The following is a 56,323-nucleotide window of genomic DNA, read 5'->3' on the forward strand; positions in this document are numbered from 1 at the left end:
CCATGAACGGCGCCAGGCCGGTGCCGGTGCCGAACAGGTAGAGCCGCTTGCCCGGCAGCGTGTAGTCGGTCAGCAGCGTGCCGGTCGGCTTGCGGCCGACGATGACGGTGTCGCCGACCTGGATGTGCTGCAGCTTCGAGGTCAGCGGGCCTTCCTCGACCTTGATGCTCAGGAACTCCAGGTGTTCCTCGTAGTTCGGGCTCACGATGCTGTAGGCCCGCAGCAGGGGCTTGTCGTTGACCTTCAGGCCGATCATCGTGAAGTGGCCGTTCGAGAAGCGCAGGGCCGGATCTCGGGTGGTCGTGAAGGTAAACAGGCGGTCGGTCCAGTGGTGGACGCTCAGCACACGTTCTTCGCTGAATGCACTCATGGTTTCTTCTCCGTCAGTAGGGGCGGCGCCTCTCGCAGCGCGACTTTCATGTAGTGAATGCTACATCAAAGTGGAGTGAATGCTACACAAGCTGCGCAATGACCGCAAGCTGCCCAGGGTCCGCGAGGACGCGCCATTCGCCAAGGTCTGCGACCTCCACGGAGATCGTCGCGCGCACCCGACCCGCCAGCAGGCGAAAATCCACGGAATGCACCGACACAGACTTCCGCAGATACCCATCCAGGCGCTTGGCGCTGCGGCCCTGGCAGCCGCCGTCCTGGCGGGCTGCGCCTCCTCCGCGCCATCGACGGCACCGGCGTCGGACCCGCCGCCCGGCCCGGCCGCAACCGCCCGGCCGGCGATGCCGCCCCCGACCCCGAAGCCCACGGGCGCGGACGATGCGACGCTCCAGCAGGGATTCGGACGCTGGGTCGCGGACTTTCGCGCCAGCGCGCGCGAAGCGGGCATCAGCGAGGCGACGCTTCGCGCTGCGTTCGACGACGTGCACTACCTGCCGCGCGTTGTCGAACTGGATCGCGCCCAACCCGAATTCACGCGCACGGTCTGGGACTACCTCGACAACACCGTGACGCCCCAGCGCGTCGCGCTGGGCCAGGACAAGCTGCTGCAGGTTCGCGCCGAAGCCGATGCGGCGGCCGCGCGCTACGCCGTGCCCCCCGGCATCGTGGTCGCCATCTGGGGCATGGAGAGCAACTTCGGCAGCAACTATGGCAGCACCCCGACCATCGATGCACTGGCGACCCTGGGCTTCGAGGGCCGCCGCGAGGAGTGGGCGCGCCGTGAATTGCTCGCGGCGTTGAAGATCCTCGACCGGGGCGACATCGACCGCGATCACATGATCGGCTCCTGGGCAGGGGCCATGGGCCAGACACAGTTCCTGCCGTCGAATTTCCTGGCCTACGCGGTGGATGCCGACGGGGACGGCCGGCGCGATATCTGGGGCAGCATGGCCGACGTCACGGCCTCGACGGCCAACTTTCTCTCGAAGTCGGGCTGGAAGGCGGGCCAGCCTTGGGGCGTGGAGGTGCAGTTGCCGACGGGCTTCGACCACGGCCGTGCGGACGCTGCCGTGCGCCAGTCCAGCGCGCAATGGGCCGCCGAGGGCTTGCGAAGCGCGGACGGCCGGCCGTTGCCGGACTTCGCGGACGGCTCGATCCTGCTGCCCGCGGGTGCGCGTGGCCCCGCCTTCCTGGTCGGACCCAATTTCCGCGCGATCCTGCGCTACAACAACTCGACCAGCTATGCGCTCGCGGTCGGTCTGCTTTCACAGCGGCTGACCGGCGGCCCCGGCGTGCAGGCGCCCTGGCCGCGCGATCTGGCGGCGCTTTCGCGCACTGAGCTGCTGGAGCTTCAGACCGCCTTGAACCAGCGCGGCTTCGCCGCCGGCACGCCCGACGGCATGATGGGGCCGGCGACCCGCGACGGGATTCGCCGGTACCAGCGCAGTGTCGGCCTGCCCGCGGACGGCTTCCCGAGCGCGGCCGTGCTGCAGCGCTTGCGTGAGCCTTAGGGCATGCGGGTTCCGGCTACAGCGCACCCGCCGGCCTGTCGCCGCGTTCCGAGAGTTTTCGCTCCAACGCAGCCATCCCGGCAGGGACATTGAGAGATGCGCCGTTGGCCTCCATGCTCAGCCCCAGCGCATGCAGGGTGCGAAAGAGATGGTGTTCCCTGCATTGCTCGCCCATCTGCCCGATGCGCAGAATGTTGAGTCCGAACGACCCTGAGATCTCCACCTTGTGCGTGCTCGACATGTGGCTCCGGACGCGGTCCGCCGCCACGGCGGCGGGCACGTTGATGCCAACCACCGAGTTCAGGCGCGAGGGTGCCTCGACCAGCAGCGTCAGGCCCATCGCTTCGATGCCGGACTGGAGCGCTTCGGAACAGACGCGATGGCGCCGGAAGCGGGCGGACAGGGTCTCTGCGCAGACCAGGCGGAGTGCCTCGTGCAGCGCGAGGATGCCCGACACCGGCGCGGTGTAGTGGTAGGAGCTCTGGTTCCAGAACTTGTCCGCCAGCTTCGCGTCCAGACACCAGTGCGGCAGGGTGTCCTGTCGCCGTTCGATCGCCTCCCAGGCGCTTTGGGAAAACGCAAGCAGCGAAACGCCCGGGATCGACGACAGACCCTTCTGTCCCCCGGTGATGACGGCATCGATCTGCCAGTCGTCCATCTCGAGCGGCATGGTGCTCAGCGTGCACACGGCATCCACGATGACCAGGCACCCATGCGCCTTGGCGAGTCGTGCGATTTCCTGCAGTTCCCGGTTGAGGACCGTATTCGAAGTTTCGCCCTGGACAATGGTCAGCACGTCGTACTTGCCGGTGCGCATGCGCGCTTCGACCAGAGCGGGCCGGGCGCTGGCGTTGTCCTCGACTGGGAGGACGTCGACATGGCCGCCCACCCGGCGTGCCATCTCCGCCATGCGCTGGCTGAAAAAGCCGTTGGTGACGCTGAGGACGGTCGTGCCCGGCGCCACCAGGTTGGTGATGGCCATTTCCATCGCGGCCGAACCGGGACCCGCCACGCCCAGGACATGCGGCGAGGCGGTCTGAAACACATAGCGGCCCATGTTCTTCACCTGCTCGATGACCTTGCTCATGGTCTCTCCCAGGTGATTGATGACGATGGAATTCGCATACGCGACGCGATGGGGAATCGGCACGGGGCCGGCGCCCATCATCAACAAGGGTTCGTCCGGCAGGATGCTTTCGAGAGGACTGATGTGCGGGGGAGGCAGATACGTCACGAGTTGGCTTGTGGATGGTTGAGGTGCAGTCGCAGGAATTGCGGGCAGCGGAATGCGCATGGCAGTCTAGCCGTGGCACCGCCACGCGTGCTGGAATTCAGCGTCATTCGCAGGTCGACTTGAGTTCGATGTCGGCCCCGCACTTCGAGGCCCGTCTCTGCCTTCAGTTCGTTCAGCGCACGCTGCAGTTGCGGGGCTACGGGCTCGCCTGCAGCATCGCCGCCATCTTCTGATGGATCAGATTGACCGCCTTCAGGGGCCGCAGCATCACCTTGAACTCGGTGATCCTGCCTTCGTCGTTCCACTTGATCATGTCGACCCCGTTGATGCCGATGCCGTCCAGCTCGAGCTCGAACTCGAGCACCGCGTCCCGCTCTCCCGTGAGCTCTCGAACGTAGCGGAACGAGGGGTTGAAGAAGACCTGAAATGCGGCGGCGAGGTACTTCTTCGTGATGGCTTTTCCGACTTGCGGCGTATGGACCACCGGTGAATGGAAGGTCGCGTCGTCGGCAAGAAGCGCGTCGAGTCCTGGCGCGTTGCGTTCCCTGACGAGTTGATGCCAGGCGGCGATCGGGCTGGATGTCATGAATGGTTCCCCCAACATTGCGGATGAGGCCGCGACTCTGCCCCGGACCGGCCGGAAAGACAAGCGCCGCTCAAGCGGGCTGGGCGGTCCGCGAGTGGTCTTTCCCCGGCTTGGCTTCCAGCACCTCGCCCAGCACGCGAACGCCCGCATCGACGGCCGCCGCCGGCACGCTGCCGAAGCCCAGCACGAGGCCGTTGTCGCTGACCGGCGTGATCGCGAAGCGGCCGATGGGCGAGGTGGTGACCTGGCGCAGGTCGGCGTCGTGCGCCGCCGCGGTCTCGGACACGTGGGCCGGCAGTCGTGCGATGGTGTGCAGGCCGCCGTGCGTCGGCACGATGTCGAGCAAGCCGGCCAGGCGCCGCTGGCAGGCTTCGGCCAGGGCCTCGTAGCGTTCCAGGTACAGGTGCCGCATGCGGCGCAGATGGGCCGCGAAATGCCCCTCGTCGATGAACTCCGCCACCACCGCCTGGGTGTGCGACGGCACGCCCTGCAGGAAGTGGCTCATGATCGTGCGGAAGGTGTCGACCAGGGCCGGCGGCGCCACCAGGTAGCCCAGCCGCAGCGCGGGAAACAGCGATTTGCTGAAGGTGCCGACGTAGATCACCAGGCCGGTCGTGTCCACGCTCTTGAGCGTCGGCAGCGGCCGGCCGCCGAAGAAGAACTCGCCGTCGTAGTCGTCCTCGATGATCCAGGCGCCCGCCCGCTCGGCGGCATGCAGCAGCGCGAAGCGGCGCTCCAGGCTCATCACGCTGCCCAGCGGCTGCTGGTGCGAGGGCGTCACGAAGGCCAGCCGGAAGCGCGGCGCCAGGCGCAGGCCCTCTTCGACGCACAGGCCTTCGTCGTCGACCGGCACCGGGACCAGCTCGGCACCGGTGGCGATCAGGCTGTTGCGCGCGCCGATGGCGCCGGGGTTCTCGAACCAGATCTTGTCGCCCGGATTCAGCAGCGTCGAGCCGATCAGGTGAAACGCCTGCTGGGCGCCGCCGACGATGAACAGCTGCTCCGGGTCGCAGGTGATGCCGCGATTGGCGCGCAGGTGCGAGGCGATGGCGCGCCGCAGTTGCGGCGATCCGTTCGGGTCGCCATAGCCCATCAGCTCGTCGCGCCCGCCGCGCAGGTACTTGGCGGACAGGCGCGCCCACTGCGCGACCGGGAAGGCGTCGAAGGCCGGCAGCGCCGTGGTGAAGGCGCGTGCCACATGCGGCAGCCGCTGACGCGTGCCGAAGCGCTGCACCGCCTGCGTCATCACCGTCGACAGCACCGGCGACGCTGCCCGGAGGGCCGCGGCCTGCGATCTCGCGGGCATCGGGCGGCTCGCGCCCAGGGCGGCGCTGACGAAGGTGCCGGCGCCGGTGCGCGACTCGACCAGTCCTTCGGCGGTGAGCCGGTCGAACACCTCGATCACCGTCGTGCGCGACACGCCGAGGTCGCGCGCCAGGGTGCGGCTGGCCGGCAGGCGGTCGCCGGCCTGGAAACCGCCGGTCAGGATCATCTCGCGCAGCGCCACGCAGACCCGGGTGCTCACCGGCTGATGGGACGAGGGGTCGATGCGCAAGGACAGCAGCAGCGATCCGCCGGCACGTTTGACCATCGCGTCTCCTGATTGTGGTTTTCAAAATGGTATCAGCCAAACATCAGAATGGACCTGTCTCCAAGGCCACTTCACGCGGACCATCCGGCTTTTCTAGTCCCGGCACAGGCACGCAGCTTCATGAAGATCCAGAAGATCGAGACCTTTTGCAACCTGCACGTCGGCTTCGTGCGCGTGACCGCGGAAGACGGCGCGCAGGGCTGGGGCCAGGTGTCGCCCTACAACGCCGACGTCACCGCCCAGGTGCTGCACCGGCAGGTCGCGCCCTGGTCGCTGGGGCAGGGCGGCGAGGACCTGGATGCGCTGGTCGACCGCATCGCCGAGCGCGAACACAAGTTTCCCTGCGCCTACCTGTACCGCGCGATCGGCGGCCTCGACACCGCGCTGTGGGACCTGCGCGGCAAGCGCGAAGGCAGGAGCGTGTGCGAGCTGCTGGGCGGCACGCCCGGCCGGCTGCGCGCCTATGCCTCGTCGATGAAGCGCGACATCACGCCCGAGGACGAGGCCCGCCGCATGCTGCGGCTGCGCGACGCGCACGGTTTCGACGCCTTCAAGTTCCGCGTCGGCGCCGAATGCGGGCACGACGTCGACGAATGGCCCGGCCGCACCGAGGCCATCGTGCCCACGATGCGCCGCGCGCTGGGCGACACGGCCGCGTTGCTGGTGGATGGCAACAGCGGCTTCTCGCCCGCGCGTGCGATCGAGGTCGGACGCCTGCTGGAAGACCAGGGCATCGAGCACTTCGAGGAGCCCTGTCCCTACTGGGAGCTCGATCAGACGCAGCAGGTGCGCGAGGCGCTGAAGCTCGACGTCACCGGCGGCGAACAGGACTGCTATCTGCCGATGTGGAAGCACATGATCGCCACGCACACGGTGGACATCGTCCAGCCCGACGTCTGCTACGTCGGCGGCCTCGCGCGGACCCTGCGCGTCGCTGCGATGGCGGCGCAAGCGGGCCTGCCGTGCACACCGCATAGCGCCAACCTGTCGATGGTCACGGTGTTCACGATGCACCTGCTGCGGGCGATACCCAACGCCGGCAAGTACCTGGAGTACTCGATCGAGGGCCCGGACTACTACCCGTGGCAGGAGGGCCTGTTCGTGCACGCGCCGTACGAGGTGCGCGACGGGCATGTCGCGGTCCCGGACGAACCCGGCTGGGGTGTCGAGATCGATCCCGAATGGCTGGCGCGGTCGCGCTACCAGGTGTCGGAGCGCGCCGCGTGAACGCCGGGCTCCAGGCGCTGGTGCGCGAGGCACAGGCCAACGGCCGCATTGCCGACCTGCCCGGAGAGCACTTCATCGACGGCCGCTTCGTGCCCGCGGCCCGCGGTGGGCGCATGGAGACCTTCGACCCGGGAACCGGCGAGGCCTTCGCCTCCTTCGCGGCCGGCGATGCCGACGATGTGGACGCCGCGGTGCGCGCCGCACAGGCGGCCCTGCGCGGGCCGTGGCGATCCATGACGCCGGCCGAGCGCGGCCGGCTGCTGTGGCGCATCGCCGGGCGCATCCGCGCCTCGGCCAACCGGCTGGCCGTGGCCGAGACCCTGGATTCCGGCAAGCGGCTGTCCGAGGCGCTGGGCGACGTGGCCGGCGCCGCCGCCACCTTCGAGTACTACGCGGGGGCCTGCGACAAGCACCAGGGCGACAGCATCCCGCTGGGCACCGACCACCTGGCCTTCACGCTCAACGAACCGGCCGGCGTGACGGCGCACATCATCCCGTGGAACTACCCGCTGTCGACGGCGGCGCGCGGCATGGCGCCGGCGCTGGCGGCCGGCTGCACGGTGGTGGCCAAGCCGGCCGAGCAGACGCCGCTGACCGCGCTGATGCTGGCCGAGCTGTGCGCGCTGGCCGGGCTGCCGGCGGGGGTCTGCAATGTGGTCACCGGCACCGGTGCGGCAGCCGGCGCGGCACTGGTCCGGCATCCGGGCGTGCAGCACATCAGCTTCACCGGCTCGGTCGCGACCGGCATCGACGTGATGCAGGCGGCGGCGCCGCACGTCACGCGGCTGGTGCTCGAACTGGGCGGCAAGTCGCCGGTCGTGGTGCTGGCCGATTGCGACATCGAGCAGGCGATCGAAGGCGTGCTGGGCGCGATCTACGAGAACGCGGGGCAGATCTGCTCGGCGGGCTCGCGCCTGGTGATCGCGCGCGAGATCCACGAGGCCTTCGTCGACCGGCTGCAGGCGCGCGCGCAGGCCATGCCGTTGGGGCACGGCCTGCGCGACTGCGGCATGGGGCCGGTGAGTTCGCTGGCGCACCGCGAAAGAATCGCGGGCTACGTGGACCGGGCTCGCGAACGGGGCGTCAGGGTGCGCACGGGCGGGCAGGCCTGCGCCGATCCGCAGACCGGACGCGGCTGGTTCTACCCGCCCACCATCCTCGACGACGTGCCGGCGATGGACGAGGCGGTGCAGCAGGAGATCTTCGGCCCGGTGCTGGCGGTGCAGGTGTTCGACGACCTGGCGCAGGCGGTGGCATTGGCCAACGGCACGGCCTACGGCCTGGTCGCAGGCGTCTACACGCGCAGTTTTGCGGCAGCGCACCAATTGGCGCGCGACATCGATGCCGGGCAGATCTTCATCAACGAGTATTTCGCGGGGAGCATCGCGGTGCCGTTCGGCGGCAACAGGCGATCGGGCTTCGGCCGCGAAAAAGGCCTGGAAGCCCTGCGCAGCTACAGCCGGATCAAGTCCGTGGCGGCAAGGATTTCCTGAATGGAACTGGTATGACGAAGTTTCGAGAATGGCACTGTCCGGCCGACCACCCGGTTTCTAGACTGCGCCACGATGGGGGAACACCGTGCAAGATCGACTGACAAGGAGTGAAGCAATGAAGAGCCCTTTGATTCGCAGGCGCCTGACGCTGGGAGCGCTGGCCGTGATGGGCGCGTTGCTGGCGCACCCGGCCGCCGCGCAGCAGCAACTGACCATCGTGTCCTTCGGCGGCGCCTTCCAGGAAGCGCAGATGAAGGCCAAGTGGGCGCCCGCCGCCAAGGCCCTGGGCATCACGCTCAAGGAAGAAACCTACACCGGCATCGCCGACCTGCGCCTGAAAGCCAAGGCCGGCGCCGTGACCTGGGACATCGTCGGCAGCGGCGCGGGCAGCGCCGCGCGCGCCGGTGCCGAAGGCCTGCTGGAGCCGATCGACTACAAGACAGTGGACGTCTCGACCTTCGGTCCCGGCCTGGCGTCGGAGTTCTGCGTCGGCGGCACGGTGTTCTCGAACGTGTTCGCGTTCAACACCAAGACCTATCCGGACGGCCATCCGCAGCCGCAGACCTGGGCCGACTTCTGGGACGTGAAGAAATTCCCCGGCAAGCGCTCGTACCGCAACGCCGTGGCGGGCTCGCTCGAACCGGCGCTGATGGCCGACGGCGTGCCGCCCGAGAAGGTCTATGAAGTGCTGTCCGCCCCGGGCGGCATCGAGCGCGCCCTCAAGAAGATCAAGGAGCTCAAGCCCCACATCGCCGTCTGGTGGTCGTCGGGTGCGCAACACGCGCAACTGATGAAGGACGGCGAGGTCGACATGGTGACCGGCTGGAACGGCCGCTTCGACGGCGTCATCAAGGACGGCGGCAAGGTCAAGTACGGCTACAACCAGGCGATCCTGGACGTCGACTGCTATGCCGTGCCCAAGGGGGCGCCGAACCAGGCGCTGGCCATGAAGTTCCTGAACGAGATCGGCAAGCCGCAGTACCAGGCCGAACTGGTGAAATTCATCAACTACGGGCCCACCAACAAGAAGGCCTTCGAAGGCAGCGCGATCGATCCGGTCGTGGCCAAGGGACTGCCCACTTATCCGGACAATGTTTCGAAGCAGATGCTGCTCGACGCGGGCTGGTACCTGAAGAACGAGGCCCGGGCCGCGCAGCTGTACCAGAACATGCTCACCGAATAGCGCTTGCGGCCTCGGCTCCGCGATACTCGACCAGGGGCCCGCCCGACGGGCGGAGACTTCTCTTCCAGAAAGCAGGTTGATGCATGGTGCGCAATTCGTCGCTGCCGATCTCGATGCGGCAGGTGACCAAGAAGTACGGCAATGTCTTCGCACTGGACCATGTCGACCTGGACATTCGCAGCGGCGAGTTCCTCACGCTGCTGGGGCCATCGGGGTCGGGCAAGACCACGCTGCTGACCGTGCTGGCCGGCTTCACCCGGCCCGACCACGGGAGCCTGAAGTTCGGCGATGCCGAGATGATCACCACGCCCCCGCACAAGCGGGGTGTCGGCATGGTGTTCCAGAACTACGCGCTGTTCCCGCACATGAGCGTGGCCGAGAACGTGGCTTTCGCGCTGCGGCTGCGCGGTGTCGCGCGCAGCGAAAGCGCCGAGCGCGTTGCGAAGGCGCTCGAGATGGTGCGCCTGGGCGGCTTCGGCGCCCGCGGCATCGACCAGTTGTCGGGCGGCCAGCGCCAGCGGGTGGCCCTGGCACGGGCCATGGTGTTCGAGCCGCGCATCATGCTCATGGACGAGCCGCTGTCGGCACTCGACAAGCAGCTGCGCGAGCACATGCAGATCGAGCTGCGGCAACTGCACGACAAGCTCGGCATGACCACCGTCTACGTGACCCACGACCAGCGCGAGGCGCTCACCATGTCGGACCGCATCGCGGTCGTGAATGGCGGCCGCATCGTGCAGCTCGACACGCCCCGTGCGATCTACGAGCGCCCGGCCCATCGTTTCGTGGCCGAGTTCATCGGTGAATCGACCTTCGTGCCGGTGACGGTGGTGCAGGGGCACGTGCGGCTGGCCGAGCGCACGCTGCGCGCCGCCGAGCATCCGGGCGTCGATGGCGCGCGGCTGCTGATGTTGCGGCCCGAGCGGCTGCAACTGCTGGACGCGGGGCCGACGCAGGCCCCCGACGGGCTCAATGTCTTCGACGGCAGGCTGGTGGCGCAGGTCTACCAGGGCGACAGCGCCCTGCTGCATGTGGCACTGGACGGCGGCACGATGGTCTGGCTGCGGCATGCCACGCACGGCACGGGCAAGGCCGCACCGGAGCCGGGCGCCGCGGTGCGGCTGGGCCTGAGTCCGCAGGACACCGTGCTGCTGCCGGCCGAAGGTTCGGCCGCATGACGGCATTGACCGCGGCGCGTGCCGGGCCGACCCACGCGCAGCCCATCGCGACGCCGAACGCGCAAGCGCTGCGCCGCGTCGCGCAATGGGAACGCCTCGGGCTGCTGGGGCTGGTGGCGCCGGCATTGCTGCTGATCGCCGTCACGATGCTGGCGCCGGTGGGCTGGCTGTTCTACCTGTCGCTGTTGTCCGACGACGGCCAGTGGAGCTTCGAGCACTACCAGCGGATGTGGGAGCAGCCCTCGTACTGGCGCACCTTCGCCACCACCTTCCAGGTCAGCCTGATGACCACCGGCCTGTGCATGCTGATCGGCTATCCGCTGGCCTACTGCCTGTCGGAGCTGCCGAGGCGCGCGGCCAACCTCTGCATGATCGCGGTGCTGCTGCCGCTGTGGACCTCGCTGCTGGTGCGCACCTATGCCTGGCTGGTGCTGCTGCAGCGCAAGGGCCTGGTCAACGGCTGGGGCATCGCGCTGGGCTGGTGGGACGAGCCGCTGGCGCTGGTGCACAACCTGACCGGCACGCTGATCGGCACCGTGCACGTGATGCTGCCGTTTCTCATTCTTCCGCTGTACTCGGGCATGCGCGCCATCGATCGCGACTACCTCAAGGCCGCGGCCAACCTGGGCGCCTCGCCGGCACGCAGCTTCTGGCTGGTGTTCCTGCCGCTCTCGCTGCCCGGGCTGACCAGCGGCGCCGTGATCGTCTTCATCCTGTGTCTGGGCTTCTACATCACGCCGGCCGTGCTCGGCGGGGGCAAGGTGATCATGGTGTCGAGCCGCATCGCCAACGACATCGAGGTGTTCTTCAACTGGGGCGCGGCCAGCGCGCTGGGCGTGGTGCTGCTGGTGCTCACGGTGGCGGTGATCCTGGTCGCATCCAGGCTGATGGGCGCGCGCGGATTGCTCGGCGGGCAGGAGGTGCGATGAGCATGCCCGACTGGCTCAGGCATCCCGTCACGCAGACCCAGGTCACCCGTGGCCAGCGCCTGTGGCTCTACGCGCTGGCGGCGCTCGTGATGCTGTTCCTGGTGATTCCGACCCTGATCGTGATCCCGATGTCGTTCTCGGCATCGCAGTACCTGGAGTTTCCGCCGCGCGAATGGTCCATCCGCTGGTACGCGAGCTACTTCGCCTCGTCGTCCTGGATGCAGGCGACCGCCACCTCGCTCAAGGCGGCCGCGCTGACCACGCTGGTGGCGACGCCGCTCGGCACGATGGCGGCCTATGGCCTGCACGCCTCGCGCTGGCGCTTCGCGGGGCCGATGACGATGCTGCTGTTGACGCCGATGGTCGTGCCGGTGATCCTGATCGGCATCGGCGTGTTCTACGCCTACGTGAAGCTCAAGATGGTCAACACCCTGCTGGGCCTGGCGCTCGCGCACAGCATGCTGGCGGTGCCGGTGGTGATGATGGTCGTCGCGTCGGCGCTGAAGTCCTTCGACCTGAACCAGGAGCTGGTGGCGCGCAGCCTGGGCGCCTCGCGCGCCCGGGCCTTCTGGCTGGTGACCCTGCCGCAGATCCGCTTCAGCGTGGTGACCGCGGCCGTGCTGGCCTTCCTCACGTCGTTCGACGAGGTCATCGTGTCGCTGTTCGTCTCGGGCGGCGACCATTCGACCCTGACGCGCAACATGTTCAATGCGCTGCGCGACCAGGTCGACCCGACCATCGGCGCGATCTCCACGCTGATCATCGCCGTGACCTCGCTGCTGCTGGTGTTCACGCAGTTCGTGGGCAAGCGCGTTTGATGCGCACTGAAGGCACTGCCGCTTCGTGACGGAATTCGACTTCATCGTCATCGGCGCGGGCTCGGCGGGCTGCGTGCTGGCCAATCGCCTCACGGCCTCGGGGCGCCATACCGTGCTGCTGCTGGAGGCCGGCGGCAGCGATCGCCGCTTCTGGCTCAAGGTGCCGATCGGCTACGGCACCTCGTTCTACAACCCCTCGGTCAACTGGATGTACCGCACCGCGCCCGATGCCGGCCTGGCCGGGCGCGAAGGCTACTGGCCGCGCGGCAAGGTGCTCGGGGGCTCCAGCAGCATCAACGCGATGGTGTTCGTGCGCGGCCAGCCGGCGGACTTCGACGAGTGGGCCGGCATGGGGAACGCCGGCTGGGGCTGGGACGACGTGCTGCCCTGGTTCAAGAAGCTCGAAGACAGCGAGCACGGCCCCAGCGCCTGGCGCGGTGTCGGCGGGCCGCTGCATGTCAGCGACGTCTCGCAGGCGGTTCATCCGCTGTGCCAGGCCTATCTGCGCGCCGGCTCGGAGCTCGGCCTGGCGCTCAACGGCGACCTCAACGGGGCCAGCATCGAGGGTGTCGGCACCTATCAGATCACGACCCGCAACGGGCTGCGCGAATCGGCCAGCACGGCCTACCTGCATCCGGCGATGAAGCGCGCCGCGCTGACCGTGCGAACCGGTGCGCAGGCGACGCGCATCCTCTTCTCCGGCACGCAGGCCTGCGGCGTGCGCTACCTGATGGGCGGCCAGGCGCACGAGGTCCGTGCGCGGCGCGAGGTCATCCTGTCGGCGGGCGCGATCAACTCCCCGCAGCTGCTCATGCTGTCGGGCATCGGCCCGGCCGCGCAGCTGCAGGCGCACGGCATCCCCGTCGTGGCCGACCGAGGCGCGGTAGGGCGGAACCTGCAGGACCACCTGTGCATCGACCATCTTTATCGCTCGCGCGTGCCGACCCTCAACACCGAACTCGGGCCCTGGGGCGCCAAGCTCTGGGCGGGCCTGCGCTACCTGGCGGCCCGAAACGGGCCGCTGGCCCTCAGCGTGAACCAGGGCGGGGGCTTCGTGCGCTCGCGCCAGGGGCTGGATCGTCCCAATCTGCAGCTCTATTTCTCTCCGTTGAGCTATCTGCGGGCCCGTGCCGGCAAGCGCGAACTGATGCGTCCCGACCCCTATCCTGGCTTCCTGCTCGGCGCCCAGCCGTGCAAGCCGACCAGCCGGGGCCATCTGCGGCTGCAGGGGCCCGACCCGCTGGCGGCGCCCGTCATCGCGCCCTGTTCGCTGGACACCGAGAGCGACCGCCGGGACATGCTCGAGGCGACCCTGTTCCTGCGCAAGCTGGCGGCCACGCCGGCCCTCAGCGCGGTGATCGAGAGCGAGCTGATGCCGGGAGGCCAGGTCCGGTCGCATGAGCAGTTGATCGAAGACATCCGCCAGCGCGCTTCCACGGTCTTTCATCCGGTGGGCACCTGCCGCATGGGGCCCGATCCGCTGGATTCGGTCGTCGATCGCCACCTGCAGGTGCACGGCGTGCAGCGGCTGCGCGTGATCGATGCCTCCGCATTTCCGACGCTGCCCTCGGGCAACACCAATGCGCCGACCCTCATGCTGGCCGAGAAGGCCGCCGCCGGGGTGCTGGCCGATCACCAGGAACAGAGCCTTCGATGAACCACGCCGCCACCGATCTCCTGGCCGATTGCAAGCTGGCGCCCTATTGGTGGGACGACGTGCCGCGTCCGGCGATTGCCGAGGCGCCCCTGCCCGGCACGGTGGACGTGGCGGTCGTCGGTGCCGGCTACACCGGCCTGCATGCGGCGCTGCAGACCGCGCGCGGCCAGCGCTCCACGCTGGTGCTGGATGCGGAGGAGGCCGGCTGGGGCTGCAGCACGCGCAACGGCGGCCAGGTGTCGACCAGCATCAAGCCCGGCTTCGACCCACTGGCGCGCCGGCACGGGGCGCAGCGCGCCTTCGAGATCCTGAAGGAAGGGCAGCGCTCGCTGGCCTTCATCGGCGACTTCATCCGCCGGGAGCAGATCGACTGCGACTTCGGCGCCGTCGGCCGCTTCCATGCGGCGCACAACGCCGCGCAGTACGAGGCCCTGGCCCGCAGGGTCGGCGAGCAGCCCCGGGGCCTGGAGGTCGACGCCCACATGGTGCCGCGGGCCGAACAGCGCAGCGAACTCGGCTCCGACGTGTACTGGGGCGGGGCGGTGTACACGCAGCATTGCTCGGTGCACCCCGCGCGCTATCACCAGGGCTTGCTGGAACGCGCGCTGGCCGCCGGCGTGCAGGTGGCGCCGCGCACGCCGGTGGCGCGCATCGAAAGGCAGGGCGAGCGCTTTCTCGTGCATACCGCTCGCGGCGCCGTGCTGGCGCGCGACGTGGCGGTGGCGACCAACGGCTACACCGGCGCCGCCACGCCCTGGCTGCAGCGCCGCGTGATCCCGATCGGCAGCTACATGATCGCGACCGAGGAGCTGCCGCCGGGCCTGATGGACCGCCTGATCCCGAAGAACCGGATCGTCAGCGACACGCGCAAGGTCGTCTACTACTACCGGGCCTCGCCGGACCGCAAGCGCATCCTGTTCGGCGGCCGCGTCTCGCACCAGGAAACCGACCCGCGCGCCAGCGCGCCCAGGCTGCACGCCGACATGGTGAAGGTGTTCCCCGAACTCGCGGGCACGCGCATCAGCCATTCGTGGTGCGGGTTCGTGGCCTACACCTTCGACGAGCTGATGCATGTCGGCAAGCACGAGGGCATGCACTACGCGATGGGTTACTGCGGCGCCGGCGTCGGCACCTCGAGCTATTTCGGCATGCGCGTGGGCCAGCAGGTGCTGAGCCTCGCCGAAGGGCGCACCGCGCTCGACGGCCTGGCCTTCCAGACCCGGCCGCTGTACCGCGGAAACCCCTGGTTTCTGGCGCCGTCGGTGCTCTACTACCGCTGGCGCGACCGCCGGCCCGTCTGATATCAGCTGGCCGCGGCGCCGCGCCCGAGCAGGGTCTTCAGCTCACCGCTGTCGACCAGTGTCTGCAGCTCGGTCGAGCCGCCGATCAGCACACCCCTGACGAACACCATCGGGATGGTCGGCCAGCCGGTCCACATCTTGAGCGCGTTGCGCTCGCGCCAGCGGCTCAGATAGCTGCCGTATTCGAGGTAGCAAAACGGTTGCTTCGCCTGCTCCAGGATCTTGCGCGCCTTCTTCGGAAACGGGTTCATCGCCATGCCGACCACCACGATGTCGTTGGCCTGGACCGCATCCATGACCTCGCGCACGATGGCCTGCCGGTTCTCGGCCAGCTTGGTGCGGATGGCGGGATGAATGTGGGCTTCGTCTAGGACGGGACGGGACATCGATGACTTTCTCTGGGTTGCGAAGACGGGATCCGTTCTGGACCACTTGGGCCACGGGGGCGCGGAGGATTCTGCGCTATCCCCACCGCTGTCGATAATCTCGCCCCCCGACCCCATTCCGGCGGAAATGCGTAATGGAAGCGCCACGCGTCGTGGCGCGTGTCAATCGCGGAACGCGCCAAATCTGCTTTGCAACTTCTCGAGCCGGTTCACACGCTCGCCGACCTTCTTCCCAAGTTGTTGAACCACGCTGTCCATCAGGAGGTTGAACAAGCTCACGATAGGAACGGTGGAGTCCCAGAAAAAGCCCACATTTGTCTGTACATGAAACACATGCGGGGTGTGGCTGCGCGCCCAGTGGCAGTAGGCATCCGTGATGACGAACACGGGAACGCCGGATTCCGCGGCAGCCGACGCCAGCAGTTCGGCCTGATGCGCATAGCGACGGATGTCGACCAGGATCAGGCAGCGCGTCGGGCTCTTTGCAGCGCCGAACAGTTCGGAATAGGTGCCGTCAGCCCCGTCGAGAACGCGCACGCCTTCGCGCACGTAGTCGAGTCGCGCCGCAAAATCGGATGCGATGCCGCGCACGGTCTGGTAGCCGGCAACGAACACTCGCTGCGATGTCGCGACCTGCTGCACCATGGCATCCCAGTGTTCGCCCGCGGCTAGATCGTACGCACCTACCATGGCTTCGATTTCTTGGGAGAGTTGCGCGCTGCGCGTACCGGGCTCGGCGCTGTGGTCACGACGGAATTGCTCGAAGCGACCGGGGAGTCGAAGCTCTGCAGGCGCACTCAAGCGGCTGGCTTCCCGCCGAAGCGCGTCGAAGCTGTCGTAGCCCAATGTGCGCAGAAAGCGCCCAACGGTCATCGGGCTGACGCCGGATTTGCGCGCCACAGAGGCCGCGTTCTCCAGCGTCAACTCGCGAGCGTTCGCGGTCAGATAGGCGGCCAGAAGGCGCTCCGAGCGTGTCATCCCGGATGACGCCGACTCAATGCGTTCGAAAAGTGACTGGGAAGGATTCATCGGATGTCGGTGACACGGCCATAGCGCCGCATCCATTCCATGAGCGTGCTGTGATCCAGCGCTTCGACGCGCGTGTTGTCTCGGCCCACCATGGGCCGGGCGCCAATCAATGCGTTCAAGATGCTTTCCTCCACGGCTTCGACCACGCCGAGAAAGAGCGGATCGAGTGTGTGCTGAGCCAGGTACTCCGTTCGACAGACGCCATGGTTGCCGAGCGGCTGGTCCGAGTGGGTGGTGAATGCCAGCATGATATCGCCGGAGCCGTCGCCCCCCGGAGTGCCCGTTCTACCGACGCCAAGTGCGGCACGCCTTGCGAGTCGCTGGAGTTGGCTGGACAGAAGCGGGGCATCGGTTCCCACAAGGACGATGATCGAGCCTTGCTCGCGCTCGGTCGGTCCGCTGCATGGACTGCTCGAACTCGGCATGAGTTCGCCGACGGGCACGCCCAGCACGTTCAGCCATGGGCGAATGCCCATGTTGGCCTGGACCAGCACGCCCACGCGGTAGTCCTGACCCGCGACGCTCACGATGCGCGACGCTGTGCCTGTCCCACCCTTGAAGCCGTAGCAGATCATGCCGGTCCCGCCGCCGACATTGCCTTCCGCGACCGGGCCGGACGCTGCTGCTGCGATGGCTTCGAAGACGTGGGATTCGTCGATGTGCAGCCCATCCATGTCGTTGAGCACGGCGTCGCAGGTCTCCGCGACCACCGGCATCAACCACGGATATGCACCGCGGTCGCCATCGACACGGGAGAGCCATCGCACGAGTGCGTGATGGACCATGCCGATGCTGTGCGTGTTCGTCAGGCCAATGGGGCCGCGAAAGATGCCGGCCTCTTCAATCCAATGTGTCCCGGTCATCTCGCCGTTGCCGTTGAGTGCGTGGACGCCGGCTTTGACGGGCTGCAGCACGCCTGATCGGCCTCGCGGCAGAACGATCGTCACGCCCGTGCGCACCGGGCCCGCACCAACATGCAGCGCGCCGTCCCCCCGAATGAGCGTGGTCTGCCCCACTTCGACGCCTGGTATGTCGGTGATGGCGTTGGCGAGGCCGGTCTTGCCGGGAAAGCGCAAGCCCAGATCTCTCGCTCTTGTCTGTGGGGTGGTGAGGGGCAAGGGATTACTCCTAGATGGTGGTATCAAAATTGCATTGACGTGTTCAATGGTAGTCAAATAACATTTGTGTGTCATCAATCGGAAGGATGGATAGTTCAAGTGACTGGAATTTCGTGTGCGTTCAGGCGTGGTCGGGCGTGGCTGCCCGCGGTGGTTGCGGCAGCGTCCCTTCTGGTCCTGCCCAGCCTTTCCCTCGCGCAAGCCCAGAAGCCCTTCATCTGGGGCAAGCCGTCGGAGGTGCTTTCCACCGATCCGCATTCGTCGGGCGACGGCTCATCGTGGACGGTCTTCTATCTGATCTACGACCCATTGCTGAGCACGGACGACAAGCTCAACGTCACCCCCAGGCTGGCCGAATCCTGGGAGCAGGTCTCGCCCACGTCCTATGTCTTTCACCTTCGCAAGAACGCGGCGTTCTCCAACGGTCGGCCGCTGACCTCCGCCGATGTGGTGGGCAGCTTGAAGCGGCTGACAGATCCGCAGAAGGCGCGCGGCTGGGGCAAACAGATCGGTGGTGTGAGCGATGTGGTCGCGATCGATGCGCACACCGTGCGCATCGACCTGGTCAAGCCGAATACCTCCCTGCTCTCCATCCTCGCCGTCGCGACCACGTCGATCCTGCCGATGAAGGAAATCGAGGCTGGCACCTTCGACCCGGCCAAGGGAATGCTCGGCTCAGGTCCCTACAAGGTGGCACAACACCGCCAGGACGAAGCTTGGCTGCTGGAGCGCAATCCGTACTATTGGCAAAGCGGCAAGCCGGTCATGGACAGGATGACGATCCGCGTCATGCCCGACGATGCGGCGCGCCTTGCGGGCCTGCGTGACGGCAGCATCGACGTCGCGACGTTCGAGAACCCCGACACACCGCGCCTGCTGGGTGCCATCCCAAGCGTGCAGTCGGTGGTTCAGAAAACGCCCAACTACTTCCACCTGGACCTGAGTGGTCTCCATGGCAACTCGGTCTTCAAGGATCGTCGTGTGCGCCAGGCGGCCGAGTTGGTCATCGATCGTCCTGCGATCGTGAACGCGGTGTTCGGCGGCGAATCGGCGGTGGAATACGCCGTGCCCAGTGCATTCGGAAAGAAGTCCTGCGAGGGACTGCCAAGCTACACGCTGCCGCGCAAGGAACGGGTGGCCAAGGCCAAGGCACTGTTGAAGGAAGCAGGCAATCCCAATCCGCGCATCAGCCTCATCGCCTCGTCGGTGCTGGTCACCTATCCATTGATCGCCCAAGTGCTGCAGCCACAGTTGCAGGAGGCGGGTTTCAGCGTTCAAGTGCAGCAAGTGCCCGTGGCCGACTGGTACAAGCGCGTTCTGACGACCAACCCGAAGGACTCGAACTTCGATGCCTCCCTGTCCTGGTTTGCGGGCTTCTCGGACCCGGGAATCGTCCTGAACTGGTGGACTTCCGGCTTCTCGCCGGTCTTCACGACATTTCTCGAGCCAGTGGCCGAATACGGCGATCTGATGGTGCAGGTTCGGCAGACGCCCAACGGGTCCGAGCGCGACAAGCTGATGGCGCGTGCGTGCGAGTTGATCGAGAGCTCGGCCAACATCATCCCGCTGGTGGGCAAGCCCGACTACATCGGCTTCCGACGCGACCAGATCGACGCGCGCTTCGGCCCGCTTGAAGGCAATTTCGATGTCTTCAAGTACGTTGCCGAGTTCAAGCGCCGTTGAGTCACAGGTCCGAAAGATGCGAATCGTCTATTACCTTGCATTGCGCCTGGGCATCGCGGCGTTGACCCTTGCCGGGGCATCGATCCTCGTCTTCGCCGGATTGCGCTTGCTGCCCGGAGGCTTCGAGCAGATGGTGCTGGGCCCGGATGCCTCGGTGGAGACGCGCGCCGAACTGGCCGCGAAGTTCGGGCTCGATCAGCCAGGACCGATGCAGTACGTGAAATGGCTGGGCGCCGCTGCGAGCGGAGACCTCGGCGTTTCCATGGCGACCGGCAAGCCGGTGGCCGACGAAATGTTGCGCCGTGCGCCCGCGACGATCCAGGTCGCCCTGATCGCGACAGCCACCGCATTGCTTGTCGGGCTGCCGCTGGGCTTGCTGGCCGGCCTGGGCGCCGGCAGATGGCGGTCTGTGGGCCGCATGGTGGGTGCACTGGGGGCCAGCGTGCCCGAGGTCGTGTTGGGCAGTGTGCTGGTGTATGCATTCTCCAGATGGAGCCTCGGTGCCACGGTGGGGGGCTACGTGCCGCTCACCGAAAACCCCGGTGCCAGCTTGCGTGCCACGCTTCTGCCCGGCATGAGCCTGGGCATCTTCGGTATTGCGCTGCTGGTTCGCACGACGCGGGATTCGGTGCAGCGCGTGCTGACCGATGGTCACGTTCTCACCGCCATCTCGCAGGGTCAAAGCCGTTGGCACATCGTGCGGCACCATGTGCTGCGCAACGCGTCGATCCCTGTGATGACCGTGACGGCCACCTACATCGGTCACCTGCTCGGCGGTGCATTGATCGCCGAGATCCTTTTTTCCGTGCCCGGGATCGGGCTCTACATCTACAGCGCGCTGGGCAACCGCGACTACGCGGTCGTGCAAGCCGGCGTGTTGCTCGCGGCCGCTGTGTTCATCGCGGTGAATACCCTGGCAGATCTGGGATATGCCGTGCTCGATCCTCGCATCGATGCGGGTCGCCGCGGGTGAGGTCTCGAATGAAGCAAGCCATGACAACCATCCTGCGTTTCGCGCGTCACGATCATCTGGCCGCAGTCGGCGGGCTGATCCTCTTGACGCTGCTGTTGCTGGGAGCCCTGGGCCCTTGGCTGCCGCTGGGCGATCCGGATCAGATCGGCGCGGGTCCACGCTTCGCGGCGCCCTCGTGGGCGATGCCTTTCGGCACGGACGAATTGGGCCGCGACCTGTTGCCGCGCGTCGTGCGCGGCATCCGTGCGACATTCGTGCTCGCGCTGGCCTCGGTCTGCGGGACCGCCATTCTCGGAACACTGATCGGGCTGTACGCCGCGTATGTCGGGCGCTGGACCGACACCGTGATTGCCCGTGTGATGGACATCATGTTCGCCTTTCCGGCGCTGATGCTCGGCCTGTTGGTGGCCGCCGTGATCGGGCCTGGAAGCATCTCCGCGCTGGCCGTGATCCTGTTTGCCACGCTGCCCCTGTTCGTGCGGGTGGTGCGCTCGGTCACGCTCGGCATGGTGGGCCGTGGCTTCGTCACGGCGGCCGAGGTGGCCGGCGCCTCGCGCTTGCGCGTGATGCTGGTGCACCTGCTGCCCAATGTGCTGGGCGCCGTGCTGGTGCAGTTCACCTACGCGGTGTCGATCGGGATCCTGATCGAGAGCGGGCTGAGCTTTCTGGGGCTCGGCTCCCAGCCGCCGGAGTCCTCGCTCGGCGCCCTGCTGCGTCTCGGCTCCGTGTATCTGACGATCGCACCCTGGCTGGCTCTTTCGGCGGGTGTGGTCTTGGCCCTGTCGATCGTGGCAGTGAATCTTCTGGGCGACGGGCTGCGTGACGCTCTGGAACCCTTGCGTGGAAGGAGGCTGCGATGAATGAGATCACCACACCGCTCTTGCTGGAGGTCACGGATCTCGTCATCGAGTATGGCGACACGCCAGGCGCCGCCCATCGCGCACTGGACGGTGCCACGCTCACGGTGCGCGCTGGCGAAGTGCTGGGGCTGGTCGGGGAGAGCGGTTCAGGAAAGAGCACGCTGGGCCTGGCCGTGGGACGCCTGCTGGCGGACAACGCTCGCCGATCCGGTGGCGATCTCAAGGTCAATGGGCAACCGGTATTCGAATTGGAGGACGCAGCCATGCGCGAAGTGCGACGCCGCACGTTGGGCTTCATCTTCCAGAACCCCATGGTTGCGCTCGACCCCACCATGCGCGTCGGCAAGCAAGTCGCGCTGGCGGCTGGCAGCAAGGCGCCGGTGCGCGATCTGCTGACGCGCGTCGGGCTGCGCGACATCGAGCGGGTCGAACGCAGTTTTCCGCACCAGCTGTCGGGTGGCATGGCGCAACGCGTTGTGATCGCGATGGCCATCGCACGGAGACCGCTGTTGTTGGTGGCCGACGAGCCCACGGCATCTCTGGACGCGACTCTGCGCGAGCAGATCTTTGCGCTGCTGGTCTCGTTGCGAGACTCGATGAAGACCGGCGTCGTGCTGTTGAGCCACGAGTTGCGCGCCGTGGCCCGCCATTGCGACACCGTGGCGGTGATGTATGCCGGCCGCGTGGTCGAGTATGGGCCGGCAGCGCTGGTGTTCGCACGGCCTGCGCATCCTTACACCGAGGCGCTGCTCGCCGTGGCACCCGGAAAGGAAAAAGTGGGCGAGGTCCTGGCATCGATTCCCGGCGCACCGCCGGCGCTCAGCGGGCGCAGCGACGATTGCGCCTTCGCCGATCGTTGCGCATACGCCAGCGCCGACTGCCGCTCGCTGCGGCCGGAGCTGCGGGTTGTCGAGGGGCGTTCGGTCGCATGCCACCGCGCCGGTGAACGGGCCCAATTCAAGGAGGCCGCATGACGGACCTGGTGGTGTCGCTCGAGAACGTGGGCGTGACCTTCACGACCGGCCCGGCCTGGAACCGGCGCCGCGTCGATGCGGTGCGCGACGTGACCTTGAGCATCGGCGCCGGCGAAACACTCGGCGTGGTCGGAGAAAGCGGGTCGGGAAAAACGACGATGGGCCGGCTTCTGCTGGGTTTGCAGGCTCCGACGCGAGGCGTTGTGCGCTTCCTCGGCGATGCCATCCCCGCGTCGCGCCGAGCCCGGCAGACCCTGCTGGCGGGACGCATGTCGGTGGTCTTGCAGCAGCCGGAGTGGGCACTCAATCCCCGACTTCGTCTCGGCCTGTCGGTGGAGGAACCGCTGGCGGTCACGGGCACAGGAACGCCAGGAGCGCGCCGCGCCCGCGTGGCGGAGATGCTCTCGCTGGTGGGCCTCAACCCCGGCTTTGCCGAGCGTTTCCCGCACGAGCTCTCTGGCGGACAGCGTCAAAGGGTTGCCATCGCGCGGGCATTGATCACGCAGCCTCGGTTCCTTGTGTTCGATGAGGCGGTGAGTGCGCTCGACGTCTCTGTGCAGGTGCAGATTCTCAATCTGATCCGAGATTTGCAGCAGCGTCACGGCTTTGCTGCGCTTTTCATTTCCCACGATCTGGCAGCCACGCGCTACGTATGCAGCCGGATCGCGGTGATGCGCTCGGGCGAAGTGGTCGAAATCGGCGATGCCGCACGTTTCTACGAGAAACCTCACCATGCGTACAGCCGGGCGCTCTGGCAGGCCGCTGCGTGAATGCGAAAGGCAAACAATGAAGAATGATTTGAAAACCGCCCAAGACCTTGTTCCGCGCCTGTGGCAGGGCGCATCGGACGGTCGAGCGCTGTCCTTCGACTTTCCTCAACTGAGGGTTGGAATTGCGGAGTATGACGAGGGGCCGACCGGCTGCACGGTCCTTCACGTCGAGGGAGGGGCGGACTGCGAGGTCGACGTACGTGGCGGCGCGCCGGGCCTTCTGGGGGGCTACCCACGCGTGGACGCGATCAGTCTCGCGGGAGGCTCTCTGTACGGGCTGGAGGCGGCCACCGGCGTGGCATCGACCTTGTTGGGCGAACGCGATGGCGCCGTGGGCTGGGGAAAGATCGCGCTGGTCTCCGGCGCCATCATTTACGACTTCGGCGGGCGCGCCAATGCGATCTATCCAGACAAGGCGCTCGGCGCGGCCGCCTACCGGGCGGCGCGGGCGGGGGAGTTCCCGCTGGGCGCGCGCGGAGCGGGGCGCTCGGCTGCGGTCGGTAAATTCCCGGCCTACCCGGATTACGAGCGCGAAGCTGGCGGGCAGGGCGCCGCATTCGCGCTCGTCGGCGGAGCGCGCGTTTTCGTTGCCACCGTGGTCAATGCGCTGGGCGTGATCGTCGACCGCGAAGGCCGCGTCGTGCGCGGCCTGCGTCATCGGCGTACCGGCGTGCGCCATCACCCGCGCGAGGTGCTCGTGCCCGCCGCCTCGGCCGCAGCCGATGTACCCGTCACACCCGTAAACACCATTGCGACCACCGAGAACACCACGCTCACCGTGCTCGTGACCGATCAGCCCATGCCGTCGTTGCTGTTGCGGCAACTCGGCAGGCAGGTCCACTCGTCGATGGCCCGCGCCATCCAGCCATTTCACACGCCGCACGACGGCGACATTCTCTTCGCCCTCTCCACGGGAACGGGGACTGCGTCGGTGGATCCATTCGTGCTCGCCGAAGCTGCATCGGACCTTGCCTGGGACGCGGTTCTGGAAGCGGCGGCCCCCTAGCCGTTTTGCGTCTTCTCGAGATCGCACGCCATTGCCCCCATCACTCCAGTACTCGAACGATCATGGAATCGAATCTCAACGAATTGAGCGCAGGCGAGCTGCATGCGCGCTACAAAAACCGTACGCTGACCCCGGTCGATGTGACCCGGGCCGTGCTCGAGCGCATCGCGCTGTGCGAACCGCGCCTGCACGCGACGTACGCACTGGATGCCGAGGCCGCGCTCGAGGCCGCGCGTCAATCCGAACGGCGATGGCAAGCGCAGATTCCTCAAGGTCCGCTGGACGGTGTGCCGGTGACACTCAAGGAGAACATCGCGACGCGCGGCGTACCCGTTCCGTTGGGCAGTGCGGCCACGGTGCTGAAACCCGCCGCGGAAGATGCGCCCGTGGCCGCGCGCCTGCGTGAGGCCGGTGCGATCATCGTCACCAAGACCGTCATGCCGGACTTCGGTTTTCTGGCGGCAGCGCCGTCGAGTTTTCATCCGTTGGTACGAAACCCCTGGGACACCAGCAAGAATACGGGCGGCTCCAGCTCCGGCGCTGGCGCAGCAGCGGCCGCGGGATACGGGCCCCTGCATGTCGGTACCGACATCGGTGGCTCCATCCGCATTCCTTCGAGCTTCTGCGGCGTGTTCGGACTGAAGCCGTCGCAAGGCCGCGTGCCGGTCGCCCCTCCGTATGCGGGTCGTTGCGCCGGACCGATGACGCGAACCGTGAGCGATGCTGCGTTGATGATGCAGGTCCTCTCGCTGTCAGATGGACGCGACTACTCCAGTCTGCCTTACCAAGCCATCGACTGGCAACGGCTTGGGCGTGACCTGAAGGGTCTGCGCATCGGTCTCTTCATCGAGCCTGCGATGCCGATCCAGCTGGATCCCGAGGTCAAGTCGGCGGTGGTGAACGCGGCCAGGGCGTTTGAAGCGGCCGGCGCCATCGTCGAACCGCTCACGGACTGGAGCACCTACGAAATGCGCTTGGGCTTCGTGCAGTCTTTCGCAATGCGCAGTCGCACGGATCTGGCGGCAATGCCTGAAGAACGGCGCGCACTGGCGGCGCCCGTGTTGCACCAGCTTGCTGCGTTCGCCGCGACGCTTTCCCATGACGAAGTGTTTCAATCCTTCGCGCAGATGCAGGCGATGCGCGCCGCCACGGTGGCCGCGACGCAGCCGTATGACTTCGTGCTGTCGCCGGTCTCTCCCTGCTTGCCTTTCGAGGCGGAGGCCACCAGCAGCAACGCGTCGATGCCGGGACGTGATGTGTATTTCACCAACCCCTTCAACATGTCGGAGCAGCCTGCCGCTTCGGTGAACTGCGGTCATTCGAAGAGTGGCCTGCCCATCGGGCTGCAGATCGTCGGCCGTCGCTTCGACGATCTCGGGGTGTTGCAGATGGCGCGTGCCTGGGAGGAAATGCGACCGGCTCAGACGCCTTGGCCGACGGTGACCTGAGCACCTTTTACCTGTACCCCATTGATCAATCGACTCCGAGGAAAACGATGAATCACCAAGCTCCCATTCGCCTGCTTCTGGCTTGCTTCAAGCACGAAACGAATACCTTTTCTCCCGCGGCAACGCCGCTGCGCCAGTTCTTCCGCAACAGTGACATTCCGCTCGTCGGCGAGGCTGCGGTGACGGCCCGGCGAGGTACGGGGACAGGCATGGGTGGATTCCTTGAAGTGACCGATCGCGAGAGTTGCGAGATCACGGTTGCCGTGGTCGCCGAAGCGAGCCCGAGCGGGCTGGTCGAAACCGAGGCCTACGAAAGGATCACGGGACTGATTCTTGACGCAGCCCGAGGCAAGATCTTCGACGGGATCCTGCTCGATCTGCATGGGGCGATGGTCACGGCCGACCATGAAGACGGGGAAGGAGAGCTTCTGCGCCGGCTTCGCGAACTGCAACCGACCGTGCCGATCGGTGCGGCGCTCGACATGCATGCCAATCTCTATCCCGAGATGGTCGGACGCCTGACTGTTCTCAGCGGCTACCACACCTATCCGCATACCGACATGGCCGCAGCGGGGCGACGGGCCGCAGAGCTGCTGATGCGCACGATCCGCGGGGAAATTCATCCCGTCCTGGCCTGGGACAACCGGCCGATGCTGCCGCACATCATGCGCCAGGGCACACACGCGCAACCCAACCGGTCACTGCAGGCGCGTTGCATCGAGCTCGAGCAAAGCGAAGCCGTGCTTGCCGCCTCGGTGTTCACAGGCTTCCCGCATGCCGACATCCGAAACGCCGGTTTGTCGGCCGTGGTGTGCGCGGACGCGGACGAAGTTCAAGCAAGGCGGGTGCGCGACGAACTGCTGGATCAGGCCTGGGAAAATCGTTCGGCATTCTTGTACGAGGGGCAACCGCTGGAGCAATCGGTCGCACAGGCCAAGTCGGCCCCCGGGCGGCCGGTCGTACTGCTGGATCATTGCGACAACAGCGCGTCTGGTGGCACGATGGACACCACGCGCGTGCTGGCAGAGGCGCTGCGCCAAGACCTTCAGGACGCGGTGTTCTACGCGATTCGCGATCCGCAGGCGGTGGAGCGAGCCATTGCCGCAGGCGTTGGCAACGAACTCACGCTCACTCTCGGTGGTTTGAGCGAGCTGGCCGCAACCGGTGACGCCAACGAGCCGATCACCCTTTCGGCGCGTGTGCGCACCATCAGTGACGGCGTGCTCCGCTTGCGTGGTCCGATGATGGCCGGGGTGGTCGTCACGGCCGGCAAGACCGTCGTCCTTCAAGCCGGAGGCATCCAGGTCGTGGTGACGTCCTTGGCCACTGAACCCCACGACCTGGCGTACCTGACCTCGCTCGGCATTGATCTCGACCGTGTGAGATATCTGATTCTGAAAAGCCGGGTGCATTGGCGAGCGGGGTTCGGCAGCCTGGCTGACGTCGTGGTCGAATGCGATAGCGTCGGCGTGACGACCTCGGACTATTCGAAATTGCGCTTCGAGCGAGTGCGGCGTCCGATCTATCCGTTGGATGCGCTTTGAACGAGCACGCCAGGGCTTTGTCAGCAGGCCGGACAGGCACATGTTTACGATCTCGCCCTTGCCCTTGAGACCCACCGACAGCGCGGTCACCTCGCCGCTGCCTGCTTGCCGCACTCGGCGCTGGCGTCGGCATGCTGGAGGTAGGCGATCAGGTCGGCGCGGTCCTTCGGGTCGGCGATGCCGTCGTAGGTCATCGTGCTGCCGGGCACCACGCTCAGCGGCTTGGTCAGGAAGCGGTCGAGCGTCTTGTCGTTCCAGGTGATGCCGGACGCCTTCATCGCCGGCGAGTACCCGTAGCCGGGCACGCTGCCCGCGAGCCGGCCGAAGAGCCCGCAGTGCCGCGGTCCGACGCGATCGACGGCCAGCGCGTGGCAGGCCTGGCATCGCGCATAGACCTGCTCGCCGCGCACCGCGTCGGGCGCGGCCAGCGCGGGTCCGGCGGCACCGAGCGCCAGCGCGGCGGCCGCCGTGAGCCAGCGCGCGCGGGTCACGACATGAAGGCCGACGGAACCGGCGCTTCGCCGAGCGCCTGGCGCAGCACCGCCCAGTGCATCGCTTCGTCGCCCAGGATGCTGGCGGCCGCCTTGGCCAGGTCGCGGTCGCCGAACAGCGGCACCGCGCCCAGGTACGCGCTCACGGCGCCCTGTTCCAGCTTGGCCGCGAACCTGAGCACGTCGGCCTGGGACTTCAGCTGCTCGGACGGAAAGCCATAGGCCTCTCTGGCCGTCACCGGCTTGCCGCCCAGCTTCTCGATGGTCTTCGCCAGCACGCTCGCATGCTCCTTGTGATGGCCCTGGAATGTCACGGCCAGCTCGAGCACCGGCTTTTCCAACAGTTTGCTCTCGGCGCCGAGCTGGTAGGCGGCGATTGCTTCGAGCTCCGCGCCCAGCGCGGTGTTGAGAATCCGGGTGTCGGCGGCACTCGCGCCGCCGGCCTTGGCGGCCAGCGCATCCTTGCCGGCCAGCAGCGCGACGGCCGCCGCCGACAGCACCAGCCCGGATCGGCCCAGGAACAGGCGGCGTGCCGCCATCGGGGTCGGCATCAGAAAGAACGACATGGTGATCTCCTCGTGGGTGGTCAGTCGCGGGGAATTTCCCGCTCGGTTGCAAGCTTTGCCAGCACGCCGCCGACGATGCGATCGCAGCGGTCGCCGGCAAACGAGAACGCGTCGCCGACGGCGAGGTCGACATCGCGCGACAGGCCTTCGCGCAGCAGGCTGCGTGCGCGAAAGAAGCGCGTCCGTACGGTGGCTTCGGGCAGTTCGAGAACGACCGAGACCTCCTCGACGCTCATCTCCTCGACGGCGCGCAGCATGAAGACCGTGCGGTAGAGATCCGGCAGGCGATCAATGCGGGTCTCGATCAGCCGGCGCATTTCCTCCCGCATGGCGAGCCGGTCGGGCTGCCGGTCGATGTCGTCCTCCATCCATGGCTCCTCGGTGGGTTCGTCGCCCGGCGCCGAAGCGTCGAGGGGAATCACCCGCGCGCTGCGTCGGCGCAGGCGCGTCAGTGCTTCATTGACCACGATGCGCACCAGCCAGGTGGAGAGCTTCGCATCGGCACGAAAGCCGGCGAGCGCACGCCAGGCCTTGAGGTACGCGTCCTGCAAGGCGTCTTCGGTGTCGGCGTCGTTGTTCAGAACGCTGCGCGCGGTGCGAAACAGGAGCTGGTTGTGGCGCCGCATGATGGCTTCGAAGGCGGCCGCGTCGCCCTGCGAGGCGCGTAGCGCGAGCTCGGCGTCGCTGGTGCCTTCGAGCGCCACGGTGCGTGAGGGATGGTGTGCGTTGTGCATGTAGGCCTTTCACCCGTTAGACGGGGCGACTGCGCGGCACGTTTCAACTTTCGACGCCGCGGATCTCGCGCCTGCGTCCCGATCAGGACGATGGCTGCGCGCTCAGCGCTTCTTCGCCGCTCGCCGCGGACGCTGCGATGCGGGCTTGCCCTGGATGGCGCGCGGACTCGCCACTTGCCTGAGGCCGGCCAGCGCCGGGTCCACGAGCTTGCGGTCGCAATCCGCCGCGTAGACCGCATACGCGGGATAGAGGAATTCCGGCATGTCGGGCACGCGGCGCAGGCGCCCCGATTCGAGATGGGCGCGGACGACGTCGAGCCGGAAGTAGCCGGTGCCCCCGGCTGCCAGAAGGTACTCGCGTCCCAGCGGGCCGAGGCCGGCCTTCACCGCGGCATTGGAGAGTTCGGGAAAGGCCAGCCCGTGCTGCGCGGCGAACTCCGGGCCCCAGTCGACATACACGTAGTCCGAGGCGCGCGGCGCGCGTGCGCGCTTGGCGGTGGTGACCATCACGAGCTTCTCCTCGATCAGGAGTTCGACGCGCAGCCCGGGACGATGCTGGGGCGCATAGACGATCGCGATGTCCAGCACGCCGTCGGCCGTCTTGTCGAGAAGATGGCCCGGAAAGCCGACCTCGGTGCGGATCGCCAGATGCGGCGCGGCGGAGCGCATCCACAGCATCCACTGCAGCAACAGCGGATCCCAGAGACTGAGCTCGCAGCCGATGCCGAGCGCGGCGCGCCGACCGGCGGGCACCGCCACCTGGTGGCGCGCGCGCTCCCAGACCTGCACCAGGCTGGTCGCATGCGGCAGGAACTGCTCGCCCGCGGGGGTCAGCGTGGCGCCGGACTTGTTCCTGACGAACAGGGCGCGGCCCAGCAACTCTTCCAGCGTCCGCACGCGTGCGCTGACCGAGGTCGGCGTGACATGCAGCTGTTCCGCGGCGCGCAGGAAGCTGCGCGTCTGCACGATCTCGAGGAAGGTCTGGGCGAGCGTGAGATCCATCCGGCATCCTGGTTTGGATGAGAAATAATTGCAGTGAAACGGCAATAAAACTCATTTTACTTTGATCAAGCCCGGAGGGATCATGATGTCCATGGGCCCCGCGTGAAAGGCGAGGCCGCTGCATCGAAAGGCGCTTTCCGCGCCCCAACCCGAAAGGAGCGCACCATGAAAGCCAACGACGTCATGACTACGCCGCCCGGAGCGTGGCACGAGAGGATCGAAGTGTCGTCGCCGGTGTGCTATGCCGAAGAGCTGGATGCGGCCTGTGTTCCGCCCATCGGCCCTGAGGAATTGCTCGCCTCGCTCAACGAGCTGCTCGAAGCGGAGCGGGCCGGTGCCCGCGTCGCGATGCAGTTCATCAAGGCGGGCGGGGATGGTGCGCTCGGGCAGCTCGGCGAGCAGATCCGACGCGACGAAGTCAAGTGGTGCGGCATGCTCATCCGGGCGATCCAGTCGATCGACGGCGCACCGAGCACCCGCACCGGCGCTTTCTACGACAAGGCGATGGCGATCGACGACCTGGGCAAGCGACTGGCGTTCCTGAATCGCGGCCAGGCCTGGGTGGTTGACAAGCTGACGGCGCTGCTGCCGCGCCTGCGCGAAGGCGCGCTGCGCGATCAGCTCGCCGAGATGTGCGCGCGGCATGCGGACAACATCGCGCACGTCGGCGGCTTCCTGGACCGCCGCGCCCTGGAGGCTACCTTCCCTGGAACACAGGCTCGCGCCGGGCGGCCATCGCCGCCACGCCTTCCTTGAAGTCCTCGGTGCCGAACTGCCGGTTCTGCTCGACGCTTTCGCGAGCGACCGCCTGCCGGATCGCCTCGACGAGTCCGGCGCGCAGCGTGTTCCGGGTCGAGACCACGGCCAGCGGCGACGAGGTCGCGATCTCGGCCGCGAGCTTCAGCGCTTCGGCGCGCACCTGGGCCTGTGCCACCAGCACGTCGGCGAGGCCGATGGCCAGTGCCTCTTCGCCGCCGATGCGCCGGCCGGTGTAGAACAGCAGCGCCGCCTTCTGGGTGCCGACCAGGCGGGGCAGGGTGGTCGACAGACCGAAGCCCGGATGAAAGCCGAGCCGGTTGAAGTTGGCCGAGAAGCGCGCTTCCGGGCAGGTGACGCGAAAGTCCGCGACCAGGGCCAGGCCGAGCCCGCCACCGATGGCGGGACCATGCACCGCGGCCACCACCGGTTTGGTGCATGCGAACATCCGCAGGGCTTCGTCGTAGATCGGGTTGACGGCACGCGGGCTCTTGCGCCCGGCGCTGTCGTCGGCCTTCGCGAAGTCGGCGCCCGCGCAGAACGCGCTGCCTTCCGCGCACAGCACGATCGCGCGGCAGTTCGCATCGGCTTCCAGTGCTTCGAAGGCGCTGGCCAGGCCGGCGATCAGCGGCGCGTCGAAGAAGTTGTGCGGGGGGCGGCGGATCTCCACGATGGCGACGTGCTTGTCGAAGCGAACGTCGATATCGGGGCTGCTGAGGTCGGTGGTCATGCGGTGGGGCTCCGGGTTCGGGGTTCAGATTGTTGGGGCGAGAAGCCCGAGTAGACCCCAGACCGCGCACCGGCAAGAGCGGGCATGGCACACATCGTGCACAACGATGGCATGCTGCCCCTCGTGATCGAGACTTTCCCCCAACAACTCGGTAGATGGGGCGCGGGCCAGGCCCAGGCGCTGCGGGTGCTGCTCACCCTGGGAAGCCTGATGGCGGCGTGCGGCGCGAGTGGGCGGATGGAGGCCGTGACCCCGCTGTTCCTGGGTGCGATCGCCAGCGCACTGGCCGAGACCGACGACAGCTGGCGCGGGCGCTATCGGGCCCAGGTCGTCACGCTGGTCTGCTTCGCGGTGGCCGCCTTCGCCGTCGCGGCCCTGATCGATCGCCCCTACCTCTTCATCACGAGCCTCGCCCTCGCGGCGTTCTGGCTCACCATGCTCGGGGCGGTCGAGGCGCGCTACAAGGCGATCGGCTACGCCACGCTGATCCTTGCGATGTACACCACCCTGGGCATCGACAACCAGCCGCAGGCGGACCCTGTCGAGCGCTACCGCGAGCTGTGGCTCCTGCTCGCGGGCGCCGCCTGGTACGGGGTGTTCTCGGTGGCCTGGTGCCTGGCCTTCCCGGCCCAGCCGGTGCAAGCGCGGCTGGCCAGGCTGTACGCGGTGCTCGGCGACTACGTGCGCTTCAAGGCCTCCCTGTTCGAGCCCTTGCGCGGCATCGACATCGAGCGCAAGAGGCTGTCGCTCTCGCAGCTCAATGCGGAGGTGGTGGTCGAGCTCAATGCCGCCAAGGAAAGCATCTTCCGGCGCATCGGCGCGCGCGCGCCCACGGGGCGCATCGCGCGCTATCGCGGGCTCTACCTGATCGCGCAGGATGTGCACGAGCGCGCGAGTTCGTCCCATGACGACTACAACGCGCTGGCCGACGCCTTCTTTCACAGCGACCTGCTCTATCGCTGCCAGCGCGTGCTGCACCTGCAAGGCGAGGCTTGCCGGCGACTCGCGCTGTCGATCGAGCGGCGCGAGCCTTTCGCCGCCGACACCGCGACGGTGCAGGCGCTGGCGGAATTGCGCAGCGCGATCGAGCACGAGCGTCAGCATGCGCACGAGCCCGGGCGACTGGCGCTGCTCGCCTCGGTGGAGGCGCTGGCGCGCAACCTGGAGCAGCTCGACGGGCAACTGGCCGGCGCCAGCGAGCCCACGGCGCGGGCCGGGCGCACGGACATGGGCCTGCTCGATCGCTCGCCCCACTCATGGCGCGACGCGGCCGAGCGCATTCGACGCCAGCTCGCGCCGCGTTCCCCACTGTTTCGCCATGCGCTACGGCTGGCGGTCGCGCTCGTGGCCGGCTATGGCGTCATGCGCCTGATCCATCCGGCGCAGGGCTACTGGATCCTGCTGACGACGCTGTTCGTCTGCCAGCAGACCTGGGGCGACACCGTGTCGCGCATGGGCCAGCGCATGGCGGGCACGGCGCTCGGCGTGGTGATCGGCTGGGCGCTGCTGGAGCTGTTTCCCCAGCATCTGCTCCAGGCGCTGCTGGCGGTGGCGGCCGGTGTGCTCTTCTTCGCGACGCGCGCCACGCGCTACCTGCTGGCGACGGCCTGCATGACGGTGCTGGTGCTGATGTGCTTCAACCAGGTGGGCGACAGCGGCGTGCTGATCGTGCCGCGGCTGGTCGATACCGCCATCGGCAGCGCGATCGCGGGGCTCGCCATGGTGCTGGTGCTGCCCCATTGGCAGGCGCGGCGCTTCAACGAACTGGCGGCCGCGGCAATGCGCTACCAGGCCCTTTATCTGCGGGAGATCGCCGCCCAGTACCGCGCCGGCGCCCGCGACGACCTGCCCTATCGGCTGGCCAGGCGCAACGCCCACAACGCCGACGCCGCGCTGGCGGTCGCGGTGTCCGAGATGTTCCGCGAGCCGGCCGTCGTGCGGCCGCGCGCCGGCGTGGCGCTGCGCTTCCTGATTCAATCGCACACCCTGTTGAGCTATCTGTCGGCGCTCGGCGCGCACCGCGTGGCGTTGCAGAGTCCGGCGCATGCCGAGGCGTTGCGCGCCGCGGCAGACGTCGCAGGCGAGGCGGTGGATGCATTGGCGGCGAATATCGAGCAGGCGTCCGCGGCTGCTGTCGAGGCGATGGCGGCGACGCCCCTGGCCGATCCCCAGGCGCTGGCCGGCCTGTTCGGCTCGGACGACGAGGCCGACCCTGCGGTGCAACTGCTTCGCACCGAACTCCGGCTGATCGGGCTGCAGATCGAGGCCCTGCGCGGCTACGCCGTCCGATGGCTGCGGCTGGAGGCTGGCGCGTCGGAAGGCGGGTAGGGCGATCCGGCGAGAACGGCCCGCCGGCCGTTCAGTCGCATGTGTGCGTGGCCTGGCGACGGCATGCGTGAGACAGGTTTTGTTCCCCATACGGAACAAAATGCCCTGCTTTGGCGCTCGTTGGCTTCATTTTCCGCCCAGCTTCGGGCAAACACTCATAAGAAAGTCGTTCGATTGCCTTGATTCGCCTTGATGTTTGATCAAACATCAAACATCAAGATTTTGAAGACCAAGCACCCATGAAGGATCCGACTCCGACCCCGTTCGACCCCCTCGCGGCCCTGGAACCGATCGTCCGCTCGTCGGTGAATGAGTCCGTCTATCAGGCCTTGCGCAACAAGCTGATGCATGGCGAGTACCGAGCCGGGCAGCTGCTGGGCATCCAGTACCTGGCCGATGCGCTGGGCACCAGCACGATGCCGGTGCGCGAGGCGCTGCGCCGGCTGGTCGCCCAGCAAGGGCTGGAGCCCATGCCCAACGGCACCACGCGGGTGCCCCTGATCACCAAGGCGCGGCTCGATGACATCCGCCGCTCGCGCATCCTCGTCGAGGGCACCATCACGGAGTGGGCCGCCGCGCGCCTGACGCCGGCCACGCTGGACACGCTGGCGCGCCTGGCCGAGGACATCACGCGCGCTCGCCGCAGCCGCGACGGCATCGCGACCAGCCTGGAGAAGAACCGCGTCTTCCACTTCACGATCTACCAGGCGGCCGAGTCGCCCGTGATGATGGCCGTGATCGAAAGCCTCTGGCTGCAGTCGGGCGCCTACCTGCGCGCGACGCGCGAGTTCCTGCACACCGATCAGGAGCCCGCCGACCAGCTGCACGAATCCACCGTCGAGGCGATCCGGCAGGGCGACTACGCCCGGGCGCGCCAGTGCATCGAACTCGACGTCTCGTGGATCTTCGACCGCCTGAGCCTGGAATCGCTCGGCATCGATCTTCCCGCCCAGCCGCAGCCCAGCTGATCGTTTCTCTCACCCCACTGAACCGGCGGTCTGCGCACGTCGCTCCCGCCGACCCTTGACTCCAGCACCCACGACCTATGTTGCACAAGCACCGATCGAAAATGGTTACCCAGGGCCCCAGCCGGGCCGCCCACCGCGCCTTCCTGCGCGCCACCGGCATGGGCGACGAGGACATGGACAAGTCGCTCGTCGGCATCGTCAGCACCGCGGGCGACAACACGCCGTGCTCCAAGTCGCTCGGCCCGCAGGCCGACAGCGCCCGCCTGGGCGTGGCCGAGGGCGGCGGCTTTCCGGTCTCCTTCTCCACCATCTCGGTGTCCGACGGCACCTCGATGAACCACGACGGCATGCGCATGAGCCTGCTGTCGCGCGAGCTGATCGCCGACAGCATCGAGGTGGCCGTGCGCGGCCATGCCTACGACGCGCTGGTCGGCTTCGCGGGCTGCGACAAGACCCTGCCCGGCACCATGATGGCGATGGTGCGCCTGAACGTGCCGTCGGTGTTCGTCTACGGCGGCTCGATGCTGCCGGGCCGCACGCCCGAAGGCGGCGAGAACACCGTGCTGACCGCCATCGAAGGGGTGGGGCGCTACCAGACCGGCGAGATCACGCGCGCCCAACTCGACCAGGTCGAGCGCAGCTGCGCCATGACGGTCGGCGCCTGCCCGGGCCAGTTCACCGCCAACACCATGGGGATGGTGGGCGAGACGCTGGGCCTCTCCATGCTGGGCTCGGCCACCATGCCCGCGGTCTACAGCGAACGCTACGCGCTGGCGCGCCGGGCCGGACGGCGCGTCATGGAGATGCTGCGCAGCGGCGGCCCGCTGCCGCGCGACCTGGTGACCCGCAAGAGCATCGAGAACGCCTGTGCCGCGGTCGCCGCCACGGGCGGATCAACCAACGCCGCGCTGCACATCCCCGCGATCGCGCACGAGGCGGGCATCCGCTTCACGCTGGACGACGTGGCCGAGGTCTTCAATCACACGCCCCTCATCGCCGACCTGCAGCCGGGCGGGCGCTATCTGGCGCGCGATCTCGACGTCATCGGCGGCGTGCCCGCCGTGCTGAATGCGCTGCTGCGCAGCGGCCACCTGCACGGCGACACGCTGACGCTCACCGGCCGCACGCTGGCCGAGGAACTGGCCGCCTTCCCGGGGGCCGACGGCAAGATCGTGCGCCACAGCGACGCCCCGCTGCACCCGACCGGCGGCCTGGTCGTGCTCAAGGGCAACCTCTGTCCCAATGGCGCGCTGCTCAAGATCGCCGGACTCAAGTCGCTGAGCTTCGAAGGCCGGGCCCGGGTGTTCGAGAACGAAGAGGCCTGCATGCGGGTCGTGACCGAACGCGCCTACCAGGAAGGCGACGTGCTGCTGATCCGCAACGAAGGGCCCAAGGGCGGGCCGGGCATGCGCGAGATGCTCAGCGTCACGGCCGCGATCTATGGCCAGGGCATGGGCGAGAAGGTCGCGCTGCTGACCGACGGCCGCTTCTCCGGCGCGACGCGCGGGATGTGCATCGGCTACGTCAGCCCGGAAGCCGCCGCCGGCGGCCCGATCGCGCTGGTGCGCGAGGGCGACCGCATCCGCATCGACGCCACGGCCGGGACCATCGAGCTGGACGTCGACGCCCGGGAACTGGCGGCGCGCCAGGCGGCCTGGAAGCCGCAGGCCTCCGAGCGCCTGGCCGGCGCGCTCGAAAAGTATGCGCGCCTGGTCGGGCCGACCCATGAAGGGGCGGTCACGCACGCGGGCCGGGTCATCTGGGCCTACGAAGAACCCGAGAAGGCCTGAGCGGCTGCGAAGCCGCGGCCCGGTGGCCGCGGCCGCCTTCCTCCAATTGCGCAAGAAGAAAGTCGTTTGACATGAAGATCGGTTTCTGTGGTCTGGGGCTCATGGGCGCCCCGATGGTTCGCAAGCTGCTGGCGGCAGGCCATGCCGTGAAGGTGTGGAACCGCTCGCCCGAGAAGATCGCGCCGCTGGCGGCCCTTGGCGCCGAGGCGGTCGCCACGCCCGCGCGGGCCGCCAGCGACGTCGATGCCGTGCTGCTGTGCCTCTATGACGCTGAGGCGGTCGAGTCGGTGGTGTTCGGCGCCGAGGGCGTGGTCCACGGCGCCGGCCTGAAATGGCTCGCCGACCACTCGAGCATTCCGCCCGAGGCGACCCGCGGCTACGCCCGGCGCCTCGAAGCGGCCTGCGGCGCGGTCTGGATCGACGCCCCGGTGTCGGGCGGCATCGCGGGCGTGGAAGCCGGGACGCTGGCGATCATGGCCGGCGGCCCCGCGGACCGCGTGGCGCTGGCGGCGCAGGCGATGCGCGCCTATGCCGGGCGCGTCACCCACATGGGCACCAGCGGTGCCGGGCAAGCCACCAAGCTGTGCAACCAGGCCATCGTGGCGACCACCGTGGTGGCGATCGCCGAGGCGATCGGCCTGGCGCAGCGCAACGGCATCGACGTCGGCAAGCTGGCCGAGGCCCTGGCGGGCGGCTGGGCCGACTCGAAGCCGCTGCAGGTCTTCGTGCCCCGCATGATCGAGGTCCAGAGCGAATCGATCGGCGCGCTCTCGACCATGCTGAAGGACGTCGACACCGTCGCCGCGCTGGCACAGAAGAGCGACGCGCCGATGCCGGTGACCAGTTCGGTGCAGCAGGTCCTGCGCGCGGCGTCGGCGCTCGGCCTCGGCGCGGCCGAGCTGTCCGCTGTCGTCAGCATCATGCTGCCCGAGCGCCGCGCGGCTTTCGCGCGGACCGTGGGCCATTGACCGCGCCGGAGCCCCGATGCGACTGGCTGCCAACCTGAGCTGGCTCTACGGCCAGCTGCCCGAGCCCGAGCGTTTCGCCGCGGCGGCCCGGGACGGTTTCACGGGTGTGGAGATCCTGCTGCCCTACGAGCAGCCCGCCGAGTGGTACGGCCGCATGCTGCGCGAGCACGGCCTGCAGCTGGTGCTGTTCAACACGCCCATCGGGCCCGCGCCGGGCCACCGGGGACTCGCCGCCGTGGCGGGCCAGCAGGCCGGCTTTCGCCGCGGCTTCGCGCGCGCCCTGGAGGTGGCCCAGGCCACCGGATGCAGCCACATTCACGTGATGGCTGGCAACACCGTCGGCCTGGACCCCCAGGCTTGCCGGCAGACGCTGCTGGAGAACCTCGCGCATGCGCTGCCGCAGGCCGAGAGGCAGGGACGGGTGCTGACGCTCGAGGCGCTCAACCGCATCGACATGGCGGGGTACTTCTATCACCTGCCGAGCCAGGCGATCGACATCGTGCGGCATGTCGACTCGCCGCACCTGCGCCTGCAGTTCGACTTCTATCACTGCGCCCAGGAGGGGCTGGACCTGAGAGCGGCCGTGCGCGAAGCCGCACCCTGGATCGGCCACGTGCAGATCGCCGGCACGCCGGACCGGCACGAGCCGGACCTCGGGCAGAACGACCAGTCCGCCGCGCTCTCCCTGCTCGCCGCGCTGGGCTACGAGGGCTGGCTGGGTTGCGAATACCGGCCGCGCGGCGACCCCCTCGAAGGCCTGCGGTGGTGCGCGCCGCTGCGCGCCGAAGGCGTCATCGCCTGAGGCGCACGGTGCCCCTATCTCCTTGCGCATTCGGTTTCCGCGGTCTCCTGCTTCCTCTCTTCATCAACCCTACGAAAGCTTCGCCCCATGACGTTTCCTCGTGCCTTCAAGACATTCACCCGCCTGGCCGTGGCCTCGGCCCTCGCCGCCTCGGCCGCCTGTGCGTTCGCCGAAGATGCCGCGGTGAAGATCATGGTCGGGTCGGTGGCCGGCAGCGGCACGGACGTGATCGCGCGCCACCTGGCGCTCGGCCTGCAGCAGGAGCTGAAGCGCCCGTTCGTGGTCGACAACCGGTCGGGCGCGGGCGGCCAGATCGCGGCGCAGGCGCTCAAGGCCGCGCGGCCGGACGGGCTCACGCTGTTCCTCTCGAACAGCCACACGGTGTCGATGATCCCGCTGACCACGCTCAATCCGGGATTCGATGCCCTGAAGGACTTCGCGCCGGTGGGCCTGGTGGCGATCCATCCGGACGTCTTCGTCATCAATCCGTCGACCATCGGCAACAGCGACGCCGGGCTGCGCGAGTTCGCCAGCTGGGCCAAGGCCGACCCCGGCCGGGGCAACGTCGGCGTGCCGGCACCCGCGAGTGCGCCGGTGTTCGCCGTCGACATCGTCTCGCGCGTGCTGGGCTCCGACCTGAAGTCGGTGCCTTATCGCGGCGATGCCCCGATGCTCCAGGACCTGATCGCCGGCCAGATCCCCGCGGGCATCGGCTCGGTGGGGGCAATGCTGCCACCCGCGAAGGCCGGCAAGACCCGCATCGTGGCGGTCAACGGGACCACGCGCCTGCCGGTCCTGCCGGATGTGCCCACCTACGCCGAACTGGGCATCCAGGGTTACGAGGAAGTCATCTTCACGGGCCTGTTCGCGCCGGCCCACACGCCCGCCGCGTTGATGCAGTCGTACAGCACGGCGCTGGCCAAGCTGGTGCGCTCGCCGGAGTTCGTCGAGACGCTCGCCAACATGGGCGTCACGGCCACGTCGAGCACGCCGGCCCAGCTGGCGACGCGGGTCAAGGACACCAACAAGGCCTGGACCACGATGGTCAAGAACGCCGGCTTCCAGCCCCAGTAAGGACCGCAAGATGATCGTGGATCTCAGAACCTACACCCTCGGGATCGGCGCCGTGCCGGCCTTCCTGAAGCGCTATGCCCGCGAAGGCCTGCCGGTGCAGAAGCGCCACCTGGGTGCACCGGTGGGCTACTACACGACGGAAGTCGGTGTCCTCAGCCAGGTCGTCCACCTGTGGCAGTACGAGAGCATGGCCGACCGCGAGCAGCGGCGCAGCGCCCTCGAAGCGGATCCGCAGTGGCTCGCCTACAAGGGCAGGAGCCTGGCCGACGGGCACGTGGTGCGGCAGGAAATCACGCTCCTGAAGAGCGTCGATCTGGCCGCCCTGGCAGCGGAGCCGCCGCGATGACCGGTGCGCTGCGGATCCTCCAGCTCGGACGGCTGCCGCCCGGCCTCGAAGCGCAACTGCAGCAGGGCCATGACGTGCACCCCCTGTGGCGCGAGGCCGCCCCCGACGAATTCCTGGCCGCCCGCGGCGCCGAGTTCTCGGTGCTGGTGACCCATGCCACGGCCGGCGCCGATGCCGCATTGATGGATCGGCTGCCGCGCCTGCGGGCGATCTGCAGCCTGGGCGTCGGCACCGACGCGATCGACCTGGAGGCCGCCCGGGCCCGGGACGTGGTCGTCAGCAACACGCCCGAGGTGCTCAACGACTGCGTGGCCGACCTTGCCGTCGGCCTGCTGATCGATGTGGCGCGCGGCGTCTCGGCTGCGGACCGCCACGTGCGCCGCGGCGACTGGGTGGCCAAGGGGCCGCCCGCGCTGGGCGCGCGCTTCAGCGGCAAGCGGCTCGGCTTCCTGGGCATGGGGCGCATCGGGCAGGCGGTCGCCCGCCGCTGCGCCGGGTTCGACATGGACATCCGCTACCACGTGCGCTTCGCGTTGCCCGATGCGCCCTGGCGCCACGAGCCCTCGCTGGTCGCGCTCGCCACCTGGGCCGACTTTCTGGTGGTCGCCTGTTCCGGCGGCCCCGCCACCCATCACCTGGTCTCCGGCGAGGTGCTGCGGGCATTGGGACCGCGGTCTTTCCTCGTCAACATCGCCCGGGGTTCGGTGGTGGACGAGAAGGCGCTGGTCGAGGCCCTGGCATCCGGCCAACTCGGCGGCGCGGCGCTGGACGTGTTCGAACTGGAGCCGCACGTGCCTTCCGCCCTGCTGGCGATGGACAACGTCGTCGTGCTGCCGCACATCGCCAGCGGCACGGTGGAAACTCGGCAGGCGATGGCGGACCTCGTGCTGCGCAATGTCCGCCGCTTCGTGGAATCGGGCCGGCTGGAGACCGAGGTCAGGGCCTGAGCGTGCCTTCGGCATGGCGAGCGGGGGGCATTCTGCGGGCCGGAGCAGACGATTAGGGTTAACCCTTATAATCGAGTCCGACCCAGGAGAACCCTCGCCATGTCCATCACCCTCGCCAACGGTATTTCCATCGATGCACCCGGTTCCGCACCCGCGGCCCACCCCCTGTCGCGCGCGCTGGCCTTCGGCCTCCGGCTGCTGACCGGCTGGAAGGCGGCGGCCCCCGAAGCCCCGCTGTCGCGCAAGGCCGAAGCCGACGCGCTCCGCGAATGGGCCTCGACCTTCGCGCGCACTGACCGCAGCTTCTCGGACGACCTGTTCGCGGCCGCCGACCGCCACGAGCGCATCGCCCGCTAGCAAGGCACGGCGCCCGACGGGCGCCAGCGGGTCCGTGCATACTGCGCGCAGCCAGCGGCTTGCGCGCGACCTGATCGCGTGGGGCTGGCGCTTTCGGCCACTCGACAGGAAGACCCGACCATGACCCAGGCGCGCGCGGTGCAGCTGCACGAATTCGGTGGTCCCGAAGTGATGCGGGTCGAATCCATCGACGTTCCCGCTCCCGGTCCCGGCGAGGTGCAACTGCGCCAGACCGCCATCGGCTTCAACTACATCGATATCTACCAGCGATCCGGCAAGTACCCGCTGCAGGCGCCGACCGGCCTCGGCCACGAGGCGGCCGGTGTCGTCGAGGCGCTGGGCGAGGGTGTGGCCGAGCTGCAGCCGGGCGACCGCGTGGTCTACATGAACGCCGGCGCCGGCGCCTATGCGGAGCGCCGCAACGTGCCCGCGGCCAAGCTGGTGAAGATCCCTCCCGGCATCTCCGACGAGGATGCGGCGGCGGTGTTCTTCAAGGCCATGACCGCGCAGTACCTGCTCAAGCGGACGTACCCGGTGCAGCCCGGCGACGTCGTGCTGGTGCACGCAGCCGCCGGCGGCGTCGGCCAGATCCTCAGCGGCTGGGCCAGTGCGCTGGGCGCGACGGTCATCGGCACCGCGGGATCGGCCGCCAAGTGCGAGGTCGCGCGGGCCGCGGGCTGCGCCGCCGCGATCGATTACTCGCAACCCGACTGGGTCGCGCAGGTGATCGCGGCCACCGGCGGGCGCAAGGCGCGCGTGGTCTACGACTCGGTGGCCCGGCACACCTTCATGGGCTCGCTCGACTGCACCGCGCCCTTCGGGATGGTGGTGCTCTACGGCGCCGCTTCGGGTCCGGCACCGGCCATCGAGCCCGAGCTGCTGAACAAGAAGGGCTGCCTGTTCCTGACGCGGCCTTCGGTCTTTCCGCACAACGCCGACACGTCGACCTTTCGCGCCAACGCCGCCGACGTCTTCGACGCGATGGCCACCGGCGCGGTGCGCGCGAGCATCGGGGCACGCTTCGGGCTGGAGCAGGTGGCCGATGCGCACCGGCTGGCCGAGAACCGGGCCAGCACCGGCGCGATCGTGATGCTGCCCTGAGGCGGCGGGGTGCGTCCCGCCCCATTCGTTGATCTGTTTGCCAGATCACACTGATCGAAATTGTGCGGTTTTGCTTTTTAGCGCAACTGCCTACCATGGACGCGCGAGAAGAGCCGGCGCGAGCCCAGCGCCTGGTGTCACAACGCCAACGATGAGACCCGCCGTGTTCAAATTCCTATCCCGCGAGCCGCTTCACGATCCGCTGGCGTCGCCGACGCCGGTCGCAGAGACCGAAGTCAAGACCACCACCTGCTACATGTGCGCCTGCCGCTGCGGCATCCGCGTGCACCTGCGGGACGGCGAGGTGCGCTACATCGACGGCAATCCGGACCATCCGCTGAACCAGGGCGTGATCTGCGCCAAGGGTTCGGCGGGGATCATGAAGCAGGTCTCGCCGGCGCGGCTCACGCGTCCGCTGTTGCGCAAGGCCGGCAGCGAGCGCGGCGCCGGCGAGTTCGAGCCCATCAGCTGGGAGCGCGCGTTCGACATCCTGACCGAGCGGCTCTCGAAGATCCGTGCCACCGACCCGAAGAAGTTCGCGCTCTTCACCGGCCGCGACCAGATGCAGGCGCTCACCGGCCTGTTCGCACGCCAGTTCGGCACGCCCAACTATGCGGCGCATGGCGGCTTCTGCTCGGTCAACATGGCCGCCGGCATGATCTACACCATCGGCGGCAGCTTCTGGGAGTTCGGCGGCCCCGACCTCGACCGGGCCAAGCTGTTCGTGATGATCGGCACCGCCGAAGACCACCACAGCAATCCGATGAAGGTCGCGCTGTCGAAGTTCAAGCGCAACGGCGGCCGCTTCATCTCGATCAACCCGGTGCGCACCGGCTATTCGGCCATCGCCGACGAGTGGATCCCGATCAAGCCGGGCACCGACGGCGCGCTCTTCATGGCGTTGCTGCACGAGCTGATCGCGGGCGACCTGATCGACCACGCCTTCCTTCGGCGATTCACCAACGCGCCGCAGCTGGTGGTGCTGGACGAGGGCGAGCGCGAGGGCCTGTTCGCCTTCGACCCGGAGCGCGGACCGCCGGGCGACGGCCGCCATCCGCACAACAAGCTGGTGTGGGATGCGGCCGGCGGCTGCGTGCGGCCGGCCTATCCCGAAGGCATCGCCGACGGCTGCGAGCCGGCGCTCGAGGGTCGCTACACACTGGCCGACGGCACCCGGGTGGCGCCCTCGTTCCAGTTGCTGCGCGAGCGCGTCGCGGACTGCACGCCCGAATGGGCGGAAGCCATCACCGGCATCCCGGCCGCGCGCATCCGCCTGCTCGCGCGCGAGATGGGCGAGACGGCGCTGAAGCAGGCCTTCGAACTGCCGATCCCGTGGACCGACGCCTGGGGCAAGAAGCATCCGACCACGCAGGGACGCCCGGTGGCTTTCCATGCGATGCGCGGACTGGCGGCGCATTCCAACGGCTTTCAGACGGTGCGCGCGCTGGCGGTGCTGATGAGCGTGCTGGGCACCATCGACGCGCCCGGGGGCTTTCGCCACAAGGCGCCGTACCCGCGCCACATCGTGCCCAACTACCGGGCCTTCAATTCGCCCGAAATGATCCAGCCCGACACGCCGCTCAACGCGGCGCCGCTGGGCTTTCCGGCCGGTCCCGACGAACTGGCCATCAACCCCGACGGCTCGCCGATCCGCATCGACCACGCTTTCTCGTGGGAGCATCCGCTGTCGGCCCACGGCTTGATGCACAACGTCATCACCAACGCGGTGAAGGGCGATCCGTACCGCATCGACACGCTGCTGATCTTCATGGCCAACATGGCGTGGAACTCGAGCATGAACACCATGGGCGTGCGCGAGATGCTCAACCGCAAGGACGAGAAGGGCGAGTACATGATTCCCTTCCTGGCGGTGTGCGATGCCTTCCAGAGCGAGACCGTGGCCTTCGCCGACCTCGTGCTGCCCGACACCACCTACCTCGAGCGCCACGACGTGATGGGCATGCTCGACCGGCCGATCTCCGAGTTCGACGGGCCGGTGGACTCGGTGCGGGTCCCGGTCGTGCCGCCGACCGGCGAATGCAAGCCGTTCCAGGAGGTGCTGATCGAGCTGGCCTCGCGGCTCAAGTTTCCGGCCTTCACCACGCCCGAAGGCGGGCGCAAGTTCAGCGGCTATCCCGACTTCGTCGTCAATTTCCAGCCGGCGCCCGGGATCGGCTTCCTGATGGGATGGCGCGGCAAGGACGGCACCGAACACCTCAAGGGCGAGCCCAACCCGAAGCAGTGGGAGGCCTATGCGAAGAACAATTGCGTGTTCCGCTACCACATGCCGCAGACCATGCACTACATGCGCAACTGGAACCGGGAGTACCTGGACTTCGCCATGGACAAGGGCTGGCGGCAACGCAACGACCCGGTGCAGCTCGCCTTGTATTCCGACACCCTGCAGAGCTTCAGGCTGGCGGCCCAGGGCAAGACGAAGGGCCGCCGGCCGCCCGAGGAACTGCGCGAGCGCATCGACACCTACTTCGACCCGCTGCCGTTCTGGTATCCGCCGCTGGAAGACGGCGTGACTGATCGCGAGGCCTACCCGCTCAACGCGCTGACCCAGCGCCCGATGGCGATGTACCACTCGTGGGATTCGCAGAATGCGTGGCTGAGGCAGATCCACAGCCACAACTACCTGCACGTCAATCCGGCCACCGCGAAGGCGGCCGGCATCGAGGACGGCGGCTGGTGCTGGGTCGAAAGCCAGTGGGGCAAGGTGCGCTGCATGCTGCGCTACAGCGAGACGGTCGAGCCCGGCACCGTCTGGACCTGGAACGCGATCGGCAAGGCCGACGGCGCCTGGCAGCTGGCGCCTGGCGCGGACGAGGCGCGCAAGGGCTTCCTGCTCAATCACCTGATCACCGAGGAGCTGCCCTTTGCCAATTCGCATGGCGGCACCACCATCAGCAACTCCGACCCGATCACGGGCCAGGCCGGCTGGTACGACGTGCGCGTGCGGATACGGCCCGCCGATCCGGGGGATCCGAAGGAGAGCTTCCCGCAGATGGCGAGCATGCCGTCCACGCCGGGCGTGGTGGGCAAGGCCGCGAGCGTGCTGACCTATTTCGCGGGGCGCCTGAAATGATCCAGTGGCTCAAGGACCTGATGAAGGGCGCCGCGCAGCCGATGGCGCTGGTGGAGGAGGGCGTGCGGCCCGTGTCGATCTCGCGCGGCGGCGAGGTGCGCGTGCGCGCCGACCAGGGCGAGACGCTGGCCAGGCAACTGGCGCTGGTGATCGACCTCAATGTGTGCGTCGGCTGCCACGCCTGCGTGACCTCCTGCAAGCAATGGAACACCTCCGGCAGCGCCGGCCCGCTGGCCGACGAGAAGCCCTACGGCGCCGATCCGACCGGCACCTTCTTCAATCGCGTCCAGACCTACGAGGCCGGCGCGTACCCGGTTACCGAGACCATCCACTTCCCCAAGAGCTGCCTGCATTGCGAGGATCCGCCGTGCGTGCCCGTGTGCCCGACGGGCGCCAGCTACAAGCGCAAGGAGGACGGCATCGTGCTGGTCGACTACGACAAGTGCATCGGCTGCAAGTACTGCGCCTGGGCCTGCCCCTACGGCGCGCGCGAACTCGACGAGGAGCGCCAGGTCATGACCAAGTGCACGCTGTGCGTCGACCGCATCTACGACGAGAAGCTGCCCAAGGAAGATCGCAAGCCCGCCTGCGTCAAGGCCTGCCCGACCGGCGCGCGCATCTTCGGCGACGTGAAGGATCCGAATTCCGAGGCATCGATCGCGATCCGCGAGCGTGGCGGCTATTCGCTGATGCCCGAGTGGGAGACTCGGCCGGCCAACCAGTACCTGCCGCGGCGGGTGACCGAGGTCGCGGGTGGCGCGTCGAAGGTGCAGCCGACCCTCGGAGGACCGCTGTGAATCCGGCCTTCTCCGTCGTCATCTTCACTGTCGTTGCCGGTGCCGCGCAGGGCATGGTGGTCGCGCTGGCGCTGGCCCGCCTGGCGGGCCTGGCGCTCGCGCCCTCGTTCCTGTCCACGGCGCTGCTCGTGGCCGAGGCCCTGCTGCTGATCGGCCTCGGCGCCTCCTTCGCCCATCTGGGCCGGCCCGGGCGGGCGTGGCGCGCCGTCCTGATGTGGCGCACCTCCTGGCTCTCGCGCGAGGTGATCGTGCTTCCCGCTTTCATCGGCATCGTCGGGCTCTGGTGGCTGGCGCTGTACCGCGGCATCGACAACAGCATGCTGCTGCCCGCCGCGGCGATCGTCGCGGCGGCGCTGCTCTGGTATTGCACCGCGATGATCTACGCCTGCCTGCGCTTCATCGAGGAGTGGGCGCAGCCGCTGACCCTCGTGAACTTCGCGCTCACCGGCCTGTCGTCCGGCCTGGTCCTGACCTGCGCGCTCGCCGTCCTGGCGGGGCAGCCGCAACTGCTCCAGGCCTTCGGCCCGGCGGCCGCGGCCGTGACCGCCGTGGCCGGCATCACGCGCTCGCTGGCGCTGCGCCGCAACGCCCTGCTGAAGCACAAGTCGACCCTGCAGTCCGCCACCGGCATCCGCGCGCCACAGCTGGCGCAGACGTCGATGGGCATGTCGGCCGGTTCATTCAACACGCGGGAGTTCTTTCATCGCGCCGGACCGGCATCGATGAAGCACCTGAAGCGGGCGCTGATCGTGCTCGGCTTCGCCGTGCCGGCGGTGTTGCTGCTGTGGGGCCTCGCGGCGGCGTCGGGCATGGCCTTCGTGCTGGCCTGGGCGGTGCAGCTTCCGGGGCTCGTCGCGGACCGGTGGATGTTCTTTGCGCAGGCCAGGCATCCGCAAAACCTCTACTACCAGGTCGTCTCATGAATCCGTCACCTGCGCCGGCGCCGTCGCGCGGACGCTGCCCGGGAGGATGCGCAATAATCCACGCCATGCATCTCGCGAAAAGCGCATCCTGGCGCGACCTGCCATGAGTTCCAGCGTACCCACGCCGAGTGAACTCGCCCCCATCGACGACGACGAACTCGTGCGCCTCGCCGTGAGTTGGCGCGCGCAAGCCTCGCGTGGCGACCGCGATGCCTTCGGCGTCGCCCACGCGCTCGAGGTCGAGTGCCGGCGTCGCCTGCGCACCAGCCAACTGCACCAGTTGCCGCCCGAACCGCCGCCGCCGGCGCGCCCCTGGTGGAAGTTCTGGAGCGACAAGGCCGTCCCGCTCTCCGTTCGCTGAGTCCGGCGCCGGGCGGCGGTCGCGCTCAGGCGCCGCGCACCATCGACAGCACCTGCCGGGCGTCCAGCGTCCGGGCCTTGTCCTGCATGGCCGGCAGGTAGCGTGCCTGCAGGCCTTGTGCCTCCTGCATCACGCCCGCGTAGGCGTCCTTGAGCATCTGCGTCGACAGCTTGCGCCCGCCTGCGTAGTAGCGCTTGGCGACATGGCCCAGCGCGTAGGTGGTGGCAAAGCTCATGCCGGAGCTCACGGCCTGTTTGCCGAGTCCGCCGAGCAGGCCGCCGCCGACCTTGCCCAGCAGGCCGCCGAGCAGCTTGCGGCCGGCCTGCTCGAGGTACTGGGAGGTCAGGCCGACGCCGACCGTGGCGATGAAGTCCTTCACGTGGCCGCTGTCCAGCTCGAAGCCGTAGGCCTTGCCGATCCGATAGACCAGCTTCATCTGCAGCGGAATGATCGCCATGGTCGAGAGCGTCTCGGGCAGCAGCTCGAGCGCGCCGTTCAGGATCGCGGCGTTGAGGATCGCCGGGTCGAGTTCGGCCTGGTCGGGCGCGACGGCGGCCGCGGGCGCGCCCGCCGAAGCCAGCGGCACGGCCGCGATCGCCTGCGCCTGCGCGGTGAACTGGCTTGCGGCCGCCGCATCGAGCCCGAGCGAGGTGCGCAGGTCGGCAAGGAAGGCGCGCTCGGCCTCCGAGTGCGCGCCATCGGCGTCGCACACGCAGACCGCCATCTCGTAGGCCAGCTGCCTGGCGCCGCTGCTGCCGAGCTGCGCGCCGGCCTCGGCCATCGAGACGCGCTTCATCAGTACGTCCTGGTAGAGCGTGGGCAGATGCAGGCCATCGCTTTGCGAGAGGCCTTCCGCGATGCGCTTGATCTCCTCGCGTTCGCGCTCGTGCTTCTCGCCGTCGACGAAGGCCGCCATCAGGCTCAGCGTGACGATGGCGCGGGATTCTTGTGGCGAGATGTTCATTCCTCGCGGCCTCCACCCAGGCCGAGCAGCATCAGCAGCGACTGGAACACGTTGTACAGGCTCAGGTAGACGCCGAGCGTGGCCGTGATGTAGTTGGTCTCGTGGCCATCCTTCACGCGCTTCAGGTCGTGCAGGATGAAGGCCGAGAAGATGCCGATGGCCAGCACCGCGAGCGTGATCATCAGGGCGCCCGACTGGATGAAGAAGTTGGCGATGCCCGCGACCAGCAGCAGGATGGCGCCGATGAAGAGCCACTTGCCCATCGCCGACAGGTCGCGCTTGATGATCGACGACAGGCTGGCCATGCCGAGGAAGATCGCGCCGGTGCCCGCGAAGGCGGTCATCACGAGGCTGGCGCCGTTCTGCATGCCGAGCACCACGCCCAGCATGCGCGACAGCATCAGGCCCATGAAGAAGGTGAAGCCCAGCAGCACCGGCACGCCGGCGGCCGAGTTCTTGGTCTTCTCGATCGCGAACATGAAACCGAAGGCGCCGGCCAGGAAGACCATCATCGAGATGCCGGGCGACATCGCGCGTGCAAGGCCGGTCGACAGGCCGAGCCAGGCGCCCAGCACCGTCGGCACCATCGAGAGGGCCAGAAGCCAGTAGGTGTTGCGCAGCACCTGATTGCGTTCGGCAACGGCCGCAGAACCCGCATGCGGGGAGCCGTAGACCTGGATGTTCTCGTTCATGAATGTCCTTGTGGGTTGAGAAACCGCGCGTGTGCACGCGCATGGGGCCCACTCTAGACTGCGATAGCTTTCGGGAAAAGTCGAATTTTTGACACCATTCATTCGAGTTTTACGTAGTATCGTGTGCTGAGAATGAACTTCAAGCACCTGCATTACTTCTGGGCCGCCGCCAAGGCCGGCGGCATCGTGCGCGCCAGTGAGCAGCTGCACATCACGCCGCAGACGCTGTCGGGCCAGATCAAGCTGCTCGAAGAAAGCCTGGGCTGCAGCCTGTTCCAGAAGCGCGGCCGCGGGCTCGAGCTGACGCCCGAGGGCCGCACCGCGTTGAGCTATGCCGACCAGATCTTCGCGCTCGGCTCCGAACTCGAGGCCGCGCTCGGCAGCCGCGGGGAGGGCGCCCGCGCGCTCGACTTCCGGGTCGGCATCGCCGACGCCGTGCCGAAGTCGATCGCCTACCGGCTGCTCGAACCGGCGCTCGGCATCCCGGAGCCGGTGCGGCTGATCTGCCACGAGGGCAATTTCCGCGACCTGCTCGGCCAGCTCTCGGTGCAGCGCATCGACCTCGTGATCGCCGACGAGCCGATGGGCCGCCAGATCGGCGTCAAGGCCTTCAACCACACGCTGGGCACCACCGCCATGAGCTTTTTCGCCACCGCGGCGCTGAAGCAGACGCTCCAGGGCGAGTTCCCGGCCTGCCTCGACCGTGCGCCGATGCTGATCCAGGGCGCGTCCTCGGCGGCGCGGCAGCGGCTCGACCTGTGGCTGGCGGAGCACCGGCTCAGGCCGCGGCCGATCGGCGAGTTCGACGATGCCGCGCTGCTGAAGGCCTTCGGCGGCGAGGGCCGCGGCGTCTTCATGACGCCCACGGTGCTCGAGGAGGAGACCTGCGCGCAGTACGGGGTCGAGGTCATCGGCCGCGCCGCCGAGCTGATCGAGGAGTTCTTCGCGATCTCGGTCGAGCGCCGCATCACCCATCCCTGCGTGGTCGCCATCACGAGGGCGGCGCGCGGGCGCTTCCATCGGGGCCGCAGCTCCGCATAATCGGCCGTCTCTCCAAGGACCCCCATGAACGCACATCCGGCCGACCGGCCCCGGGTTCCCCAGCCGCCGCTGAAGCCGATCGTCGGCAATCTCGGCGAGCTCGATTCGAAGGCGCCGATCCAGAGCATGATGCGGCTGGCCGGCATCTACGGGCCGATCTTCAAGCTCACGCTGCTGGGCCGCGACGTCTACGTGGTGAGTTCGCAGGCGCTGGTCAACGAGCTCTGCGACGAAACGCGTTTCGTCAAGCGCGTGCACGGCCCGCTGCAGGAGATCCGCGCCTTCGCCGGCGACGGCCTCTTCACCGCCTACAACAGCGAGCCCAACTGGGCCAAGGCGCACCGGCTCCTGATGCCGGCCTTCGGCCCGCTGGGCGTGCGCTCGATGTTCGACCGCATGGTCGACATCGCGCACCAGATGTTCGTCAAATGGGAGCGCTTCGGCCCGTCGGCGGTCGTCGACGTGGCCGACAACATGACGCGGCTGACGCTCGACACCATCGCGCTGTGCGCCTTCGACTACCGCTTCAACAGCTTCTACCAGAACGAGATGCATCCCTTCGTCGCGGCGATGGTCGACGCGCTCGAGGAGGCCGGCCAGCGCGGCCGGCGGCCCGCGATGGTGTCCAACCTGATGGTCGGCACCCGGCGCCGCTACGAGGCCGACCAGCAGATGCTGGCGCGCGTGGCCGAGCAGCTGATCGCCGAGCGCCGCAGCGACCCGCAGGGCGCGGGCAAGGACGACCTGCTCAACGTGATGCTCAACGGGGTCGACCCGGTGAGCGGCGAGAAGCTGTCGGACGAGAACATCCGCTTCCAGATGGTCACCTTCCTGATCGCCGGCCACGAGACCACCAGCGGCCTGCTGTCCTTCGCCTGCTACCTGCTGCTGAAGAACCCCGAGGCGATGCTGAAGGCGCGCGCCATCGTCGACGAGGTGCTCGGCGAGCAGATGCCGAGGGTCGAGCATCTCGCGCAGCTGCGCTACATCGAGCAGATCCTGATGGAGTCGCTGCGCCTGTGGCCGACCGCGCCGGCCTTCGGCGTCAAGCCGGTCGCCGACACGGTGCTGGCGGGCCGCTATCCGCTCACGACCCGGGACACCTTGCTGGTGCTGCAGCCGGCGCTGCATCGCGACCCGGCCGTGTGGGGCGAGGACGCCGAGGCCTTCCGCCCCGAGCGCTTCGAGCCCGACACGGCCGAGAAGCTGCCGCCCAATGCCTGGAAGCCCTTCGGCAACGGCGCCCGGGCCTGCATCGGCCGGCCGTTTGCGATGCAGGAGGCGCAGCTGGTGATCGCGATGCTGCTGCAGCGTTTCGACATCGTGATGGACGATCCGTCCTACCAGCTCGAGATCGCCGAAACGCTGACCATCAAGCCGCACGGCCTGAAGATCCGCGCCCGCAGCCGGGGGGGTGCCAATGGCTTCGCGCTGCGCAGCGCCATTCCGTCGGTGCCGCAGCGGCTGGTGAAGGAGCCGGTGGACGAGGTCGCGCTGCCGCCCGACGCACCGACGCTGCTGGTGCTGTACGGCAGCAACACCGGCTCCTGCGAGATGTTCGCCCGCCGCATTGCGGCCGAAGCGCCGCGGCAGGGTTACGCCGCCACGGTCGCCACGCTCGACGAGTACGCAGGGGCATTGAAGGGCGGCACGCCGGTGGTGGTGGTCACGGCCTCCTACGAGGGCCAGGCGCCGGACAACGCGAAGAAGTTCCTGTCATGGCTGGAGGGCTGCGCGCCGGGCACGCTGGACGGCGTCCGCTTCGCGCTGCTGGGCTGCGGCAACCGGCAATGGGCGCGGACCTACCAGGCGGTGCCCAAGCGGGTCGACGCCGCGCTCGCCGCGGCCGGTGCCGTGCGCCTGCGGCCGCGCGGCGAGGCCGATGCCGGCGGCGATTTCTTCGGCGCTTTCGAGGAGTGGTCCGGCGCGCTGTGGGACGACCCGGGCGTGGCGCTCGGGCGCACGGTGGCCGACAAGCCATCGGCGCCGAGCTTCGATGTGGAGGTCCTCAAGTCGGCCCGCGAGCGCGCGCTGGCACTCAACGAACTCGAACTCGGCACCGTGGTCGAGAACCGCCAGCTGGTGAACATGGGCGCCGCCGGTGCGCGCTCCAAGCGCCATCTGCAGATCGCGCTGCCGGCCGGCATGCGCTACCGCAGCGGCGACTACCTCGCAGTGCTGCCGCGCAACCCGGACGCCAGCGTGGCGCGCGCGCTGGCGCGCTTCGGCCTCGCCGGCGACACGCAGATCGTGATCCGCAAGCAGGCCGGCACCGCTTCCGCGCTGCCCGGCGACTACCCGATCGGCGCCGCCGAGGTGCTGGCGGGCTATGTCGAGCTGGCGCAGCCCGCGACCCGCGCGCAGGTCGGCCAGCTCGCCGAGGCGACGCCGTGCCCGCCCGAGCGCCAGGCGCTCGAACGCTTGGCTGGCGAGCAGGCGTATGCCGACGAAGTGCTGGCAAGGCGCGTCAGCGTGCTCGACCTGCTCGAGCGCACGCCGTCCTGCGGCATCGGACTGGCAGGCTTTCTCGGCATGCTGCCCACGCTCAGGGCGCGCCAGTACTCGATCTCCTCGTCACCGCTCGCCGATGAGGCCGAGGCCAGCCTGACCTTCGCGGTGGTCGATGCGCCCGCGCTGTCGGGGCAGGGCGAATTCCAGGGCGTGGCCTCGACCTACCTGGCGCGCCTGCAGGCCGGCGACCGGGTGTCGGTCGCGGTGCGGCCCTCGCAATCCGGCTTCCGTCCGCCGGCCGATCCGAAGACCCCGATCGTGATGGTGTGCGCCGGCACCGGCGTCGCGCCCTTTCGCGGCTTCCTGCAGGAGCGCGCCTGGCAGAAGGCGGCCGGCCGCGAGGTCGGCCCGGCGCTGCTCTTCTTCGGCATCGACGATCCGGAGGTCGACTACCTGTACCGCGAGGAGTTCGCGGCCTGGGAGGCGGCGGGCGTGGTCGAGCTGCGGGCTGCATTCTCGGCCCGGCCCGAGGGCGATGTCATGTTCGTGCAACACCGCGTCTGGCAGGACCGGGCCGACATCGGCGCGTTCTTTCGCCAGGGCGCGCAGTTCTATGTCTGCGGCGACGGCAGGCACATGGCGCCGGCGGTGCGCGAGACCTTCATCCACATCTACCAGCGCGCGACCGGCAGCGACGATGCCGCGGCCGAGGCCTGGGTCGACCGCATGGAGCACGAGCACGGGCGCTACGTGTCGGATGTGTTTGCTTGAGTGACGACCTGGGCCGTGTCGCGCAATAGTGCAAATGCACTATTCGGGCGACCGGGCGGAGCCGCGAGACTGTGGCCCAGATTTCTCGGTCGACCCATGCTCACTCTCAGTCGGAAAGAAAAGATCCTTCGCAAAGCCGGCATCACGGTGCCGCCGTTTCCGGCCCGCCGCCTGCCGCTGCAGGAGCGTCACTTGCACATGCGCGCCAGGGTGCCGCAGGAGGAGCGGGACGCCGACGCCGAGCAGCGCGCCGCGGTGCAGGCGTGGAAGCAGACGGTCAATGCGCTGCACGCCGCGCACGTGGAAGGTCGGTTCAGACCAGGGCGCCAGGGATCGTCATGATGTCCCAGGCGCCGCCGAAGCCGCTCGGCGTCGGGCGTTCGACCACGGGCTGGAAGCTGGCCAGCACCTGGCTGCCTGCCGCCTGCGCGGCCTGATAGGAAGGCAGCGGGCCGCTGGCCGAATCGATCACCTGACAGGGGCCCAGCCGCAGCCAGCCGCCGGGTCGGACGATCAGCCAGTAATAGTGGCCGGCGATGGGTTCTTCGATGACGAGGCTCAGGTCAGGCTTCATGTGCTGCGAGTTCAAACTCATGTGCTGAGCCGGCATTGAATCGAAGGCGCGCGGGCGCGCCAAGGAAATAGATCACGCCGGGGAACCCTATTTGCCCCGATCCCGGCCGGACGGGGCCCCCGCCGTCCGGAGGACAATCGGGGAATCTCCCGCTCGAACCCTGAAAACCCGAACATGCCCCCACTCGACGACCCCTTCCACGATGCCGAGGTCGGCTCCCGCGACAGCACGCTCGATACCACCCGGATCGACGACGTGCGCATCGGCGCGGTCCGCCCGCTCATGACCCCCGCGCTGCTGCAGGAGCGCGTGCCGGTGCGCGACAACACGCTGGCGCTGGTGGAAAGCAGCCGCGCCGCGATCGCCGACGTGCTGCACGGCCGCGACGACCGCCTGGTGGTGGTGGTCGGGCCCTGCTCGATCCACGACCACGACCAGGCGATCGAGTACGCGCAGCGCCTGAAGTCGGTCGCCGACCGGCTGCAGGACGACCTGCTGATCGTGATGCGCGCCTACTTCGAGAAGCCGCGCACCACCGTGGGCTGGAAGGGCTACATCAACGATCCGCACCTCGACGGCAGCTTCGCGATCAACGAAGGGCTGGAGCGCGCACGGCGCCTGCTGCTGGAGCTGACCACGCTGGGGCTGCCGACCGGCACCGAGTTCCTCGACCTGCTGAGCCCGCAGTTCATCGCCGACCTGATCGCCTGGGGCGCCATCGGCGCGCGCACCACCGAGAGCCAGAGCCATCGGCAGCTGGCCTCGGGCCTGAGTTGCCCGGTCGGCTTCAAGAACGGCACCGACGGCAGCGTCAAGGTCGCGGCCGACGCGATCCTCGCGGCCCGTGCGCCGCACGCCTTCATGGGCATGACCAAGATGGGCATGGCGGCGATCTTCGAGACCCGTGGCAACGACGACTGCCACGTCATCCTGCGCGGCGGCAAGGCGCCCAACTATTCCGCCGCGGACGTGGCGGCGAGCTGCGACGCGCTGGCCGCCAACGGCCTCAGGCCGCAGGTGATGATCGACGTCTCGCATGGCAACAGCAGCAAGCAGCACCAGCGCCAGATCGTGGTCGCGGCCGAGGTGGCGGCGCAGATCGCGGCCGGCGAAGCGCGCATCACCGGCGTGATGATCGAGAGCCACCTCGAGGAGGGGCGGCAGGACCTGTTGCCGGGGGTGGCGCTCAGGCACGGCGTCTCGATCACCGATGCCTGCATCGGCTTCGCGCAGACGGTGCCGGTGCTCGAGGGGCTGGCCTCCGCGGTCAAGGCGCGGCGGCGTCTGGCGACGGCGTGATGGGCGCGCGGGCTGCCTTGTCCCCGGTGCTCCAGGTCCGGAATCTGCGCTTCGCCTACCCGGGGCAGCCGCCGCTGGCGTTCGGCTGGACCGGTGCCATCGGCCCGGGCGTGACGCTGTTGCATGGCGACACGGGCAGCGGCAAGTCGACCCTGCTGCGCGTGATGGCCGGGGCTCTGGCCGCTGACGGCGAGTTGGCGCTGGTGGGTGCGCGCCTCGACGAAGACGCGCGGGCCTACGGGAGCGGCGTCTTCTTCGTCGATCCGGCCACCGACGCATTCGATCCGCTCACCGTGCGCGCCTGCACGGCCGCGCTGCGCGTCGGCGACGCGCGCTTCGACGAGGCCGCGTGGCAGTCGCTGGCCGACGGCTTCGGGCTGGCGCCGCATCTCGACAAGTCGATGTACATGCTGTCCACCGGGTCGAAGCGCAAGGTCTGGCTGGCCGCCGCGCTGGCTTCCGGACGGCCGCTGATCCTGCTCGACGAACCGACCGGCGGACTCGACGCCGCATCGATCCGCTGCCTCTGGCGCGCCCTGGCCGAGAAGGCGCGGGGCTCGCTGCAGGCCGTGGTGGTGGCCAGCGGCGAGCGCACTGAGATGCCTGGGCTGGCCGCGACCCTCGAGCTGCCGCTGCGCTGAGGCCGGCGGCCGGGCCGCCAGCGCGGCGAAGTCCGCGCTTCGCACGGACGGGCGGCCTGCTGCTGCCCCCTCGGGGGCAGCGACGACACGGAGTGTGGAACGTGGGGGTCCGTGTTATGCCAGAAGGGAGGGCTGCGGCTCGGTCCTCGGCTCGACATCCAGCAGCGTGCCGCGGCAGTTCGCTGCGCCGCAATGGCAGGGATAGTCGGACGGTGCCGAGCCGTCGTCGGCCGTGAGGCCGTAGTCGATGAAAAGCTCGTCGCCGGCCTCGACCGGCACCAGCGTCTGGAACCTGAGCTCCAGCCGGCCGGCGGCGTCGTACTCCTCGACCGCCTCGCAGTTCGGGTCGCAGGAATGGTTGAGGTGGCGGGTGGCGTTGCCGCCCTTGCCGGCGTCGATGATTTCCTCGTTGGAGAGCTTGAACAGATAGGTCAGCTGGCCGTCCCATTTCCGGCCGGCGACCTGCTCGGCCGTGTAGCGGCGGCCTTCGTAGAGACCCAGCAGGGCGTGGGCGGGCAGCGGCCGGGTGGCGAACGCGCCCAGCCCGTGAACGCCGCTGGGCGACACCCGCAGGCAGGGGGTGGAGGAATCGGATCTTCTGGCGGCGGTCATGGCAGGGAGGAAACGGAATGCGGGGAGGCGAACGAGGCGCCCAGGAGGTGGCCATCGCGGGCGCGCAGGCGGGCGGGCTCGCATCGTACATCGGCCGCGGAGGCCGCTCCTGGTGCCCATGCGGGGCATTGGCGATAGGAAAAAGACCCGGCACTCCGACTAAGCTATAGCCTTGTTCCAAACAACGCGGTGATTCCCATGACTTCGACATACGCCCAAATCCAGAAGAAGATCGCCCTGCTGCAGCGACAGGCTGA

Annotated in this window: 54 protein-coding genes (1 of these 54 cut by a window edge); 38 read left to right on the forward strand and 16 right to left on the reverse strand. The window is 68.4% G+C overall.

What is annotated here, in order from left to right:
- A partial coding sequence (locus AC1D2O_RS17340; RefSeq protein ID WP_478157600.1) for an FAD-binding oxidoreductase occupies positions 1–370 on the reverse strand: 370 nt, incomplete at its 3' end.
- 208 nt (positions 371–578) lie between these two features.
- Here AC1D2O_RS17340 and AC1D2O_RS17345 point away from each other — a divergent pair.
- Complete coding sequence (locus AC1D2O_RS17345; RefSeq protein WP_478085681.1) at positions 579–1,901, forward strand: lytic murein transglycosylase; 1,323 nt, start codon at positions 579–581, stop codon at positions 1,899–1,901.
- Positions 1,902–1,917: 16 nt separating this feature from the next.
- Here AC1D2O_RS17345 and AC1D2O_RS17350 read toward each other — a convergent pair whose 3' ends face one another.
- The 3 genes from AC1D2O_RS17350 to pdxR all read right to left on the reverse strand — a co-directional run bounded on the left by AC1D2O_RS17350 (position 1,918) and on the right by pdxR (position 5,312).
- Entirely contained in the window at positions 1,918–3,069 is a 1,152-nt protein-coding gene (locus tag AC1D2O_RS17350; RefSeq protein WP_478085689.1) for a pyridoxal-phosphate-dependent aminotransferase family protein, read from the reverse strand.
- 262 nt (positions 3,070–3,331) lie between these two features.
- Positions 3,332–3,721 (reverse strand): nuclear transport factor 2 family protein, encoded by a 390-nt coding sequence (locus AC1D2O_RS17355; RefSeq protein WP_478085680.1) that lies wholly within the window; start codon positions 3,719–3,721, stop codon positions 3,332–3,334.
- A 70-nt stretch (positions 3,722–3,791) separates the two neighbouring features.
- Complete coding sequence (pdxR, locus tag AC1D2O_RS17360; RefSeq protein WP_478157602.1) at positions 3,792–5,312, reverse strand: MocR-like pyridoxine biosynthesis transcription factor PdxR; 1,521 nt, start codon at positions 5,310–5,312, stop codon at positions 3,792–3,794.
- A gap of 120 nt (positions 5,313–5,432) precedes the next feature.
- On the opposite strand from pdxR, the gene AC1D2O_RS17365 reads away from it, so the two are divergent.
- The 8 genes from AC1D2O_RS17365 to AC1D2O_RS17400 all read left to right on the forward strand — a co-directional run bounded on the left by AC1D2O_RS17365 (position 5,433) and on the right by AC1D2O_RS17400 (position 15,098).
- On the forward strand, positions 5,433–6,539 hold the full coding sequence (locus AC1D2O_RS17365) for a mandelate racemase/muconate lactonizing enzyme family protein (RefSeq protein WP_478157604.1): 1,107 nt from the start codon (positions 5,433–5,435) through the stop codon (positions 6,537–6,539).
- The gene (locus tag AC1D2O_RS17370; RefSeq protein WP_478085676.1) at positions 6,536–8,032 is read left to right on the forward strand and encodes an aldehyde dehydrogenase family protein; all 1,497 of its coding nucleotides are present in this window, start codon (positions 6,536–6,538) and stop codon (positions 8,030–8,032) included. Before AC1D2O_RS17365 ends, AC1D2O_RS17370 begins: the two co-directional genes overlap by 4 nt.
- Positions 8,033–8,147: 115 nt before the next feature.
- Positions 8,148–9,215, forward strand: a complete 1,068-nt coding sequence (locus AC1D2O_RS17375; protein ID WP_478085674.1) for an ABC transporter substrate-binding protein — start codon at positions 8,148–8,150, stop codon at positions 9,213–9,215.
- A gap of 83 nt (positions 9,216–9,298) precedes the next feature.
- On the forward strand, positions 9,299–10,393 hold the full coding sequence (locus AC1D2O_RS17380) for an ABC transporter ATP-binding protein (protein ID WP_478085672.1): 1,095 nt from the start codon (positions 9,299–9,301) through the stop codon (positions 10,391–10,393).
- Positions 10,390–11,322 carry an ABC transporter permease gene (locus AC1D2O_RS17385; protein ID WP_478085670.1) on the forward strand — a complete coding sequence of 311 codons (933 nt, stop codon included), beginning with the start codon at positions 10,390–10,392 and terminating at the stop codon, positions 11,320–11,322. The genes AC1D2O_RS17380 and AC1D2O_RS17385 overlap by 4 nt, the downstream gene beginning before the upstream one ends.
- Complete coding sequence (locus AC1D2O_RS17390) at positions 11,319–12,140, forward strand: ABC transporter permease (protein ID WP_478085669.1); 822 nt, start codon at positions 11,319–11,321, stop codon at positions 12,138–12,140. The genes AC1D2O_RS17385 and AC1D2O_RS17390 overlap by 4 nt, the downstream gene beginning before the upstream one ends.
- Positions 12,141–12,165: 25 nt before the next feature.
- On the forward strand, positions 12,166–13,797 hold the full coding sequence (locus AC1D2O_RS17395; RefSeq protein WP_478085667.1) for a GMC family oxidoreductase: 1,632 nt from the start codon (positions 12,166–12,168) through the stop codon (positions 13,795–13,797).
- A complete protein-coding gene (locus AC1D2O_RS17400) occupies positions 13,794–15,098 on the forward strand; it encodes an NAD(P)/FAD-dependent oxidoreductase (RefSeq protein ID WP_478085665.1) in 1,305 nt (434 codons plus the stop codon). The genes AC1D2O_RS17395 and AC1D2O_RS17400 overlap by 4 nt, the downstream gene beginning before the upstream one ends.
- A gap of 2 nt (positions 15,099–15,100) precedes the next feature.
- Here AC1D2O_RS17400 and AC1D2O_RS17405 read toward each other — a convergent pair whose 3' ends face one another.
- From AC1D2O_RS17405 to AC1D2O_RS17415, 3 genes are all read right to left on the reverse strand, one after another.
- Positions 15,101–15,484: a glutaredoxin domain-containing protein gene (locus tag AC1D2O_RS17405; protein WP_478085663.1), complete on the reverse strand. Its 384-nt coding sequence runs from the start codon at positions 15,482–15,484 to the stop codon at positions 15,101–15,103.
- Positions 15,485–15,646: 162 nt separating this feature from the next.
- Positions 15,647–16,513 carry a MurR/RpiR family transcriptional regulator gene (locus AC1D2O_RS17410; protein WP_478085661.1) on the reverse strand — a complete coding sequence of 289 codons (867 nt, stop codon included), beginning with the start codon at positions 16,511–16,513 and terminating at the stop codon, positions 15,647–15,649.
- Positions 16,510–17,589: a DmpA family aminopeptidase gene (locus AC1D2O_RS17415; protein WP_478157605.1), complete on the reverse strand. Its 1,080-nt coding sequence runs from the start codon at positions 17,587–17,589 to the stop codon at positions 16,510–16,512. Before AC1D2O_RS17415 ends, AC1D2O_RS17410 begins: the two co-directional genes overlap by 4 nt.
- Here AC1D2O_RS17415 and AC1D2O_RS17420 point away from each other — a divergent pair.
- The 8 genes from AC1D2O_RS17420 to AC1D2O_RS17455 all read left to right on the forward strand — a co-directional run bounded on the left by AC1D2O_RS17420 (position 17,488) and on the right by AC1D2O_RS17455 (position 26,889).
- Entirely contained in the window at positions 17,488–19,314 is a 1,827-nt protein-coding gene (locus AC1D2O_RS17420; RefSeq protein ID WP_478157607.1) for an ABC transporter substrate-binding protein, read from the forward strand. The genes AC1D2O_RS17415 and AC1D2O_RS17420 overlap by 102 nt on opposite strands.
- A gap of 16 nt (positions 19,315–19,330) precedes the next feature.
- A complete protein-coding gene (locus AC1D2O_RS17425; RefSeq protein WP_478157608.1) occupies positions 19,331–20,287 on the forward strand; it encodes an ABC transporter permease in 957 nt (318 codons plus the stop codon).
- 20 nt (positions 20,288–20,307) lie between these two features.
- Complete coding sequence (locus AC1D2O_RS17430; RefSeq protein ID WP_478157610.1) at positions 20,308–21,147, forward strand: ABC transporter permease; 840 nt, start codon at positions 20,308–20,310, stop codon at positions 21,145–21,147.
- The gene (locus AC1D2O_RS17435; RefSeq protein WP_478085652.1) at positions 21,144–22,121 is read left to right on the forward strand and encodes an ABC transporter ATP-binding protein; all 978 of its coding nucleotides are present in this window, start codon (positions 21,144–21,146) and stop codon (positions 22,119–22,121) included. The genes AC1D2O_RS17430 and AC1D2O_RS17435 overlap by 4 nt, the downstream gene beginning before the upstream one ends.
- Positions 22,118–22,891: an ATP-binding cassette domain-containing protein gene (locus AC1D2O_RS17440; RefSeq protein ID WP_478085650.1), complete on the forward strand. Its 774-nt coding sequence runs from the start codon at positions 22,118–22,120 to the stop codon at positions 22,889–22,891. The genes AC1D2O_RS17435 and AC1D2O_RS17440 overlap by 4 nt, the downstream gene beginning before the upstream one ends.
- 16 nt (positions 22,892–22,907) lie before the next feature.
- A complete protein-coding gene (locus AC1D2O_RS17445; protein ID WP_478085648.1) occupies positions 22,908–23,897 on the forward strand; it encodes a P1 family peptidase in 990 nt (329 codons plus the stop codon).
- A 62-nt stretch (positions 23,898–23,959) separates the two neighbouring features.
- Positions 23,960–25,345 carry an amidase gene (locus AC1D2O_RS17450; RefSeq protein WP_478157612.1) on the forward strand — a complete coding sequence of 462 codons (1,386 nt, stop codon included), beginning with the start codon at positions 23,960–23,962 and terminating at the stop codon, positions 25,343–25,345.
- A 65-nt stretch (positions 25,346–25,410) separates the two neighbouring features.
- A complete protein-coding gene (locus tag AC1D2O_RS17455; protein WP_478085688.1) occupies positions 25,411–26,889 on the forward strand; it encodes a M81 family metallopeptidase in 1,479 nt (492 codons plus the stop codon).
- An 86-nt stretch (positions 26,890–26,975) separates the two neighbouring features.
- Here AC1D2O_RS17455 and AC1D2O_RS17460 read toward each other — a convergent pair whose 3' ends face one another.
- The 4 genes from AC1D2O_RS17460 to AC1D2O_RS17475 all read right to left on the reverse strand — a co-directional run bounded on the left by AC1D2O_RS17460 (position 26,976) and on the right by AC1D2O_RS17475 (position 29,682).
- Positions 26,976–27,380, reverse strand: coding sequence for a c-type cytochrome (locus tag AC1D2O_RS17460; protein ID WP_478085645.1), 405 nt, complete (start codon positions 27,378–27,380; stop codon positions 26,976–26,978).
- On the reverse strand, positions 27,377–27,946 hold the full coding sequence (locus AC1D2O_RS17465; RefSeq protein ID WP_478085643.1) for a ferritin-like domain-containing protein: 570 nt from the start codon (positions 27,944–27,946) through the stop codon (positions 27,377–27,379). Before AC1D2O_RS17465 ends, AC1D2O_RS17460 begins: the two co-directional genes overlap by 4 nt.
- A gap of 20 nt (positions 27,947–27,966) precedes the next feature.
- Complete coding sequence (locus AC1D2O_RS17470; RefSeq protein WP_478085641.1) at positions 27,967–28,680, reverse strand: RNA polymerase sigma factor; 714 nt, start codon at positions 28,678–28,680, stop codon at positions 27,967–27,969.
- Positions 28,681–28,782: 102 nt separating this feature from the next.
- The gene (locus tag AC1D2O_RS17475) at positions 28,783–29,682 is read right to left on the reverse strand and encodes a LysR family transcriptional regulator (RefSeq protein ID WP_478085639.1); all 900 of its coding nucleotides are present in this window, start codon (positions 29,680–29,682) and stop codon (positions 28,783–28,785) included.
- A 102-nt stretch (positions 29,683–29,784) separates the two neighbouring features.
- On the opposite strand from AC1D2O_RS17475, the gene AC1D2O_RS17480 reads away from it, so the two are divergent.
- Positions 29,785–30,438, forward strand: a complete 654-nt coding sequence (locus AC1D2O_RS17480; protein ID WP_478157614.1) for a DUF6306 domain-containing protein — start codon at positions 29,785–29,787, stop codon at positions 30,436–30,438.
- Here the strand turns inward: AC1D2O_RS17480 and AC1D2O_RS17485 are convergent.
- Positions 30,380–31,168 (reverse strand): enoyl-CoA hydratase/isomerase family protein, encoded by a 789-nt coding sequence (locus tag AC1D2O_RS17485; protein WP_478085636.1) that lies wholly within the window; start codon positions 31,166–31,168, stop codon positions 30,380–30,382. The two genes, AC1D2O_RS17480 and AC1D2O_RS17485, sit on opposite strands and share 59 nt — an antisense overlap.
- 84 nt (positions 31,169–31,252) lie before the next feature.
- Here AC1D2O_RS17485 and yccS point away from each other — a divergent pair, with 84 nt between their 5' ends.
- The 14 genes from yccS (at position 31,253) to AC1D2O_RS17555 (ending at position 47,021) form a co-directional block, all read left to right on the forward strand.
- Complete coding sequence (gene yccS / locus AC1D2O_RS17490) at positions 31,253–33,496, forward strand: YccS family putative transporter (RefSeq protein ID WP_478085634.1); 2,244 nt, start codon at positions 31,253–31,255, stop codon at positions 33,494–33,496.
- Positions 33,497–33,735: 239 nt separating this feature from the next.
- Positions 33,736–34,464, forward strand: a complete 729-nt coding sequence (locus tag AC1D2O_RS17495) for a GntR family transcriptional regulator (RefSeq protein ID WP_478085632.1) — start codon at positions 33,736–33,738, stop codon at positions 34,462–34,464.
- A gap of 77 nt (positions 34,465–34,541) precedes the next feature.
- Entirely contained in the window at positions 34,542–36,254 is a 1,713-nt protein-coding gene (ilvD, locus tag AC1D2O_RS17500) for a dihydroxy-acid dehydratase (RefSeq protein ID WP_478085631.1), read from the forward strand.
- Positions 36,255–36,325: 71 nt separating this feature from the next.
- Positions 36,326–37,222 carry an NAD(P)-dependent oxidoreductase gene (locus tag AC1D2O_RS17505; protein WP_478085630.1) on the forward strand — a complete coding sequence of 299 codons (897 nt, stop codon included), beginning with the start codon at positions 36,326–36,328 and terminating at the stop codon, positions 37,220–37,222.
- A gap of 16 nt (positions 37,223–37,238) precedes the next feature.
- Complete coding sequence (locus tag AC1D2O_RS17510) at positions 37,239–38,024, forward strand: hydroxypyruvate isomerase family protein (protein ID WP_478085628.1); 786 nt, start codon at positions 37,239–37,241, stop codon at positions 38,022–38,024.
- Positions 38,025–38,111: 87 nt separating this feature from the next.
- Positions 38,112–39,098 (forward strand): tripartite tricarboxylate transporter substrate-binding protein, encoded by a 987-nt coding sequence (locus tag AC1D2O_RS17515; protein ID WP_478085627.1) that lies wholly within the window; start codon positions 38,112–38,114, stop codon positions 39,096–39,098.
- Positions 39,099–39,108: 10 nt separating this feature from the next.
- Positions 39,109–39,444, forward strand: coding sequence for an NIPSNAP family protein (locus AC1D2O_RS17520; protein WP_478085626.1), 336 nt, complete (start codon positions 39,109–39,111; stop codon positions 39,442–39,444).
- The gene (locus tag AC1D2O_RS17525) at positions 39,441–40,391 is read left to right on the forward strand and encodes a 2-hydroxyacid dehydrogenase (RefSeq protein ID WP_478085625.1); all 951 of its coding nucleotides are present in this window, start codon (positions 39,441–39,443) and stop codon (positions 40,389–40,391) included. The genes AC1D2O_RS17520 and AC1D2O_RS17525 overlap by 4 nt, the downstream gene beginning before the upstream one ends.
- Positions 40,392–40,490: 99 nt before the next feature.
- Positions 40,491–40,748: a hypothetical protein gene (locus AC1D2O_RS17530; protein WP_478085623.1), complete on the forward strand. Its 258-nt coding sequence runs from the start codon at positions 40,491–40,493 to the stop codon at positions 40,746–40,748.
- Between the two features lie 120 nt (positions 40,749–40,868).
- The gene (locus AC1D2O_RS17535) at positions 40,869–41,849 is read left to right on the forward strand and encodes a quinone oxidoreductase family protein (RefSeq protein ID WP_478085622.1); all 981 of its coding nucleotides are present in this window, start codon (positions 40,869–40,871) and stop codon (positions 41,847–41,849) included.
- A gap of 163 nt (positions 41,850–42,012) precedes the next feature.
- The gene (locus AC1D2O_RS17540) at positions 42,013–44,940 is read left to right on the forward strand and encodes a molybdopterin oxidoreductase family protein (protein WP_478085620.1); all 2,928 of its coding nucleotides are present in this window, start codon (positions 42,013–42,015) and stop codon (positions 44,938–44,940) included.
- Positions 44,937–45,737: a 4Fe-4S dicluster domain-containing protein gene (locus AC1D2O_RS17545; RefSeq protein WP_478157616.1), complete on the forward strand. Its 801-nt coding sequence runs from the start codon at positions 44,937–44,939 to the stop codon at positions 45,735–45,737. Before AC1D2O_RS17540 ends, AC1D2O_RS17545 begins: the two co-directional genes overlap by 4 nt.
- On the forward strand, positions 45,734–46,660 hold the full coding sequence (locus AC1D2O_RS17550) for a dimethyl sulfoxide reductase anchor subunit family protein (RefSeq protein WP_478157618.1): 927 nt from the start codon (positions 45,734–45,736) through the stop codon (positions 46,658–46,660). The genes AC1D2O_RS17545 and AC1D2O_RS17550 overlap by 4 nt, the downstream gene beginning before the upstream one ends.
- Positions 46,661–46,763: 103 nt before the next feature.
- Positions 46,764–47,021 carry a hypothetical protein gene (locus AC1D2O_RS17555; protein ID WP_478157620.1) on the forward strand — a complete coding sequence of 86 codons (258 nt, stop codon included), beginning with the start codon at positions 46,764–46,766 and terminating at the stop codon, positions 47,019–47,021.
- Between the two features lie 25 nt (positions 47,022–47,046).
- On the opposite strand, the gene AC1D2O_RS17560 is transcribed toward AC1D2O_RS17555, so the two are convergent.
- Positions 47,047–47,979 carry a TerB family tellurite resistance protein gene (locus AC1D2O_RS17560; protein ID WP_478085686.1) on the reverse strand — a complete coding sequence of 311 codons (933 nt, stop codon included), beginning with the start codon at positions 47,977–47,979 and terminating at the stop codon, positions 47,047–47,049.
- A 2-nt stretch (positions 47,980–47,981) separates the two neighbouring features.
- Entirely contained in the window at positions 47,982–48,677 is a 696-nt protein-coding gene (locus AC1D2O_RS17565; protein WP_478085615.1) for a Bax inhibitor-1 family protein, read from the reverse strand.
- Between the two features lie 132 nt (positions 48,678–48,809).
- Here AC1D2O_RS17565 and nhaR point away from each other — a divergent pair, with 132 nt between their 5' ends.
- From nhaR to AC1D2O_RS17580, 3 genes are all read left to right on the forward strand, one after another.
- Positions 48,810–49,718 (forward strand): transcriptional activator NhaR, encoded by a 909-nt coding sequence (gene nhaR / locus AC1D2O_RS17570; RefSeq protein ID WP_478085613.1) that lies wholly within the window; start codon positions 48,810–48,812, stop codon positions 49,716–49,718.
- Between the two features lie 24 nt (positions 49,719–49,742).
- The gene (locus AC1D2O_RS17575; RefSeq protein WP_478157622.1) at positions 49,743–52,940 is read left to right on the forward strand and encodes a bifunctional cytochrome P450/NADPH--P450 reductase; all 3,198 of its coding nucleotides are present in this window, start codon (positions 49,743–49,745) and stop codon (positions 52,938–52,940) included.
- 96 nt (positions 52,941–53,036) lie between these two features.
- Positions 53,037–53,282 (forward strand): hypothetical protein, encoded by a 246-nt coding sequence (locus tag AC1D2O_RS17580; RefSeq protein WP_478085611.1) that lies wholly within the window; start codon positions 53,037–53,039, stop codon positions 53,280–53,282.
- On the opposite strand, the gene AC1D2O_RS17585 is transcribed toward AC1D2O_RS17580, so the two are convergent.
- Positions 53,254–53,535, reverse strand: coding sequence for a hypothetical protein (locus tag AC1D2O_RS17585; protein WP_478085610.1), 282 nt, complete (start codon positions 53,533–53,535; stop codon positions 53,254–53,256). The genes AC1D2O_RS17580 and AC1D2O_RS17585 overlap by 29 nt on opposite strands.
- 153 nt (positions 53,536–53,688) lie before the next feature.
- On the opposite strand from AC1D2O_RS17585, the gene AC1D2O_RS17590 reads away from it, so the two are divergent.
- Complete coding sequence (locus AC1D2O_RS17590; RefSeq protein ID WP_478085608.1) at positions 53,689–54,813, forward strand: 3-deoxy-7-phosphoheptulonate synthase; 1,125 nt, start codon at positions 53,689–53,691, stop codon at positions 54,811–54,813.
- Positions 54,813–55,454: an ABC transporter ATP-binding protein gene (locus tag AC1D2O_RS17595; protein ID WP_478157624.1), complete on the forward strand. Its 642-nt coding sequence runs from the start codon at positions 54,813–54,815 to the stop codon at positions 55,452–55,454. The genes AC1D2O_RS17590 and AC1D2O_RS17595 overlap by 1 nt, the downstream gene beginning before the upstream one ends.
- Positions 55,455–55,568: 114 nt before the next feature.
- On the opposite strand, the gene AC1D2O_RS17600 is transcribed toward AC1D2O_RS17595, so the two are convergent.
- Positions 55,569–56,066, reverse strand: a complete 498-nt coding sequence (locus AC1D2O_RS17600) for an SET domain-containing protein (protein ID WP_478085606.1) — start codon at positions 56,064–56,066, stop codon at positions 55,569–55,571.
- A gap of 198 nt (positions 56,067–56,264) precedes the next feature.
- On the opposite strand from AC1D2O_RS17600, the gene AC1D2O_RS17605 reads away from it, so the two are divergent.
- Positions 56,265–56,323, forward strand: the 5' portion of a protein-coding gene (locus AC1D2O_RS17605) for an H-NS family nucleoid-associated regulatory protein (protein WP_478085604.1). The gene runs 448 nt beyond the window's last position; 59 of the gene's 507 nt are visible here — the first part of the coding sequence; it begins with the start codon at positions 56,265–56,267; its stop codon lies beyond the right edge, outside the window.

The sequence above is a fragment of the Variovorax sp. P1_G12 genome (assembly GCF_056405555.1).

Coding starts and splice junctions, on each gene's coding strand:
- AC1D2O_RS17345 (WP_478085681.1), top strand. CDS start 579: ATGCACCGACACAGACTTCCGCAGATACCCATCCAGGCGCTTGGCGCT.
- AC1D2O_RS17350 (WP_478085689.1), bottom strand. CDS start 3,069: ATGATGGGCGCCGGCCCCGTGCCGATTCCCCATCGCGTCGCGTATGCG.
- AC1D2O_RS17355 (WP_478085680.1), bottom strand. CDS start 3,721: ATGACATCCAGCCCGATCGCCGCCTGGCATCAACTCGTCAGGGAACGC.
- pdxR (WP_478157602.1), bottom strand. CDS start 5,312: ATGGTCAAACGTGCCGGCGGATCGCTGCTGCTGTCCTTGCGCATCGAC.
- AC1D2O_RS17365 (WP_478157604.1), top strand. CDS start 5,433: ATGAAGATCCAGAAGATCGAGACCTTTTGCAACCTGCACGTCGGCTTC.
- AC1D2O_RS17375 (WP_478085674.1), top strand. CDS start 8,148: ATGAAGAGCCCTTTGATTCGCAGGCGCCTGACGCTGGGAGCGCTGGCC.
- AC1D2O_RS17380 (WP_478085672.1), top strand. CDS start 9,299: ATGGTGCGCAATTCGTCGCTGCCGATCTCGATGCGGCAGGTGACCAAG.
- AC1D2O_RS17385 (WP_478085670.1), top strand. CDS start 10,390: ATGACGGCATTGACCGCGGCGCGTGCCGGGCCGACCCACGCGCAGCCC.
- AC1D2O_RS17390 (WP_478085669.1), top strand. CDS start 11,319: ATGAGCATGCCCGACTGGCTCAGGCATCCCGTCACGCAGACCCAGGTC.
- AC1D2O_RS17400 (WP_478085665.1), top strand. CDS start 13,794: ATGAACCACGCCGCCACCGATCTCCTGGCCGATTGCAAGCTGGCGCCC.
- AC1D2O_RS17405 (WP_478085663.1), bottom strand. CDS start 15,484: ATGTCCCGTCCCGTCCTAGACGAAGCCCACATTCATCCCGCCATCCGC.
- AC1D2O_RS17410 (WP_478085661.1), bottom strand. CDS start 16,513: ATGAATCCTTCCCAGTCACTTTTCGAACGCATTGAGTCGGCGTCATCC.
- AC1D2O_RS17420 (WP_478157607.1), top strand. CDS start 17,488: ATGCAGCGCGCCGTCCCCCCGAATGAGCGTGGTCTGCCCCACTTCGAC.
- AC1D2O_RS17425 (WP_478157608.1), top strand. CDS start 19,331: ATGCGAATCGTCTATTACCTTGCATTGCGCCTGGGCATCGCGGCGTTG.
- AC1D2O_RS17430 (WP_478157610.1), top strand. CDS start 20,308: ATGACAACCATCCTGCGTTTCGCGCGTCACGATCATCTGGCCGCAGTC.
- AC1D2O_RS17435 (WP_478085652.1), top strand. CDS start 21,144: ATGAATGAGATCACCACACCGCTCTTGCTGGAGGTCACGGATCTCGTC.
- AC1D2O_RS17440 (WP_478085650.1), top strand. CDS start 22,118: ATGACGGACCTGGTGGTGTCGCTCGAGAACGTGGGCGTGACCTTCACG.
- AC1D2O_RS17445 (WP_478085648.1), top strand. CDS start 22,908: ATGAAGAATGATTTGAAAACCGCCCAAGACCTTGTTCCGCGCCTGTGG.
- AC1D2O_RS17450 (WP_478157612.1), top strand. CDS start 23,960: ATGGAATCGAATCTCAACGAATTGAGCGCAGGCGAGCTGCATGCGCGC.
- AC1D2O_RS17465 (WP_478085643.1), bottom strand. CDS start 27,946: ATGTCGTTCTTTCTGATGCCGACCCCGATGGCGGCACGCCGCCTGTTC.
- AC1D2O_RS17470 (WP_478085641.1), bottom strand. CDS start 28,680: ATGCACAACGCACACCATCCCTCACGCACCGTGGCGCTCGAAGGCACC.
- AC1D2O_RS17475 (WP_478085639.1), bottom strand. CDS start 29,682: ATGGATCTCACGCTCGCCCAGACCTTCCTCGAGATCGTGCAGACGCGC.
- AC1D2O_RS17485 (WP_478085636.1), bottom strand. CDS start 31,168: ATGACCACCGACCTCAGCAGCCCCGATATCGACGTTCGCTTCGACAAG.
- yccS (WP_478085634.1), top strand. CDS start 31,253: ATGGCACACATCGTGCACAACGATGGCATGCTGCCCCTCGTGATCGAG.
- AC1D2O_RS17495 (WP_478085632.1), top strand. CDS start 33,736: ATGAAGGATCCGACTCCGACCCCGTTCGACCCCCTCGCGGCCCTGGAA.
- ilvD (WP_478085631.1), top strand. CDS start 34,542: ATGTTGCACAAGCACCGATCGAAAATGGTTACCCAGGGCCCCAGCCGG.
- AC1D2O_RS17505 (WP_478085630.1), top strand. CDS start 36,326: ATGAAGATCGGTTTCTGTGGTCTGGGGCTCATGGGCGCCCCGATGGTT.
- AC1D2O_RS17510 (WP_478085628.1), top strand. CDS start 37,239: ATGCGACTGGCTGCCAACCTGAGCTGGCTCTACGGCCAGCTGCCCGAG.
- AC1D2O_RS17515 (WP_478085627.1), top strand. CDS start 38,112: ATGACGTTTCCTCGTGCCTTCAAGACATTCACCCGCCTGGCCGTGGCC.
- AC1D2O_RS17520 (WP_478085626.1), top strand. CDS start 39,109: ATGATCGTGGATCTCAGAACCTACACCCTCGGGATCGGCGCCGTGCCG.
- AC1D2O_RS17525 (WP_478085625.1), top strand. CDS start 39,441: ATGACCGGTGCGCTGCGGATCCTCCAGCTCGGACGGCTGCCGCCCGGC.
- AC1D2O_RS17530 (WP_478085623.1), top strand. CDS start 40,491: ATGTCCATCACCCTCGCCAACGGTATTTCCATCGATGCACCCGGTTCC.
- AC1D2O_RS17535 (WP_478085622.1), top strand. CDS start 40,869: ATGACCCAGGCGCGCGCGGTGCAGCTGCACGAATTCGGTGGTCCCGAA.
- AC1D2O_RS17545 (WP_478157616.1), top strand. CDS start 44,937: ATGATCCAGTGGCTCAAGGACCTGATGAAGGGCGCCGCGCAGCCGATG.
- AC1D2O_RS17555 (WP_478157620.1), top strand. CDS start 46,764: ATGAGTTCCAGCGTACCCACGCCGAGTGAACTCGCCCCCATCGACGAC.
- AC1D2O_RS17565 (WP_478085615.1), bottom strand. CDS start 48,677: ATGAACGAGAACATCCAGGTCTACGGCTCCCCGCATGCGGGTTCTGCG.
- nhaR (WP_478085613.1), top strand. CDS start 48,810: ATGAACTTCAAGCACCTGCATTACTTCTGGGCCGCCGCCAAGGCCGGC.
- AC1D2O_RS17575 (WP_478157622.1), top strand. CDS start 49,743: ATGAACGCACATCCGGCCGACCGGCCCCGGGTTCCCCAGCCGCCGCTG.
- AC1D2O_RS17580 (WP_478085611.1), top strand. CDS start 53,037: ATGCTCACTCTCAGTCGGAAAGAAAAGATCCTTCGCAAAGCCGGCATC.
- AC1D2O_RS17585 (WP_478085610.1), bottom strand. CDS start 53,535: ATGAGTTTGAACTCGCAGCACATGAAGCCTGACCTGAGCCTCGTCATC.
- AC1D2O_RS17590 (WP_478085608.1), top strand. CDS start 53,689: ATGCCCCCACTCGACGACCCCTTCCACGATGCCGAGGTCGGCTCCCGC.
- AC1D2O_RS17595 (WP_478157624.1), top strand. CDS start 54,813: ATGGGCGCGCGGGCTGCCTTGTCCCCGGTGCTCCAGGTCCGGAATCTG.
- AC1D2O_RS17600 (WP_478085606.1), bottom strand. CDS start 56,066: ATGACCGCCGCCAGAAGATCCGATTCCTCCACCCCCTGCCTGCGGGTG.